The 57671-nt window shown below is 64.5% G+C and carries 30 protein-coding genes (2 of these 30 cut by a window edge); 18 read left to right on the plus strand and 12 right to left on the minus strand.

The annotated features are described in order from the left end of the window. A protein-coding gene (locus J3D60_RS02550; RefSeq protein ID WP_253489447.1) for a cyclic peptide export ABC transporter crosses the window boundary here: on the minus strand, positions 1-1248 show its 5' portion. It extends 405 nt beyond the left edge of the window; 1248 of the gene's 1653 nt are visible here — the first part of the coding sequence; the start codon lies at positions 1246-1248; the stop codon falls past the left edge of the window. 200 nt (positions 1249-1448) lie between these two features. Here J3D60_RS02550 and J3D60_RS02555 point away from each other — a divergent pair, with 200 nt between their 5' ends. Beyond that, positions 1449-2279 carry a formyltransferase family protein gene (locus tag J3D60_RS02555; RefSeq protein ID WP_065941147.1) on the plus strand — a complete coding sequence of 277 codons (831 nt, stop codon included), beginning with the start codon at positions 1449-1451 and terminating at the stop codon, positions 2277-2279. A gap of 120 nt (positions 2280-2399) precedes the next feature. Here the strand turns inward: J3D60_RS02555 and J3D60_RS02560 are convergent, their stop codons facing one another. From J3D60_RS02560 to pvdM, 3 genes are read right to left on the minus strand one after another with little or no spacing between them, the layout of a single operon-like run. Then, positions 2400-3272, minus strand: a complete 873-nt coding sequence (locus J3D60_RS02560) for a formylglycine-generating enzyme family protein (protein ID WP_065941148.1) — start codon at positions 3270-3272, stop codon at positions 2400-2402. 32 nt (positions 3273-3304) lie between these two features. Further along, the gene (locus J3D60_RS02565; RefSeq protein ID WP_253489450.1) at positions 3305-4555 is read right to left on the minus strand and encodes an aminotransferase class V-fold PLP-dependent enzyme; all 1251 of its coding nucleotides are present in this window, start codon (positions 4553-4555) and stop codon (positions 3305-3307) included. 18 nt (positions 4556-4573) lie between these two features. Continuing rightward, positions 4574-5923: a pyoverdine-tailoring dipeptidase-like protein PvdM gene (pvdM, locus tag J3D60_RS02570; RefSeq protein WP_253489452.1), complete on the minus strand. Its 1350-nt coding sequence runs from the start codon at positions 5921-5923 to the stop codon at positions 4574-4576. 142 nt (positions 5924-6065) lie between these two features. Here pvdM and J3D60_RS02575 point away from each other — a divergent pair, with 142 nt between their 5' ends. From J3D60_RS02575 to J3D60_RS02595, 5 genes are all read left to right on the plus strand, one after another. After that, positions 6066-7691, plus strand: coding sequence for a PvdJ/PvdD/PvdP-like protein (locus J3D60_RS02575; RefSeq protein WP_253489454.1), 1626 nt, complete (start codon positions 6066-6068; stop codon positions 7689-7691). A 259-nt stretch (positions 7692-7950) separates the two neighbouring features. Next, entirely contained in the window at positions 7951-20856 is a 12906-nt protein-coding gene (locus J3D60_RS02580; RefSeq protein WP_253489467.1) for a non-ribosomal peptide synthetase, read from the plus strand. After that, a complete protein-coding gene (locus J3D60_RS02585; protein ID WP_253489471.1) occupies positions 20853-32177 on the plus strand; it encodes a non-ribosomal peptide synthetase in 11325 nt (3774 codons plus the stop codon). The genes J3D60_RS02580 and J3D60_RS02585 overlap by 4 nt, the downstream gene beginning before the upstream one ends. A gap of 66 nt (positions 32178-32243) precedes the next feature. Next, positions 32244-33395 (plus strand): macrolide transporter subunit MacA, encoded by a 1152-nt coding sequence (gene macA / locus J3D60_RS02590; RefSeq protein ID WP_065941154.1) that lies wholly within the window; start codon positions 32244-32246, stop codon positions 33393-33395. A gap of 3 nt (positions 33396-33398) precedes the next feature. Beyond that, positions 33399-35357, plus strand: coding sequence for a MacB family efflux pump subunit (locus tag J3D60_RS02595; protein WP_253489474.1), 1959 nt, complete (start codon positions 33399-33401; stop codon positions 35355-35357). Between the two features lie 48 nt (positions 35358-35405). On the opposite strand, the gene J3D60_RS02600 is transcribed toward J3D60_RS02595, so the two are convergent. After that, positions 35406-36074, minus strand: coding sequence for a helix-turn-helix transcriptional regulator (locus tag J3D60_RS02600; RefSeq protein ID WP_174557009.1), 669 nt, complete (start codon positions 36072-36074; stop codon positions 35406-35408). Between the two features lie 155 nt (positions 36075-36229). Further along, positions 36230-37474 carry a methionine gamma-lyase gene (locus J3D60_RS02605; protein ID WP_253489477.1) on the minus strand — a complete coding sequence of 415 codons (1245 nt, stop codon included), beginning with the start codon at positions 37472-37474 and terminating at the stop codon, positions 36230-36232. Positions 37475-37597: 123 nt separating this feature from the next. On the opposite strand from J3D60_RS02605, the gene J3D60_RS02610 reads away from it, so the two are divergent. Then, entirely contained in the window at positions 37598-38068 is a 471-nt protein-coding gene (locus J3D60_RS02610; RefSeq protein WP_027606550.1) for an Lrp/AsnC family transcriptional regulator, read from the plus strand. Between the two features lie 100 nt (positions 38069-38168). Then, positions 38169-38606, plus strand: a complete 438-nt coding sequence (locus J3D60_RS02615; protein WP_065941158.1) for a carboxymuconolactone decarboxylase family protein — start codon at positions 38169-38171, stop codon at positions 38604-38606. Positions 38607-38786: 180 nt separating this feature from the next. Here J3D60_RS02615 and J3D60_RS02620 read toward each other — a convergent pair whose 3' ends face one another. Then, positions 38787-40934, minus strand: a complete 2148-nt coding sequence (locus J3D60_RS02620) for a TonB-dependent siderophore receptor (protein WP_253489480.1) — start codon at positions 40932-40934, stop codon at positions 38787-38789. Positions 40935-41104: 170 nt separating this feature from the next. Here J3D60_RS02620 and J3D60_RS02625 point away from each other — a divergent pair, with 170 nt between their 5' ends. After that, complete coding sequence (locus tag J3D60_RS02625; RefSeq protein ID WP_065941160.1) at positions 41105-41884, plus strand: acetoin reductase; 780 nt, start codon at positions 41105-41107, stop codon at positions 41882-41884. Between the two features lie 68 nt (positions 41885-41952). On the opposite strand, the gene J3D60_RS02630 is transcribed toward J3D60_RS02625, so the two are convergent. Further along, positions 41953-43812: a sigma-54-dependent Fis family transcriptional regulator gene (locus J3D60_RS02630; RefSeq protein WP_253489483.1), complete on the minus strand. Its 1860-nt coding sequence runs from the start codon at positions 43810-43812 to the stop codon at positions 41953-41955. 309 nt (positions 43813-44121) lie between these two features. Here J3D60_RS02630 and J3D60_RS02635 point away from each other — a divergent pair, with 309 nt between their 5' ends. Genes J3D60_RS02635 through J3D60_RS02645 form a run of 3 tightly spaced genes read left to right on the plus strand, consistent with a single transcriptional unit; the run spans position 44122 to position 47245 of the window. Further along, on the plus strand, positions 44122-45099 hold the full coding sequence (locus J3D60_RS02635; RefSeq protein WP_065927960.1) for a thiamine pyrophosphate-dependent dehydrogenase E1 component subunit alpha: 978 nt from the start codon (positions 44122-44124) through the stop codon (positions 45097-45099). Between the two features lie 26 nt (positions 45100-45125). Then, positions 45126-46145 carry an alpha-ketoacid dehydrogenase subunit beta gene (locus J3D60_RS02640; protein ID WP_253489486.1) on the plus strand — a complete coding sequence of 340 codons (1020 nt, stop codon included), beginning with the start codon at positions 45126-45128 and terminating at the stop codon, positions 46143-46145. Further along, complete coding sequence (locus tag J3D60_RS02645; RefSeq protein WP_253489490.1) at positions 46142-47245, plus strand: acetoin dehydrogenase dihydrolipoyllysine-residue acetyltransferase subunit; 1104 nt, start codon at positions 46142-46144, stop codon at positions 47243-47245. The genes J3D60_RS02640 and J3D60_RS02645 overlap by 4 nt, the downstream gene beginning before the upstream one ends. Positions 47246-47297: 52 nt before the next feature. Here J3D60_RS02645 and J3D60_RS02650 read toward each other — a convergent pair whose 3' ends face one another. Next, positions 47298-48185, minus strand: coding sequence for a helix-turn-helix domain-containing protein (locus J3D60_RS02650; protein WP_253489493.1), 888 nt, complete (start codon positions 48183-48185; stop codon positions 47298-47300). Positions 48186-48323: 138 nt separating this feature from the next. Here J3D60_RS02650 and J3D60_RS02655 point away from each other — a divergent pair, with 138 nt between their 5' ends. Genes J3D60_RS02655 through J3D60_RS02670 form a run of 4 tightly spaced genes read left to right on the plus strand, consistent with a single transcriptional unit; the run spans position 48324 to position 52559 of the window. Further along, positions 48324-49682 (plus strand): glutamine synthetase family protein, encoded by a 1359-nt coding sequence (locus J3D60_RS02655; RefSeq protein WP_098480003.1) that lies wholly within the window; start codon positions 48324-48326, stop codon positions 49680-49682. A gap of 22 nt (positions 49683-49704) precedes the next feature. Next, positions 49705-50793: a polyamine ABC transporter substrate-binding protein gene (locus J3D60_RS02660; protein ID WP_065941165.1), complete on the plus strand. Its 1089-nt coding sequence runs from the start codon at positions 49705-49707 to the stop codon at positions 50791-50793. Further along, positions 50790-52085 (plus strand): FAD-binding oxidoreductase, encoded by a 1296-nt coding sequence (locus tag J3D60_RS02665; protein ID WP_065941166.1) that lies wholly within the window; start codon positions 50790-50792, stop codon positions 52083-52085. The genes J3D60_RS02660 and J3D60_RS02665 overlap by 4 nt, the downstream gene beginning before the upstream one ends. 57 nt (positions 52086-52142) lie before the next feature. Beyond that, positions 52143-52559: an SRPBCC family protein gene (locus J3D60_RS02670; RefSeq protein WP_253489496.1), complete on the plus strand. Its 417-nt coding sequence runs from the start codon at positions 52143-52145 to the stop codon at positions 52557-52559. 276 nt (positions 52560-52835) lie between these two features. Here J3D60_RS02670 and J3D60_RS02675 read toward each other — a convergent pair whose 3' ends face one another. Then, positions 52836-54230: a HAMP domain-containing sensor histidine kinase gene (locus J3D60_RS02675; RefSeq protein WP_027606537.1), complete on the minus strand. Its 1395-nt coding sequence runs from the start codon at positions 54228-54230 to the stop codon at positions 52836-52838. Beyond that, positions 54208-54891: a response regulator transcription factor gene (locus J3D60_RS02680; protein ID WP_027606536.1), complete on the minus strand. Its 684-nt coding sequence runs from the start codon at positions 54889-54891 to the stop codon at positions 54208-54210. The genes J3D60_RS02675 and J3D60_RS02680 overlap by 23 nt, the downstream gene beginning before the upstream one ends. 324 nt (positions 54892-55215) lie before the next feature. On the opposite strand from J3D60_RS02680, the gene J3D60_RS02685 reads away from it, so the two are divergent. Then, positions 55216-56121, plus strand: a complete 906-nt coding sequence (locus J3D60_RS02685; RefSeq protein ID WP_065927953.1) for a hypothetical protein — start codon at positions 55216-55218, stop codon at positions 56119-56121. A gap of 98 nt (positions 56122-56219) precedes the next feature. On the opposite strand, the gene J3D60_RS02690 is transcribed toward J3D60_RS02685, so the two are convergent. Beyond that, the gene (locus tag J3D60_RS02690; protein ID WP_253489499.1) at positions 56220-57443 is read right to left on the minus strand and encodes a multidrug effflux MFS transporter; all 1224 of its coding nucleotides are present in this window, start codon (positions 57441-57443) and stop codon (positions 56220-56222) included. A 92-nt stretch (positions 57444-57535) separates the two neighbouring features. Here J3D60_RS02690 and J3D60_RS02695 point away from each other — a divergent pair, with 92 nt between their 5' ends. Next, on the plus strand, positions 57536-57671 hold the 5' end (the start) of the coding sequence (locus J3D60_RS02695; RefSeq protein ID WP_253489502.1) for a PLP-dependent aminotransferase family protein. Its footprint extends 1349 nt past the window's final position; the window shows 136 of its 1485 coding nt (coding positions 1-136); its start codon is at positions 57536-57538; its stop codon lies off the right edge, out of view.

The raw sequence follows: 57671 nt of genomic DNA on the forward strand, positions 1-57671 counted from the left end.
GAACAGCTGGCGATAGTCATCGCGCGCCGGGTCGGTCACCGTTTCGCCATTGAGGCGGATTTCCCCGGCCTCGGGTTGATACAGGCCCAGCAGCAGCTTGATCAGGGTGGTCTTGCCGCAGCCGTTCTCGCCGACGATAAACACGATATCACCCTGCTTGATGCTCAGGTTGATCGGCCCCAGGTGGAACGGTTGGCTGCCTTCCACCGGCGGCGGGCTGTAGCTCACGCCGCGCAGCTCCAGGCTGTGCACCACCGGTGTCGGCGCTTCGCTGCCGTCCATCAGCAGGTGCGGTTCGGGGGAAGAGAAGCGTTCGGACAGTTCGGTGATGCGCGCAAACGCAATGCGCGCCTTGCCGATGATCGGCAGGTAACCCACCACGTGTTCCAGCGGGCCCTTCATGTACAGCAGCACCAGCACAAAACCGGTGATCACCGCCGGGTCCGGGTTCGGGTTGTAGGCCTGCATCGCCAGCGCCAGGCCGATGACCACAAAGAACAGCATCGAGCCGAAGGTCTTGGCGACGATATAGATGTTCACCGAACGCACCTGGATATCGCTGATACGGTCGGCGGTTTCCTGGATGCGGTGGGTGTTCATACGGTAGCGGCGGGGCCGGTGGATGCGCAACTCCTTGGCGCCGGAAGCGATTGCCGAGTAGTAGCGTTGCAACTCGTCTTCCTGGTCGCGGGCCTCGTCGAAGCCGCGAATGCCCTTGGCGCCGGCAATGAATTGCACGCTGCTGCCGATGACGATCGCCACCACCATCATCAGGAACATCGGCACCGACAGGTACGCCAGGTACCCCAGGCAGCCCAGGGTCACGGTGGTGGCGATGGCCAACGGGGTGAAGGCAAAGGAGAAGTCGCTGATGGTGTCGACGTCATGGGTCAGCACCGGGATCAGGCGGTGGGAGCGATACTGTTCGATCTGCTCGATGGGCGCCGACAGCACCTTTTCGCCGAGATCCTTGCGCAGGGCGGCAATGATCCGCTGGCCCACATAGTTGGTGCCGATATCGGAGACGATCGAACTGGTCAGCGCCAGCACACACAGCGCCGCAAAGCTCAGGATCACACCCTGGGTCATACCCGTGGAAGAATGCAGCGCGTTATTGATGGTCGCCAGCAACAGCGTGATGGCCAGGCCGCCGGCCATGCCCAGGGCGATGGAGACCGTCACGATGGTGCGAAACGGCCTGAGCAATGCAAGCAAACCTGTGAAGGCGCCGCGCTTGGGATCGGTCATAAGTACTTCCCGGAAAGTGAAAAAGAGGGGGCTGGGCACACAGACCCTTACCCATGACAAACGAAGGATTGGCGTGACTATTTAGCTCGGCGTGCCCGGCGGTGGCGGTGGCGGATAAATTGCGCGTGGGCTGGTTCGTTCTTGTGGTGTAGGCGCACGCGTATTGGCGCGTGCCTGATCTTTCCAGCGAGAGCGAAACAATGACGAAAAAGAACCTGGTGTACGTGTGGTCCCTGCGCAATGCCGCTGCCGACAAGGCCGGCCAGCCGGTGGCCTACAAGGACCACGAACGCTACATGAAGTCGGTGCTGGAGTTTCTGGTGGGGTCGCTCAACGACACGCCACTGGGCGAGGCCTACAACCTGGTGGGCGTGGTGTATGACGACGATGAGCAGAACCCGCGGGACCAGCAGTTGGTGGCCGACTACGGCTTTGCCTATAAGCCCGGCCGCCAGTGGCTGTACCCGGCCGACCTGCGGGTGCAGGGGCGCCTGGTCAACGATCTGCTGCTGAGCGTGCCGTCCACCTATCGGCGCCTGCCGCGGGGCAGCGCCGAGCATATTGCCGGCAAGCAGGATTTCGAACGCCGCCTGCATGACACGTTGGTGGAGCTGAAGGCCGATATCGTGGTGCTCGATGGCCTGCTGGTGATCCTGGACGAGCTGGTGCGCCCTGGTGCGCCGTTTGCCCGTCGCATCATGAACATCCACCCCGGTATCACCCGTATCGAATCGCCCTATGAGCGCCGGGGTGCCTACGCCACCTGGAATGCCTTGTACGGTGCCCGTGGACAAGCCGTGGTGGATTGGGCGACCAGGGAGACGCAGCCGTGTGAACCGCTGTACCTCACCGGCGCCTCGTTCCACTACGTGGATAACGGCATCGACTCCGGCGAAGTGTTCCACGACGTGCTCAAGACCGAGATCTCGCCGGACGACACCATCCTGGAGTTGCGTTGGAACAACTTCAATAACAGCCTGTTCCCGGCGTTGCATGAAGGCCTGGAGTTGTTGGCGCAGAAGGGGGTCTAAGCCGCGCACGATTTGACTGTGGGAGGGGGCTTGCTCCCGATGGCGGAGTGTCAGTCAATGGCGATGTCGACTGCCGCACCATCGGGAGCAAGCCCCCTCCCAGATTAAATCCCGTCAGCTTCAGAGATCGCGCACGACCCTGAAGCCGATCCAGTCACCCCGCGTCTGCGGATAGATCGTGTTGCGGTTCCCTGAGCGCGAAAACACCGGCGCCTCGCCCCAGTCATTGCCGCGAATCATGTAGCCCTCGCAGTTTGGCTCCATCCATGCGCTGCCGTCGGTGGGCGCGCCGATGTAGCTGGAGTGCTCGCAGTCGGCCACCCGCTCATAGACATTGCCATGCATGTCGTACATGCCAAACGCATTCGGCGGGTAGCTGCCTACCGGCGAAGAATAGCTGTAGCCGTCCGCCGGCCCGTAGGTGTTGGCATGCTTGGCGATGCTGTAGCCCTTGCCCTCGTCGAACGGGAACGGGAATGGCCCGGTGGAGCCGGCGCGCGCGGCGTATTCGCGCTGGGCCTCGCTGACCATGTGGTACTGCTGGCCGGTCTTTTTCGACAGCCAGGCCACGTAGTGCTTGATGTCGTCCATGTCCATGCACACCGCCGGCTGGCGCGGGCCCTGGGGATAGCGCGGCTTGCTGGCGATGCATTCGCGGCCGGGGCGGGTGTCGCCGTCGGCGATCTTCACCCCGGTCTGGCGGATATAGCTGTCCCATTCGCCGGCGGTGATGTGGAAGCGGCTCATGGCGAACGGCTTGGCGAAGGTCACCTCATGCATCGGGCCTTCGTCCGGTTCGCGGCCGACTTCGTCTTCCGGCGTCCCCATGGTGAAGGTTCCGGCGGGCAGTACCACCATTTCCGGGCAGTCCTTGCAGTCCTTGAACACTTTGCCCGGTTGCGGCGTGGCAGCCTGGGCCAGGCCCGGCAGCAGCGCGCCGCACAGGGCGGTCAGTGCCAGGGTCGTCAGGGGTTTGAGTCGCAGTGGCGTCATAGGGGCCTCTCGTGCAAAGGGAAAAAGTCGCGTCACAACCGCTGGCTGAGCAGGGTCATGAAGCGCTGGATTTCGTCGGAGTTGTTGAGCAGGCCGGGCGCCGTGCGGATCACCGCGTCGATCACCACGCGGTTCTTCTGCATGTAGGTCGCCACCCGATCACTGTCCTGGCCCTTGACCCGGAAGAAGGTAAAGCCGGCAGACAGTTCGGGGCTGCGCGGCGTGACCAGTTCGATCTGCGGGTGCGCCAGCAATTGCTCCTTGAGTTCGGCGTTCAGTCCATGGATGCGCGCCTGGACCGGCGCCTTGCCCAGTTGCAGGTGCAGCTTGAAGGCCTCATCCGCCGCCCAGCGATGCTCGAAGGCGTGATAGCCGCCGGGGGTCATGATGGTGGCGAAGTCCTTGTCTTCGGAGAAGGTCGGCACCATGGGCGTGACGTAGGTGTTTTCAGGGTTGCGCGCGCACACCAGCCCGGTACCGCGCGGACCGAACATCCATTTATGGGTGCCGGCGATAAAGAAGTCGCAATGCATGTCGGGGAAGTCGAGGTTTTCCACGCCGAAACCATGCACGCCATCCACCACATAGAGGAGGCGGTCCTTGTCGTCGCGGTTGCGGTTGTGCGCCGCCACCAGCTTGCCGATCTCGCCGATGGGCAGTTTCACGCCGCTGCCGGACTGTACCCAGGTCATGCCCAGCACCCGGGTATTGGGGCGGATATTGCGCTGGATATTGCCCAGCACCTCGTCGGCAGAGACCTGGCTGGCCCGCTCGAACAGCTTGATCCGGCGCACCTGGGTGCCTTCCTTGAGCACGCGAAAATCCAGCACGTTCTGGGTCGCGTAATGCTCATGCACGGTGGTGAGGACTTCCTGGTCCGGGTGCACCTTGATGCCGCCATAGATCATCGTCAGGCCTTCGGACGTGCTGCCGGTCAGGGCGATCTGCGCCGGGGTGGCCTTGAGGTAGCGGCCGGCCCATTCGCGTACCTGGCCTTCGCGTTTCCAGGTTTGCTCCAGGTCCCAGTCCATGGCGAGCCCTGGGTTGCGGTCGATCTGGGCGCGGTAGCGCTCGATGGCCTCGCGTACCGGTCTGGGGTGCGAGGCCACCAGGAAGTTGGAGAAGTGCAGGTAATCCGGGTCCTGGTTGAACAGCTGCTTGAACCCCGTCCATGGGTCATCCGTGGTGGTGGCAGCCAGTGCCTGCGGGATGAGTGCAGCGCCCAATGGCAGGCTGGCGGCGAATACCCCGGCCTGCTTGAGAAACGTACGGCGGTCAGTCATGGACTTGCTTCTAGGTGATTAGCGGTTGGCCAAGGGTTTGGCGGCTTTTTGTACCTGGTCCCACACCCGCAGGAAGTTGCCTCCCCACAGCTTGGCGATGTCGGCTTCGGAGTAGCCGCGCTGGATCAGTTCGGCGGTGACGTTGCGGATTTCGCCGACGTTGTTCCAGCCGTCGATACCGCCGCCGTCGTTGAAGTCCGAAGCGATGCCGACGTGATCGATCCCGATCTTGCGCACGGTGTAGTCGACGGCGTCGCCCCAGTCCTTGAGCGTGGCCTTGGGTTCCTCCTCAAGAATCCCGTACAGCCCTTGGGCGTACTGGCCGAACTTCTGCTCCGGCCATGCCGCGATGATCGCGTCCCCCGGCATCAGGGCCATGGCCAGGTTGGGCAGTGGCGGCAGGTCGAAACGCGCGCGCAGGGTGTTGAGCTTGTCCTGGGTCGGCTGGCTCAGGGGGCGTATGTAGGCCGGGAAGCCCACCACCTGCACCACGCCGCCGCTGTTCTTGATCAGTTGCAGTTCCTTGTCGCTGAGGTTGCGCGGGATGTCCACCGACGCGCGCGGTGCCGAGTGGGACGCCACCATCGGCGTGCGACTCAGGTGCGCGACTTGCTCCAGGGCCTTGGTCGACATCTGCGACACGTCAATGATCACCCCCAGGTCATTGAGGCGCTGCACCGCTTGCTTGCCGATGTCCGACAGGCCTTCGAGGGCATCGACGGAATCATTGAAAAACGGCAGTGGGCGCGATGAGTCGGACCAGGCGTTATTGCCGATATAACTGAAACCGAACATACGCATGCCCCGGGCGGCCCACAGGTCCAGCTGGTTCAGGTCATTGCCCAGGGGGTAGGCGTTGAGCATGCTGATAAAGATCGCGAACTTGCCTTCGCCATGCAGACGTCGAAAGTCATCCGGGGTATAGGCGATGCCGACTTGATTGGGAAAGTCACGCACCATGCCGGAGATGATCTTGTAGCGCACCTCCTGCTCGTGGCGGGCTTCCTCGACAAAGCCGTCAGTGGGCTTGTGCGGGGCATTGGGGCCATTCCAGATTTCCGGCCAGCCGAAGATCGTCAGGGCTGCGCCGGACAAGCGACCGCGTGCCGCCTTGGCCAGGTCGAACTGTCCGCTGCCGTCCTTGTCCGCCTCGTTGCCGGCGGTGCCGAAGTCCATAGGCACGGTGATGTGGCTGTCGAACGACAGCAGGCGGTCCTGCAGTTCATTGGCCTGCTTGATCACGGCGAGCGGGTAGCCGGCATTGCCCTTGAACCAGTGATCCCAGGCCAGGAAGCCTGCGCTGGCACCGATGGCCAGTGCCAGCGGCAAGCCGATGTACAGCGCCTTTTTCGAACGTGGTTTTGTCATTGCCATCTCAGTCAGTTGAGGCCTTCGCTATCAGGGGAGAACGAGTGGTGCGCGGGGAAATTTAGGCGGCGCGGGCAGGGCGGTAAATTTCCCCGGCCTGCAAACGTTCTAGCTCTGATAAAGCCGTTTCCTAAGGTAGACAATGACCATCTCTCGACGTGGGTTCATCGCAGGCCTGGCGCTGACCGGCGCGGCTGTGCCGGCCGCTTTCTATGCCCATCGCGAGTTGACGCGCGAAGAAGAATTCCCCATCACCCCCGGCGAAGCCACCGTGGACCTGGCCGACACCGCCGGGCAGCACCTGGCCAATACCTTGCGCGGGGTGTGGCGCCTGCGCCTGGAAGGCCGCGACGCCGGCCTCAAGGGCCTACCGCTGCAAGGCCTGGAACTGTTGCTCGACATCGCCCCCCGTGGCCGTGGCCTGCGCGGCTACCTGGACACCGCCGCCAACCTGCGCAGCGAAGGCGAACCGCGCTACCGCGTGCTGGGTGACCTGCTGACGGGCGAGGGCGCCTTGCTCTACTGGCGCCTGATCGATCGTGATGCCGTCGACGGCAGGCCCGCCTATGAGTTCAAGATGACGCTCGATGAAGTCTGGTCCGACTTCGCCAACGCCGGCAGCGGCACCCTCAGCGGGCACATCCTCGACCTGGATCGCCCCCTGGCCTTGACCGAACGTGACAACCGCTTTATCGCCCACAAACAGCTGTTTCCCGAAGCCCGCCAACGCATCGGCCTCAACCCGACCCTGCTGGCCTGGCTGATTGCTCCGGAGCACCGCCTGTTTCACCAGCTGTGGCACGCCACCCGTGACCAGTGGCACAAACTCTCCGAAGAAAAACGCGACGCCCTGCGCGGTATCGGCTGGCAACCCGGCCCGCGCGGCAAGGAGCGTGACGCCCGTGGCAAACACAAAGACCGCAACGGCTCGGGCATCGATTTCTTCTTCATGCACCGGCATATGCTCGGCACCGCGCGTTCCATGCAGGATCTGCCCTCGTGGCCCGCATTCCCCGAACCGCAACCGGCGCTGGAGCGCGATCGCCTAGGCTTCCTGCGCTACTTCGACAACCACGACGGCTTCGCGCTGCCGCCCACCTGGTCAGCCCCGGACGACAGCGAATACACCCAGTGGGTCAGCGACATCAAGGCCGCCGAGACCTACCACAGCAACTTCCAGGTCTGGGAATCGCAGTACCGCGACCCGCGCTACCTGGCCAGACTGACCTTGGGCCAACTCGGCTCCGAAATGGAGCTGGGCCTGCACGACTGGCTGCACATGCGCTGGGCCTCGGTGCCCCGCGACCCGTCTAACGGCGCGCCGGTCCCCCTGGCCCGCGACCCGGCAGATTTTGCCCCGCGCTGGTACGCGGCGGAAAACGACTTCCTCGGCGACCCGTTTTCATCCCATGTAAACCCGGTGTTCTGGCACTTCCACGGCTGGATCGACGACCGTATCGAAGACTGGTACCGCGCCCACGAACGCTTCAACCCCGGCGAAGTCAGGCGCCTGGACGTCAACGGCGTGGCCTGGTTCGCCCCGGGGCGTTGGGTCGAAGTCGACGACCCGTGGCTGGGCCCGGACACCCATGGCTGCAGTACCACCCCGGGGTTGCAGATGGGCAAGTCGATGGAGATGGACCCGGAGACCATGAAGCTCGCCTTGCGCATTACCTTTGGCGAGGACGAGCACCTGTTGCAGGGCCTGTTCAAGCGCGTGCCGAAGCGGCCCTGGTATGCGCGGCATTTGAAGGTGAAGACCGTCTAGCGACGTTCTCGCTCCCGTTCGGGAGCGATTACCTGCTCTGAAAAAAAACCTTGAACCCTCGCTGCCTCCCTCTTGTCCCCGCTTCCCATGTCACCCCCCAGCGCCCAAATCCCTTAATTTTCAAACCCTGCCGGAAGCCCCTCCAGGCCTGCGGCTGCGCCTGCATTTTTTTCACCGGGCGCTCCAGCACACCCGATTCCAAACGGCAGCTGAAAACGGACTTTCTTCTCCACCGTGACTTATCAGGCAGGTTACCCCCATGCAGTTCAGCGAATTATTGGCAGCGATTTCCACCCACGCGATCCGTCTGCAAAGGGAAGAAGACGACCTGATTGTCCTGGGTGACGATGAGGCATTGGACGATGCGTTGTGGGATCAACTGATCGCCCACAAACCTCGCTTGCTTACGCTGGTGACCGAGCATGGCGGGGACTGGTTGAGCCCGGCCTATCGCATCACGCCGGACATGGTGCCGCTGGTCAATCTCGACCAGCTGGCGATTGACCGTATCGTCGCGGCGATCCCCGGTGGGGCGGCGAATGTGCAGGATATCTACCCGCTGGCGCCGTTGCAGGAAGGCATGCTCTATCACCATCTTTCGGCAGCGCAGGGCGATCCCTATGTGTTGCACGCGCAGTTTGTGTTCGACAGCCGTGCACGTTTGGCGGCCTTTGTCGAAGCCTTGCAATGGGTGATCGATCGCCACGACATCCTGCGCACCTCCATGGCCTGGGAACGCCTCGATGAACCACTGCAAGTGGTGTGGCGCAAGGCAACCCTGGCCTGTGAAGAGGCGCACTTCAGCGGTGGCGATGCCCTCGACCGCCTGTTGACGCGCTACGACGCGCGCACTTACCGCATGGACCTGGGCCAGGCACCGCTGCTGCGCCTGGTATTTGCCGATGACCCGGCCAACCAGCGTGTGGTTGCCATGCTGTTGTTCCACCACACCATCCTCGATCACACCGCCCTGGATGTGGTACGCCATGAAATCCAGCTGTACTTGGCCGGCCAGCAAGACCAGGCCCCTGAGCCCGTAGCGTTTCGCCGTTATATCGCCCAGGTGCGCCACGGAGTCAGCGAGCAGGCCCATGAGGCGTTTTTCCGCGAGATGCTGGCGGACATCGACGAGCCGACCTTGCCGTTCGGCTTGCAGGACGTACAGGGCGATGGGCTGGGCATCGACGAGGCGCGTATTTCCGTCGACAGCGATCTGAGTCGCCGCCTGCGCAGCCTGGCGCGGCCGCTGGGGGTGAGCGTGGCCAGCCTGCTGCATCTGGCCATGGCCCGTGTCCTGGGCGTGGCTTCCGGGCGCGATGCGGTGGTGTTCGGTACGGTGATGCTCGGGCGCATGGGGGCGGGTGAGGGCGGTGAGCGGGCCTTGGGCATGTTCATCAACACCTTGCCGTTGCGGGTGGATGTGGGCGCGCAGGGCGTGCGCGCCGGGGTGCAGGCAACCCATGCGCGACTCACCGCGTTGCTCGAGCATGAACATGCCTCCCTGGCACTGGCCCAGCGTTGCAGTGGTGTGGCCGCGCCGACGCCGCTGTTCAGTGCGATGCTCAACTACCGGCACAGCGCCGCGGGCGACATGGCCGCGGTGATTGAGGTCGCTGAGGGCATCCAGGTACTGGGTGCCGAAGAACGTACCAATTACCCGCTGACGGTCAATGTGGATGACCTGGGCGAAGACTTTGCGCTGACGGTGATGGTCGATGGGCACATCGGCGCGCAGCGTGTCGCCGGCTACCTGCACACGGCGCTGGAGAGCCTGGCCCAGGCCCTGGAACACCATCCGGACACGCCCCTCGACCGCCTGGCGATCCTGCCCGATGAAGAGCGCCACCACCTGCTGCACAGCCTCAACCCTAGCCCTCGCACCTACGCCGACAGCGCCTTGATCCACCAGCAGGTCGAACTCCAAGCCGCCGCCCAGCCGGAGGCCATTGCCCTGCGGTTCGACCAGCAGCGTCTGAGCTATCGCCAGCTCAACGAGCGCGCCAACCAGGTCGCCCATCGTCTGCTGGCTCAAGGCATCCGCCCCGACGACCGCGTGGCCATCTGCGTCGAGCGTGGCCCGGAGATGATCATCGGCCTGCTGGGCATCCTCAAGGCCGGCGCCGGCTATGTCCCCATCGACCCGGCCTACCCGCTGGAACGCATTGCTTACACCCTGCGCGACAGCCAACCCCTGGCCGTGCTGGTGCAAGCCAACACCCGTCACCTGGTGGGCGAGCTGGCGCCGATCGACCTCAACGGCCTGCGCGGCGAGTCCATCGTCAATCCGCATGTGATGCTCGACCCCCACAACCTGGCCTATGTGATTTACACCTCCGGCTCAACCGGCCAGCCCAAGGGCGTGATGGTCGAGCATCGCCAGGTGGCGCGGCTGTTCAGCGCTACCGAGCACTGGTTCGGCTTCAACCGCAACGACGTGTGGGCGTTGTTTCATTCCTTCGCGTTCGATTTTTCGGTGTGGGAAATCTGGGGGGCGCTGCTGCACGGCGGCCAGTTACTGATCGTGCCGCAACTGCTCAGCCGTTCGCCGGAAGAGTGCTACACGCTGCTCTGCGAAGCGGGCGTCAGCATCCTCAACCAGACCCCCAGCGCCTTCCGCCAACTGCTCGCGGCCCAGGGCGACAGCCCCCAGGCCCATTCCCTGCGCCAGGTGATTTTCGGCGGCGAGGCCCTGGAGCCGGCAATGCTCAAGCCATGGTACGCACGGGCGATCAACGCCGGTACGCAGTTGGTGAACATGTATGGCATCACCGAAACCACCGTGCACGTGACGTACCGCGCGCTGGAAGCGGCGGACGCGCAGTTGGTCGGCGTCAGCCCGATTGGCGGGCCTATTCCCGACCTGCAACTGTATGTGCTGGACGCCCACCACGAGCCGCTGCCGGTTGGCGTGGTCGGCGAGTTGTACGTCGGCGGTGCCGGTGTGGCGCGGGGGTACCTCAACCGGGATGGGTTGACCGCCGAGCGCTTCCTCAGCGATCCGGCCACCGGACTGCGGATGTACAGGACCGGCGACCTTGGACGCCGGTTGGCCGACGGCAGCGTGGAGTACCTGGGGCGCAATGACGACCAGGTGAAGATCCGCGGCTTCCGGATCGAACTGGGCGAAATCCAGGCGCGCCTGGCCAGCGCCCAAGGGGTGCGCGACGCGGTGGTGATCGCCCGTGAAGATCAACCGGGGGACAAACGCCTAGTGGCCTACGTGATTGCCGAGGGCGACACCCGCATCGCGGCGCTGCGTGATCACCTGCTGCTGAGCCTGGCCGAACACATGGTGCCCAGTGCCTTCGTGCTGCTGGAGCGTTTTCCGCTGACCACCAACGGCAAGCTCGACCGCAAGGCCTTGCCTGCACCCGACGCCGATGCCGTGGCCCGGCGCAGCTACGAGGCCCCCCGGGGCCACGTGGAAACCGCCATCGCCGGCATCTGGCAAGACCTGCTCAAGCTCGATCGCATTGGCCGCGATGACCATTTCTTCGAACTGGGTGGCCATTCCCTGCTGGCGGTCAAGCTGATCGAACGCATGCGCCAGGTGAACCTCAGCGCCGACGTGCGCGTGTTGTTTGGCCAACCCACCCTGGCAGCACTCGCGGCGGCGGTGGGCGGGCAAGCGCAGGTGCAGGTGCCGGCCAACCCGATCCATGCCCACAGCCAGGTCATCACCCCGGACATGTTGCCGCTGATCGATCTCGACCAGGCCGCCATCGATCACATCCTCCACAACGTGCCCGGCGGTATCGGCAATGTGCAGGACATCTACGCCCTGGCGCCCTTGCAGGCAGGCATTCTCTATCACCACCTGGCGACCACCGACGGTGACCCCTATGTGCTGCAGGTGCAGTTGGGCTTTGACGATCAAGCTGCGGTGGATGCCTTTATCCTGGCGCTGCAGAGCGTGATCGAACGCAATGACATCCTGCGCACCGCGATCCTCTGGGAAGGCCTGGACGTGCCGGCACAGGTGGTCTGCCGCCAGGCGCCGCTGGCCGTGGAGCGCATTGAAGCCCCGGGCGTCGATGCCCTGGCGCACCTGCAACAGCGCTTTGACCCACGCCACTATCGCCTCGACCTGTCCCGCGCTTCACTGATGCGCCTGGCCTACGCCGAGGACCAGAGGCGTTTCGTCGGCATTCTGCTGCTGCACCATATCCTGCTCGACCACACCGCCCTGCAAGTGCTGGTGCAGGAAATGAGTGCCAGCCTGGCCGGGTGCAGCGCGCAACTGCCGGATGCGGTGCAGTACCGCAACTATGTGGCCCAGGCGCGCCTTGGGGTCAGCCAGGCCCGGCACGAAGCGTTCTTCAGCGAAATGTTGGGCGATATCGACGCGCCGACCCTGGCCTTCGGCTTGCAGGACGTGAATGGCGACGGCAGCGGCATTGTCGAAGCGCACTTGCCGCTGGAGCCGGCATTGAGCCTGGGCCTGCGCGAGCAGGCGCGGCAATTGGGCGTGAGTACGGCGAGCCTGGTGCACCTGGCCTGGGCGCACGTGCTGGGGCAAGTCTCCGGGCAGCAGGAGGTGGTGTTCGGCACCGTGCTGCTTGGGCGCATGCAGGGTGGCGAAGGTGCCGACCGCGCCCTGGGGATGTTTATCAACACCTTGCCGCTGCGGGTCAGCGTCGGCACCGTCGGCGTGCAGGCCGCGGTGCGCGCCACCCACGCGCGCCTGGCAGACTTGCTCGTGCATGAGCACGCGCCGCTGTCCCTGGCCCAGCGGTGCAGTGGCGTACCGGGTTCGTTGCCGTTGTTCAGCACGCTGCTCAACTACCGTCACAGCGCGCCGGCGGACGCGCCGGGAGACAGTCCGTTTGCCGCTTCAGGCATCCGGATCCTCAGTTCCGAAGAGCGCAGCAATTACCCGCTGGTGCTTAACGTCGATGACCTCGGCAGCGGCTTCGCCCTCACGGTGCAAGGCGTGGCCAGCCTGGACGCGCGGCGTGTCGGCGACTATATGCTCACCGCCTTGCGTCACCTGGTGACCGCGCTGCAACAGGCGCCCACCACGCCGATGCTGGCCGTGTCGATCGTGCCGCCGGCCGAACGTAACCAACTGCTGGTGGACTTCAATGCCACCGCCCGGGACTACCCGTCGCAGCTCACCGTGCCGCAACTGTTCGAAGCCCAGGTCCTGGCGCGCCCCGAAGCGGTGGCGGCAGTGCAGGGGCCGTTGTCCCTGAGCTACCGCGACCTTAACCGCCGTGCCAACCGCCTGGCCCATCACCTGATCAGCCAGGGCGTGCAGCCAGGGGAAAGCGTGGCGATTGCGTTGCCGCGCAGCCTCGACTTGCTGATCTGCCAACTGGCGATCCTCAAGTGCGGCGCCGTGTATGTGCCGTTGGACATCAATGCGCCGCTCGAGCGCCAGGCGCTTATCGTGCAGGACAGTGGTGCGCAGCGGGTGCTCAATACCTTGGCCGACCTGAATCTGGAGGCGCAGTCGCCGCACAACCCGCAAGTGTTGCAGTCATCGGAAAGCGTGGCGTACATCCTGTACACCTCCGGCTCCACAGGCGCACCGAAAGGCGTGCAAGTGCCCCACCGCGCCATCTCGCGCCTGGTGCTCAACAACGGCTATGCCGAGTTCAACCCGCGCGACCGCGTGGCCTTTGCCTCCAACCCCGCGTTCGATGCCAGTACCCTTGAGGTGTGGGCACCGTTGCTCAACGGCGGCTGTGTGGTGGTGGTCGAACAGGCGGTGTTGTTGTCCCAGGCGGCGCTGGCGTCGTTGCTGCAGGAGCAGGCCATCAGTGTGTTGTGGATGACCGCCGGGCTGTTCCACCAATACGCCGATGCACTGATGCCGGTATTGGCGCAGTTGCGTTACCTGATCGTCGGCGGCGATGTGCTCGACCCGCTGGTGATCGACCGCGTGCTCAAGCACGGCAAGCCCCGGCACCTGCTCAACGGCTACGGGCCGACCGAAGCCACCACCTTTGCCACCACCCATGAAATTACCCAGGTGGGCGAGGGCGGTATTCCGATTGGCCGGCCGATTGCCAATGCCCAGGCCTACGTCCTGGATGCGCACCGTCAACTGCTGCCGTTGGGCGTGGTCGGCGAGCTGTATATTGGCGGCGCGGGCGTGGCCAAGGGGTACCTGAACCAGCCGCAACTGACCGCCGAAACGTTTATCCCGAACCCGTTCGGCGCGGGCCTGCTGTACCGCACCGGCGATCTGGTGTGCTGGCAGGCCGACGGCACCTTGCTGTACCGGGGGCGCAATGACCTGCAAGTGAAAATCCGTGGTTTCCGCATCGAACCCGGCGAAATCGAAGCCTGCCTGGCCGCCTTCCCTCAGGTGGACCACGCCGTGGTGCTGGTCCGTGAAGACGAGCCTGGCGACAAGCGCCTGGTGGCTTACTACACCGCTGACGCGCCGCTGCCGATCGAAGCGCTGCGTGCCCATCTGCAGGGCCGGCTGCCGGACTACATGGTGCCGTCGGCCTATGTCTGGCTGGCACTGTTGCCCCTCACGGCCAATGGCAAACTGGACCGCAAGGGCCTGCCGGTACCGGATGCAGGCGCGCTGCTCAGCCGTGGGTATGAGGCGCCGGAAGGCGAGGTGGAAACCCTGCTGGCGCAGATCTGGCAGGATGTGCTCAAGCTTGATCGCGTCGGCCGTCATGACCATTTCTTTGAGCTGGGCGGGCACTCGCTGCTGGCGGTCAGCCTGATCGAGCGCATGCGCCAGGCCGGTCTGAGCACCGATGTGCGTGTGCTGTTCAATCAGCCGAGCCTGGCGGCACTCGCGGCGGCAGTCGGCAGCGGCCGTGAGATTGCGGTGCCGGCCAATGGCATTCCTGCGGGCTGTACCCGGATAGTGCCGTCGATGCTGACCCTGGTGAGCCTTGATCAAGCGGCCATTGACCGGGTCGTCGCCAGCGTCCCTGGCGGTGCGGCGAATGTGCAGGATATCTACCCGCTGGCGCCGCTGCAGGAAGGCATTCTGTACCACCATATCAGCGCCGAGCAGGGCGATCCGTACCTGCTGCAATCGCGCATGGCCTTCGACAGCCTTGAGCGGTTGCAACGGTTCATGGGCGCGCTGCAACAGGTGGCGGCCCGTCACGACATCCTGCGCACCAGCGTGGTCTGGGAAGGCCTCGACAGCCCGGTCCAGGTGGTCTGGCGTGAGGCGCCGCTGGTGGTTCAGGCGATTGACCTTGACCCGGCGCACGGCGATATCCTCGAACAACTGCATGGGCGTTTCGATGCGCGCCACTATCGCCTGGACATTACCCAGGCGCCGTTGCTGCGTATGGTCTACGCCCCGGACCCGGCCAACCGGCGGGTGGCGGCGATCCTGCTGTTCCACCACCTGGCGCTGGATCACACGGCGATGGCGGTGGTGGGTCGGGAGATGGACGCGTTCCTGTTCAACCAGGCACAGGACTTGCCGCTGGCCGCACCGTTCCGTAACTATGTGGCCCAGGCGCGTCTTGGCGTGAGTGTGGACGAACACGAGCAGTTCTTCCGCGCGATGCTCGCCGAGGTCGATGAGCCCACCTTGCCGTTCGGCGTGCAGGATGTGCAGGGTGACGGGCGCGCTATCGAAGAGGCCGAGCAGGCCGTGGACGCCGCGTTGGCCAAGCGCCTGCGGGAACAGGCGCGATTGCGCGGCGTCAGTGCGGCGAGCCTGATGCACCTGGCGTGGGCGCTGGTGCTGGGGCGTGTCTGTGGGCGTGACGAGGTGGTATTCGGCACCGTCCTGATGGGCCGCATGCAGGCGGGCGACGGCGCCGACCGTGCCTTGGGGATGTTCATCAACACCTTGCCGCTGAAGGTGGACGTGGCCGCCGACGCGGTGGCCGCGCTCAAGGCCACCCATGGGCGCTTGAGCGCCTTGCTCGGTCACGAACACGCCTCCCTGGCCCTGGCCCAGCGCTGCAGTGGCGTGGCGGCTTCCACGCCGCTGTTCAGCGCCTTGCTCAACTACCGTCACAGCCACCCCGGTGAGATGGCCCGCGACGGCCATGGCATTTGGGAAGGTGTGCAGCTGTTGGGCGGTGAAGAGCGCAGCAACTACCCGTTGACCCTCAGTGTCGACGACCTGGGTGAAGGCTTCGGCCTGAGCGTGTTGGCGCTGCCGCGCATCGGCGCGGGGCGCGTGTGCGCTTACATGGCCAATGCCATCGAGCAACTGGTCGACACTCTGGAAAATACCCCGCACACCGCGCTGGACCAGCTGGATATCCTCCCGGTCAGCGAACGCGAAACCCTGCTGCGCGAGTTCAATGCCACGGTGGCGGATTTCCCCACCGGGCACACCGTACATGGCGCCTTTGAAATCCAGGCCGAGCGCCAGCCCCATGCCATTGCCGTGGTGCAGGACGGCACATCCCTGACCTATCGCCAGCTCAACCAGCGCGCCAACCAGTTGGCCCATCACCTGCTGGCGCAGGGGGTGCAACCGGATGACCGCGTCGCCCTGTGCTGCCGGCGTGGGCCGCAGATGCTGGTGGGATTGCTGGGTATTCTCAAGGCGGGCGCAGGTTATGTGCCGATTGACCCGGCCTATCCCGCTGCACGCATTGCTTACTTGTTGCAGGACAGCGCTCCTGTGGCGGTGCTGGCGGAAGCGAGCACCCGCGAGCTGCTGGGTAATGTCGCCAGCATCGACCTGCATGAGCGCCACCACACCGACGTGAGCAATCCGCAAATCGCCGACCTGACCCCGGCGCACCTGGCCTACGTGATCTACACCTCAGGCTCCACCGGCCAGCCCAAGGGCGTGATGGTGGAGCACCGCAGCGTGGAAAACCTGGTGCATTGGCACTGCGAAGCCTTTGGCCTGAGCGCCATCAGTCACACCAGCAGCGTCGCCGGTTTTGGTTTTGACGCAATGGCCTGGGAGGTGTGGCCGGCATTGTGCGTGGGCGCTACCCTGCACCTGCCGCCTTCCGAGCTGGGCAATGAACAGATTGATGACCTGCTTGCCTGGTGGCTGGCGCAGCCCCTGGACGTCAGCTTCCTGCCCACGCCGGTGGCCGAATATGCGTTCAGCCAGGACCTGCACCACCCCACCTTGCGCCTGCTGCTGATCGGCGGCGACCGCTTGCGCCAGTTCAGCCAGGAGCGGCGCTTTGCCGTGATCAACAACTACGGGCCTACCGAGGCCACGGTGGTCGCCACCTCCGGCCGCGTGCGTGCCGGGCAGGCGCTGCATATCGGCCGGCCCATCGCCAATGCCTGCGTCTACGTGCTGGATGAGCACTTGCGGCCGGTGCCGGTGGGTGTCGCCGGTGAACTGTATGTGGGCGGCAGCGGCGTGGCTCGCGGGTATCTGAACCGTGCGCAGATGACGGCCGAACGCTTCCTGCAGGACCCGTTCAACGCCGGTCGCATGTACCGCACCGGCGATCAGGTGCGCTGGTCGCCCGACGGCAATCTTGAGTACCTGGGACGCAACGACGAGCAGGTGAAAATCCGTGGTGTGCGCGTCGAGCTGGGCGAAATCGAAAGCTGCCTGGCGGCGTTGCCAGGGGTGGGCGAAGCGGTGGTGCTGGTGCGCGAGGGGCGCATGGTGGCCTGGTTCACCGAACACCACCCGCTGTCCATCGAAAGCCTGCGTGAGCAACTGCAGGCGCACTTGCCGCAGGCCTTGGTGCCGGTGGCCTACGTGCGGCTCGACGTACTGCCCTTGACCGCCAACGGCAAGCTCGACCGCCAGGCCTTGCCGGCACCGGACCAGGCCGCCGTGCTGAGCCGTGAGTACGAAGCTGCGCAAGGCGCCGTGGAAACCACCCTGGCAAGGCTCTGGGCCGAAGTGCTGCAGGTCGAGCAGGTGGGGCGCCACGATCACTTCTTTGAACTGGGGGGCCATTCGTTGCTGGCGGTCAGCCTGATCGAGCGCATGCGCCAGGTTGGCCTGAGCGCCGACGTGCGCGTGCTGTTCAGCCAGCCGACCCTGGCCGCCCTGGCCGCGGCGGTGGGCAGTGGTCGCGAAGTCCAGGTGCCGGCCAACCGCATCCCGGCTGATTGCCAGCGCATCACCCCGGACCTGCTGTCCCTGGTGACACTCGATCAATCGAGCCTGGACCAGATTGTCAGTTGCGTGCCCGGCGGCGCCGCGAATGTGCAGGACATCTACCCCCTGGCACCCTTGCAGGAAGGCATTCTGTACCACCACCTCACGGCCGGGCAGGGCGACCCCTACCTGCTGCAGTCGCACCTGGCGTTTGACCGTATCGAGCGTCTGCACGCCTTCGCCCAGGCGCTGCAGCAGGTGATCGATCGCCACGATATCCTGCGCACCGGGGTGGTCTGGGAGGGCCTGGTGCAACCGCTGCAAGTGGTGTGGCGCAAGGCCCGATTGCCACTTGAACACTTGCACCTGCAAGGCGATGTACTGGCCGGCCTGCATGAACGCTTCGATGCCCGGCGCTACCGCCTGGACATCAGCCAGGCGCCCCTGATCCGCCTGGCCTATGCCGAAGACCCGGCCAACCAGCGCGTGGTGGCGGTGTTGCTCTATCACCATATCGCCCTCGACCACACCGCCTTCGACGTGGTGCTGCGGGAAATGCAGGGCTACCTGCTCGGCCACCCGGCGCCCACCGCCGCGCCGATGCCGTACCGCAACTACGTGGCCCAGGCGCGTCTGGGTGTCAGCGAGCAGGAACACGAGGCGTTCTTCCGCGACATGCTTGGCGATGTCGATGAACCCACCTTGCCCTTCGGCCTGCAGGATGTCCGCGGCGACGGCAGCGCTATCGAAGCGCACAGCCTGCAATTGGACAGCGACCTTAACCGCCGCCTGCGGGCCCAGGCCCGTTTGCTCGGCGTGAGTACGGCGAGCCTGTTCCACCTGGCCTGGGGCCAGGTCCTGGCGGCCACCTCCGGGCGGCACAGCGTGGTCTTCGGCACGGTGCTGGTGGGGCGCCTGCAAGGCGGCGAGGGCGCCGACCGTGCCCTCGGCGTCTTTATCAACACCTTGCCCCTGCGCCTGGATATCGACGCCCAAGGTGTGCGTGCAGCCGTGCGCACCACCCACGCACGGCTCAGCGCGTTGCTCGGCCACGAGCATGCCTCCCTGGCCCTGGCTCAGCGTTGCAGCGGTGTGGCGGCACCGACGCCGTTGTTCAGTTCGATGCTCAACTATCGCCATCGCGGCGCCGCCACCCGTTCCCAGGACGCGCAACACGCCTGGGAGGGCATGCAGACCCTGGTCAACGACGGGCGCACCAACTACCCGCTGACCTTGAATGTGGACGACTTGGGCGATGGCTACGACGTGACGGCATTGGCCCACGTCGATGCGCAACGGATCTGCGGTTATATGCAAGTGGCCTTGGCCGGGCTGGTCGAGGCCCTGGAGCAGGCGCCGCACCAGGCGCTCCATCGGCTGCCGATCCTGGGGGCCGAGGAGCGGCAAAAACTGCTGGTTGAATTCAACGCCACCGAGGTGAATTACCCCCTCGACCAGACCCTGCACGGGCTGTTCGAGGCCCAGGTCATGCGCACGCCGGATGCCGTTGCCGTGAAAGCGCACGAGCAACAGCTCACCTACCGGCAACTCAACGAACGCGCCAACCGCCTGGCCCATCATCTGCGTGAATGGGGTGTCCAGCCGGAGTCGCGGGTGGGGATTTGCCTGGAGCGCGGCCTGGACATGCTCATTGGCCTGTTCGCCATCCTCAAGGCCGGTGGCGGTTATGTGCCGCTCGACCCGGCGTACCCGCTGGAGCGTATCGCCTACATGCTGGACGACAGCGCGCCGGTGGTGGTGCTGGCGCAACGTGCGACTCGTGGTGTGCTCGGCGAGGTGCCGGTGATCGACCTCGACCAGCCCACCTGGCAGCACCAGAGTGCGAGCAACCCCGAGGTGCCGGGCCTCACCGCCCGTAACCAGGCCTACGTGATCTACACCTCCGGCTCCACCGGTCAGCCCAAAGGCGTGATCAACGAGCACGCCGGGGTGGTCAACCGATTGCTGTGGATGCAGGACGCCTACGGCCTCAAGGCCCATGACGCAGTGCTGCAGAAAACCCCGTTCAGCTTCGACGTGTCGGTGTGGGAGTTCTTCTGGCCGTTGTTCACCGGCGCCCGCCTGGTGATGGCGCGTCCCGGCGGGCATAAAGACCCGGCCTACCTGTGCGATGTGATCGAAGCTGAGCAGATCACCACCTTGCACTTTGTGCCGTCGATGCTCGATGTGTTCCTGGCCCACGGCGATGTCGGCCAGGCGGCGGGGTTGCAACGGGTGATCTGCAGCGGCGAAGCCCTGCCGGGCAGCCTGGTGCGCCGCTTCAAGCAGCAGTTGCCGGGGATCGGCCTGTACAACCTGTACGGCCCCACCGAAGCCGCGGTGGACGTGACCGCCTGGAACTGCGCGCGCCCCGATGCAGCGGACAACACCCCGATCGGCAAACCCATCGCCAACACGCGCCTGTATGTGCTGGATGGGCAGTTGCAACCGGTGCCGCTGGGCGTGGTCGGCGAGCTGTTTATCGGCGGCGTGCAGGTGGCGCGGGGTTACCTGAACCGTCCCGAGTTGACGGCCGAACGTTTCCTCAAGGACCCCTTCACCCCCGGTCGCCTGTACCGCACCGGTGATCTGGGGCGCTACCTGCCGGACGGCAATATCGAGTACCTGGGCCGCAATGATGATCAGGTCAAGATCCGTGGCCTGCGCATCGAACTCGGGGAAATCCAGGCGCGCCTGCTTGAGCATCCGCAGGTCAACGAAGCGGCGGTGGTCGCCCGTGAAGACCGGCTCGTCGCGTACTACACCGGTACCCCTGCCGATATCGAGCAACTGCGTGCCCACCTGTTGCAGCACCTGCCGGACTTTATGGTACCCGCGCTGTTCGTGCACCTCGACGCGCTGCCCCTGAGCCCCAACGGCAAGCTCGACCGCAAGGCGCTGCCGGCGCCTGGCATGCAGGCGCTGCAGGGGCGTGAGTACCAGGCGCCGGAAGGTGATACCGAGATCCTGCTGGCCCGGCTGTGGGCCGAGCTGCTGAACGTGGAGCGGGTAGGGCGCCTGGATAATTTCTTTGAACTGGGCGGGCACTCGCTGCTCGCCGTGAGCTTGATCGGGCGCCTGCGCCAGGAAGGCATGGAAGCCGATGTGCGGGCGCTGTTCGAACAGCCGACGCTGGCCGGCTACGCCGCAATGACCGAACGAATGGAGATCGTCCTGTGAGCCTCTTTGAGCTGCTGGCAACCCTGAAAACCAAGGACATCCAACTGGCGCTCAAGGGCGAACAGTTGTCGGTGCAAGGCAACAAGCAGGCCTTGAGTGACCCGGCGATCCTGGCCGCGTTGCGTGAGCACAAACCGGGGCTGATCGAGCTGATCAAGGCCGGCGAATACGCGCCGGCCAAGGCCGGTGAAGTCGCGGTGCCGGCCAATGGCATTGCGCCGGGCACCGAACGCATCACGCCGGACATGCTGACGTTGTCATGCCTTGACCAGGACGAGATCGACCGCATTGTCGCCACCGTCGACGGCGGCGTGGCGAATATCCAGGACATCTACCCGCTCGCGCCGCTGCAGGAAGGCATTCTGTTTCACCATGCCAGCGCCGGACAGGGCGACCCGTATGTGATGCAGTCGCAGTTCGCGTTCGACAGCCTGGCGCGGTTCGACGCGTTCGCCCAGGCCCTGCAAACCGTCATGGATCGCCATGACATCCTGCGCACCGGCGTGGTCTGGGATGGCCTGCAACAGCCGTCGCAAGTGGTGTGGCGCCGGGCGTGCCTGCCGGTGCAGGCCCTTGAGCTGGACCCTGCCGACGGCGACATCGGCGCACAACTGCATGCGTTGTTCGATGCCCGTCACTATCGGCTCGACGTCACCCAGGCGCCGCTCCTGCGCCTGGTGCGCGCCGATGATCCGGCCAACCAGCGCATTGTCGCCACCTTGCTGTTCCACCATATGGCCCTGGACCACAGTGCCCTGGAGGTGGTGTGCCATGAAATGCAAGCGTGCCTGCAGGGGCAGGGCGCGACGCTGGGCCAGGCGGTGCCGTTTCGCAACTATGTGGCGCAGGCACGGTTGGGCATCAGCGAGCAGGAACACGAGCAGTTCTTCCGCCAGATGCTGGGCGACATCAGTGAGCCAACCTTGCCCTTCGGTTTGCAGGACGTGCAGGGCGATGCACGGGGCATCCGCGAACTCAGCCTGCCCTTGGCGGCGCCGTTGAGCCGACGCCTGCGCACTCAGGCACGGCAGCTGGGCGTCAGCGCGGCAAGCCTGTTTCACCTGGGCTGGGCGCAGGTGTTGAGCGCATTGTCCGGCAAGCAACAGGTGGTCTTCGGCACGGTCTTGATGGGCCGCCTGCAGGGCAGTCATGACACGGAACGGGCCCTGGGGATTTTCATCAACACCCTGCCGTTGCGCGTGGATGTGGACGCCCAGGATGTAGGCACCGGGGTTAAGGCCACCCATGCGCGGCTCACCACATTGCTGCGCCATGAGCATGCGCCGCTGGCCCTGGCCCAGCGTTGCAGTGCCGTGATTGCCCCCACGCCCTTGTTCAGCGCGCTGCTCAACTATCGTCACAGCGCACCCGCCGCCAGCGCCGAGGCCGTGTCGGCATGGCAGGGCATCGTCGCCCTGAGTGCCGAGGAGCGTACCAACTACCCGCTGACCTTGAGTGTCGATGACCTCGGCGAGGACTTTGGCTTGAGCCTGCTGGCCAGTGCCCAGGTGGACCCGCAGCGTGTGTGCGCCTACCTGCAAACCGCCCTGGAACACCTGGTGACTGCGCTGGAACAGGCACCGACCACCGCGTTGAACCAGGTGACGGTCGTCCCCGTTGCGGAGCAACGCCTGGTGCTTGAGCAGTTCAACGCGACCTCGGTGAGTTTTCCCCAAGGCACCACCCTGCATGGGCGTATCGAAGCCCAGGCCGCGCTGACGCCCGATGCCATCGCCGCCGTGCACCTCGAGCGCACACTGACCTACGCCGAGCTGAACCAGCAAGCCAACTTGTTGGCCCATCATCTGTTGGCGTTGGGGGTCAAGCCCGATGACCGCGTGGCCATCGTCGCGCGCCGGGGCCTCGATACCCTGGCCGGGTTGCTGGCGATCCTTAAATCCGGTGCCTGCTACGTACCGGTGGACCCCTCCCACCCGGCCGAACGCCTGGCCTACCTGCTCAGCGACAGCGCCCCGGTGGCGGTGCTGGCCCAACACGCCTTGCTCGAACGCCTGCCTCCGCTGGACGTGCCGGTGATCAACCTCGATCGCTACACCTGGCACCATCATTCGGCGAGCAATCCCGTGGTCGCCGTCACACCGAGCCATCTTGCCTATGTGATCTACACCTCCGGTTCCACCGGCCTGCCCAAAGGCGTGATGGTGGAGCACCACACCGTGGCCAACCTGGTGGACTGGCATTGCAACGCCTTCGACCTCTGCGCCGGGCGGCATACCGCCAGCGTTGCGGGGTTCGGCTTCGATGCCATGGCCTGGGAAGTGTGGCCGGCGCTGTGTGTCGGGGCGACGCTGCACCTGCCACCGGCCCACGACGGCCCCGAAGACATTGATGCACTGCTGGCCTGGTGGTGCGCGCAGCCGCTGGATGTGGCTTTCCTGCCGACACCGGTGGCCGAGTACGCCTTCAGCCAGAACATCGAACATCCCACCCTGCGCACGTTGCTGATCGGCGGCGACCGCCTGCGTCAGTTCGGGCGCGCGCAGCGGTTTGAGCTGATCAACAACTACGGCCCTACCGAAGCCACGGTGGTCGCCACGTCCGGCAAGGTCGAGGCGGGACAGGCGTTGCATATCGGCAAGCCCATCGCCAATGCCACGGTCTACCTGCTGGACGCACAGCAGCGTCCGGTACCATTGGGTGTGGCGGGTGAGGTGTACGTGGGCGGCAAGGGTGTGGCACGCGGCTATCTGAACCGGCCTGAATTGAGCGCCGAACGCTTCCTGCACGATCCCTTCAATCCCGGCCGCATGTACCGCACCGGCGACCTGGCGCGCTGGCTGCCGGACGGCAACCTCGAGTACCTGGGGCGCAACGACGACCAGGTGAAAATCCGCGGCGTGCGCATCGAACTGGGTGAAATCGAAACCCAGCTCAACCTGTTGCCCAGCCTCCAGGAAGCCGTGGTGGTGGTGCGTGAAGACCGGCTGGTGGCCTATTACACGGAAAGTCCGCAGTTCGACCCGCTGGTCGTCGGCGATATCCGCGCCCATCTGCTGGCGCACTTGCCGGACTCTATGGTCCCGGTGGCCTTCGTGAAGCTGGATGCGCTGCCCTTGACCGCCAATGGCAAGATCGACCGCAACGCCCTGCCGGCGCCGGACATGACGGCAGTGTTCAGCCGTGAATACGCAGCCCCTCAAGGCGAGATCGAAAGCCTGCTGGCGCAGATCTGGGCCGATGTGCTGCAGGTAGAACGGGTCGGGCGCCATGACCACTTCTTCGAATTGGGCGGGCATTCGTTGCTGGCGATGCGCATGGTGTCGCAGATTCGCCAGCGCCTGGGCGTGGAACTGTTGCTCAGCGAGCTGTTTGCCAATGCCGAACTGACGGCTGTCGCCCAGGTGCTGGCCCAGGCGGGTCGCAGCACCTTGCCGGATATCCTGCCGGCCAACCGCGATGAGCCCGTGCCGCTGTCGTTCGCCCAGCAGCGCCTGTGGTTCCTGGCGTTGATGGAAGGCGCCAACACCGCCTACAACATTCCCATCGGCCTGCGCCTGCGTGGGCAGCTGCATGTGCAAGCGTTGCAACGGGCGCTGGCGCGCATCGTCGCGCGCCATGCCACCCTGCGCAGCCGTTTCGCCCAGCACGGCGACGAAGCCCAGGTGCTGATCGTCGCCGCCGAAGACGTGTTGCCGCTGCAAGTGCAGGACTTGCGTCGCCACCCGCAGCCGCAACAGGCCCTGGATGCGCTGATCCATGGCGAAGCCTCGGCACCCTTTGACCTGGAGCGTGGCCCGCTGCTGCGCGGGCGTCTGGTGGTGATGGCTGACGAGCACCATGTGCTGCTGCTGACCCTGCACCATATCGTTTCCGACGGTTGGTCCATGGGCGTGCTTACCCGTGAGCTGATGGCGCTGTACCGCGCGTTCAGCCATGGCCAGCCCGACCCGCTGCCGCCGCTGGCGATCCAGTACGGTGACTTTGCCGTGTGGCAGCGCTTATGGCTCAGCGGTGAAGTGCTGCAACGCCAGAGCCACTATTGGCAACAGGCCCTGGCCGGTGCGCCGGCGTTGCTCTCCTTGCCCACCGACCGCCCGCGCCCGGCCCGCCAGGACTACGCCGGCAGCAGCGTCGAGGTGCGCCTGGACGAACGTCTCACCGCCGGGCTCAAGGCCTTGAGCCAGCGCCATGGCTGCACGGTGTACATGACCTTGATGACGGCCTGGGCCGCATTGCTGGCGCGGCTGTCCGGGCAGCAGGATGTGGTGATCGGCTCACCGGTGGCCAACCGTACGCGCAGCGAGGTGGAAGGGCTGATCGGCCTGTTCGTCAACACCCTGGCGGTGCGCATCGATACCTCGGGCGGGCTGAGCACCGAGGCGTTGCTGGCGCGGGTCAAGGCGCTGACATTGGCGGCCCAGGCCCACCAGGACCTGCCCTTCGAGCAAGTGGTGGAAATCATCCGCCCGACGCGCAGCCTGGCCCATAGCCCGTTGTTCCAGACCCTGCTGAGCTGGCAGGACAGCAGCGCGCCGACCCTGGCCCTGGGCGACCTCGCCCTGGAAGGCATCGTCGAGAACAGCCACTTCGCCAAGTTCGACCTGTCGCTGAACCTGGGGGAAGTGCAGGGCACGATCCTCGGCGCGCTGGAGTACGCGGTGGCGCTGTTCGATGAGTCGACCGTGCAGCGTTACGTCGGCTACTTCACACGGTTATTGCAGGCCATGGTCGATAACGACCAGGCGGTGCTGGAGCATGTGCCGCTGGTGGACGCGCGCGAGCGCGAGCGTTTGCTGTTCGACTTCAACGCCACCCGGGCGGACTACAACCTTGACCAGACCGTGCACGGGATGTTCGAAGCCCAAGTGATACGTACGCCGGAGGCGATTGCGGTCAAGGCCGGCGAGCAGCAACTGACCTATGCCGAACTGAACGCACAGGCCAACCAACTGGCCCATCACCTGCACGCGCTGGGCGTGCAGCCGGACTCGCGGGTGGCAATCTGTGTGGAGCGCAGCCTGGCGATGGTGGTCGGCCTGTACGCGATCCTCAAGGCCGGCGCTGCCTATGTGCCGTTGGACCCGGCGTATCCACGCGAGCGCCTGGCCTACATGCTTGAAGACAGCGCCCCCGTTGCCGTGCTGGCCCAGGCTTCGACCCGCGATCTGCTGGGCGCGGTACCGCTAGTGGATCTGGACCAGCCGTGCTGGCAGCACCATTGCATCGACAACCCCCCATTCGCGGGCCTGGCTGCCTATGTGATCTATACCTCCGGTTCCACCGGCCAACCCAAGGGCGTGATCAACGACCACGCCGGGGTGGTCAACCGCCTGTTGTGGATGCAGGACGAATATGGGTTGACCGCTCAAGACCGCGTCTTGCAGAAAACCCCGTTCAGCTTCGACGTGTCGGTGTGGGAGTTCTTCTGGCCGCTGTTCACCGGCGCGTGCCTGGTGATGGCGCGTCCCGGTGGGCATAAAGACCCGGCGTACCTGTGCGACGTGATCGAGGCTGAACGGATCAGCACCGTGCACTTCGTGCCCTCGATGCTCGATGTGTTCCTGGCCCATGGCGATGTGAGCCAGGCCGCCGGGCTGGCGCGGGTGATATGCAGCGGCGAGGCCTTGCCCGGCAGCCTGGTACGGCGCTTCAAGCAGCAGTTGCCCGGCAGCGAACTGCATAACCTGTACGGCCCTACCGAAGCCGCCGTGGATGTGACCGCGTGGAACTGCGCAGGCGCGGTGACACCGGATAACACCCCCATCGGCAAGCCGATTGCCAATACGCGCATGTACCTGCTGGATGGGCAGTTGCAGCCGGTGCCGCTGGGCGTGGTCGGCGAATTGTTTATCGGCGGCGTGCAAGTAGCTCGCGGTTACCTGAACCGCCCGGAACTGACCGCCGAACGTTTCCTCAAGGACCCGTTCAGCGCCGGACGGATGTACCGCACCGGCGACGTCGGACGTTATTTGCCCGATGGCACTATCGAATACCTGGGTCGCAACGATGATCAGGTGAAGGTTCGCGGCCTGCGTATCGAACTGGGGGAAATCCAGGCGCGCCTCACCGAGTATGCCGCCGTCAACGAAGCTGCCGTGGTCGCCCGCGACGATCACCTGGTGGCGTACTACACCGGTGTACGCAGCGAGATCGAAGCCCTGCGCGGCCATCTGCTGCAGCACCTGCCGGAGTTCATGGTGCCGGCGATTTTCGTCCACCTCGAGGCGTTGCCCCTGAGCCCTAACGGCAAGCTCGACCGCAAGGCCCTGCCTGCACCGGGTGCGGATTCGGTGAGGGTGCGCGAGTACGAGGCGCCCCAGGGTGATACGGAAGTCACCCTGGCCAGCCTGTGGGCGGAGTTGCTCAATGTGGAGCGCGTGGGACGTCACGACAACTTCTTCGAGTTGGGTGGGCACTCACTGTTGGCCGTCAGCCTGATAGGGCGTATGCGTCGCCTCGGGTTGTCGGCGGATGTGAAGGTGCTGTTCGGCCAGCCGACCCTGTGTGCACTGGTGGCAGCGCTGGGTGGCGGGCGTGGCGTGGCGGTGCCGGTCAATGGCATTGCCGAGGGGGCCACGGCGATCACGCCGGACCAGTTGCCCCTGATTCAACTGGATCAGGCCGACATCGATCGTATTGTCGCCGGCATCCCCGGTGGTGCGGCGAATGTGCAGGATATCTACCCGCTGGCGCCGCTGCAGGCCGGCATGCTCTATCACCATCGCGCGGTGCAGGGCGACGATGCCTACGTGCTGCAGGCGCAGTTCGCCTTTGATTCCCGCCAGCGCCTGGATGCGTTCGCCCGGGCGTTGCAGGCGGTGATCCAGCGCCACGACATTCTGCGCTCGTCGTTTCACTGGGACGGCCTGGAAGAACCGCTGCAAGTGGTGTGGCGCAAGGCGTCACTGCGCGTCGAAAGCGGCCCGTTGCCCCAGCGCCTGGACCTGGCCCAGGCGCCTTTGATGCGCCTGGTCTACACCGAGGAGCCCCAGCGCGTGGTGGCCACGCTGCTGTTCCATCACCTGGTCATGGACCACTTGGCCCTGGATATCCTGCAGCGCGACATGCAGGCCTTCCTGCTGGGCGAGCAGGATTCGTTAGGTGCAGCGGTCCCGTATCGCAACTATGTGGCCCAGACCCGCAGCGGTGTCGATGCACACGAAGGGTTCTTCCGCGAGATGCTCGGTGACATCGACGAGCCCACGGCAGTCCCCGGCCTGGGCGCCGATGAGCCGGCCCAGTTGAGCGTGGATCCCGCACTGAGCCAGCGCCTGCGGACCCAGGCGCGCCAGGCGGGTGTCAGTGCCGCAAGCCTGATGCACCTGGCCTGGGCCCATGTACTGGGCAAGGTGTCCGGCCGCGAGCAGGTGGTGTTCGGTACGGTCATGCTGGGTCGCCTGCAAGGTGGCGAGGGGGCCGAGCGGGCCATGGGGGTGTTTATCAATACCTTGCCGCTGCGGGTCGACCTGGGCGAACGCGCGGTACGCAGTGCACTGCGTGCTACCCACGCCCGACTTACCCAGCTGCTCAGCCATGAACACGCGCCATTGGCCCTGGCTCAGCGTTGCAGCGCAGTGCCTGTGGCGACGCCGTTGTTCAGCGTGTTGTTCAACTATCGCCACAGTGCGCCGCACGCCGGTGGTGTGGCCGACGCGTGGCAGGGCATTCAATTGCTCAAGACTCACGAGCACAGCACCTTTGGCCTGTCGATGAGCGTGGATGACCTGGGCGCCGGTTTCAGCCTCAAGGCCAGGGGACCGGGTGCCCGGCGTCTATGCGAGTACCTGCATATCGCACTGGAGCAGCTGGTGCAGGCGTTGGAACACAACAGTGACCTCGCCATCGGCCGCTTGCCGATCCTGCCCGACGCCGAACGTCGCCGGCTGCTGGAATTCAATGCGACCCGGCGCCCATTCCCGCGCGAGCACACGGTGCAACGTCTGTTCGAAGCCCAGGCCCAGGCAACGCCCGACGCACTGGCGGCGGTGCAGGGCGAGCAGGCCTGGAGTTACGGTGAACTGAACCAGCGCGCCAACCGCCTGGCCCATCACCTGCTGGGGCTTGGGGTGCGCCCCGCCGATAACGTTGCGATCCTGCTGCCACGCTCCCTGGACCTGTTGGTGGGCCAACTGGCGGTGCTCAAGTGCGCCGCCGCCTATGTGCCGCTGGACAGCAACGCTCCGGCCGAACGCCAGGGCTTTATGCTGCAGGACAGCGGCGCGGCGTGGCTGCTGAGCCGCAGTGAAATGGCTGCCGATTACCCCGCACAGCGCCTGGACCTCGACACCCTGGCCCTCGATTCGCAACCGAGCCACAACCCGGCGCTGTCGCAATCGAGCGACAGCGTGGCGTACATCATGTACACCTCCGGCTCCACCGGTACGCCGAAGGGGGTGCGGGTGCCCCATCGCGGCATCACGCGGCTGGTGATCAATAACGGCTATGCCGACTTCCAGGCCGGCGACCGCGTGGCCTTCGCTTCCAACCCGGCGTTCGACGCCAGCACCATGGACGTCTGGGGCGCGCTGCTCAATGGCGGCCAAGTGCAGGTGATCGAGCACACCACGTTGCTCGATCCGGTCGCCTTTGGCCGGGCGCTGCAAGGCGTGACGGTGCTGTTTGTGACCACGGCGCTGTTCAACCAATACGTGCAACTGATCCCTGACGCCCTGGCCGGCCTGCGCATCCTGTTGTGCGGCGGCGAGCGTGCCGACCCGGCGGCCTTCCGCAGCCTGTTGGCCCGGGCGCCCGCACTGCGCCTGGTGCATTGCTATGGGCCGACGGAAACCACCACCTACGCCACCACCTATGAAGTGCGCGCGGTTGCCGACGACGCGGACAGCGTGCCGGTGGGCCGGCCCATCTCCAACACCCAGGTGCACGTGCTGGATGCGCACTTGCAGGAGGTGCCGCTGGGCGTGACCGGTGAAATCTGCATCGGCGGCGACGGCGTGGCCACCGGGTACCTGAATCGCCCGGACCTGAGCGCGGAAAAATTCGTGCAGGACCCCTTCAATGAGGGCGCCTTGATGTACCGCACCGGCGACCTCGGCCGCTGGAACGCTGAGGGTCTGCTGGAGTGCATCGGCCGTAATGACGACCAGGTCAAGGTCCGTGGCTTCCGTATCGAGCTGGGTGAAATTGAAGCGCGCCTGGCGACCCACGGAAGCATTCAGGACGTGGTAGTACTGGCCCGTGAGGACGCCCCGGGCGACAAGCGCCTGGTGGCCTATTTCACTTGGGTGGCCGAGCCCGTCGCTATCGACAGCGTACGCGCCCATCTGCAGGGGCAGCTGCCGGACTACATGCTGCCGTCGGCCTATGTGCCGCTGGAGCGCTTGCCGTTGACGGCCAATGGCAAGGTCGACCGCAAAGCCTTGCCGGCCCCGGCCCTGGACGCGTTGTGCTGCCGCGAATTCGAAGCGCCGGCCGATGCACTGGAGCAGACCCTGGCCCAGCTGTGGGCCGAGGTGTTGAAGCTGGCGCAGGTGGGCCGGCATGACAGCTTCTTCGAATTGGGTGGGCATTCATTGTTGGCGATTCGCCTGGTCAACCTGATGGAGGAGGCGGGGTTGCAGGTGTCCCTGGCCGAGCTGTTCCAGCACGCCAGCGTCGCCTCGGTGGCCGCCATGCTGCGCCAGCGCACCCAGGCGCCGGAGCGTGATACTGCGGTGATCACGGTACGCAGCAGCGGCTCGCAGGCGCCGTTGTTCCTGGTCCATGAGTTCAGTGGCATGGACGTGTATTTCCCGGCGCTGGGCCAGCACCTGCCCGGTGACTATCCGATCTACGGCCTGCCTGGCGTGGCACTCGGTGAGGCGCATCTCAACACCATGGAAGGCTTGGCGGCGCGCATGGTCGGCCTGATTCGCGGCATCCAGCCCCACGGGCCTTACCGGGTCGCCGGCTGGTCGTTTGGCGGAGTGCTGGCCTACGAAGTGGCGATGCAATTGCTCGGGCAGGATGAGCCGGTGGCGTTCCTTGGCCTGATCGACAGTTACGTACCGCGCATGACCGACCAGGGCAAGGCGCGCTGGAGCGGGCCGGATGCCCTCAAGCGGCATTTGCTGTTGCAATGCACGGCTTATTGGAACGCACAGGGAGGTGTGGATGAGCTGGCGAGGATTGAGCAACTTGAGGCACAGCTTGGACAGTTGGACTTTGCGGGTCTGCTGCAACGCTGTCGCGATCAAGGTCTGTTGTACGCGCAAATGGCGGCAGCGGCGGACGCGGACCTCTTGAGCTTTATCGAGCGCGAAGTGGGGCATGGGCATGCGCTGGCGCACTACAGCCTGTTTCCGTTGCCGATGGCGGTGCATCTGTTCAGCGCCCAGGAGCGCCCGACCGAGTTGGCGCGGCGCAGCGAGTCCCTGGGTTGGAACGACGCCCTGGCCCCCGGGAAACTGCAGCGAGTTGAGGTGCCTGGGGATCACCAGAGCATGATGCAGGCGCCCCATATCCAAGGCTTGGGTCGCGCCATGAGCGCGGCGTTGCTGGCAAGTACGCCGGTGAGCCAGGCGCCGCACCAGCCGCTGTTGCGAATTCAAAGCGGCCGCGCCGGGTATGCGCCGCTGTTCTGCGTGCCGGGTGCGGGGGACAGCGTGACCGGGTTTGTCGGCTTGAGCGAAGCGCTGGGGCGTGACTGGCCGCTGTTCGGCCTGCAGCATCGGGGCCTGGATGGCGAGGCGGTGCCCCACAGCCAGGTCGAGGCAGCCGCGCGCTGTTACCTGACGGCGCTGGAGCACGAGTGCCCGCGTGGGCCGGTGCATCTGGTCGGGCATTCCTTTGGTGGCTGGATCGCATTGGAAATGGCCCTGCGCTTGCAGGCGGCCGGGCGCGAAGTGGCATCGTTGACGGTAATCGACAGTGAGGCACCGGCTGGCGCGGGGCGGCCCTACACCACCACGGCGGCGTTGGTGCGATTGATCGAGGCCATGCAGTTGGCCGCGGGCAAGGCGTTTGGCATTGATCTCGTGGACTTTGCCGGGCTCGATGAGCGCGCGCAGCGGCAGGCGTTGCATGGGGGCATGGTCGACGTGGGGTTGTTGCCGGCCCGTGCCAGTGTGGACGCGATGACGGGGCCGGCGCGTACCTATGGCGCGGCGTTGCGCACGGTGTATCGGCCTTTGCGGCGCTATGAAGGTGCAGTGCGCCTGGTGCTGGCCGAGGACCCGGCGCTGGACGCGGCGGGGAATCAGCGGGAGCAGGGGAGGATGATCGAGGGGTGGCGCAAGCAGGGCAGCGCCTTGGAGGTCTGGTATGGGGCGGGGAACCACTTCACCTTGCTCAAGGTACCGAATGTTCACAGGCTGGCGCGCTGGTGGTTGGACGGCGTGGTGATTGGGGAGGTGGTTTCGTGAAGAGGGTCTACCCCCTCCCGCCTATGGACTCCCTCAAAAAAGCCCAACCACTTTTCATGGTCATTTATGCAAACTTCTAAGCTCCGCAAAACCGGCCTGCTTGCAGTCCTGGCCGTCGCCATCGGCCTCATTGTCTACACGGTCCAGGCGCCCGCCGACGCCCCGCAATACCTCACGGCCAGCGTCGAACGCGGCGATATCGAAAACGCCGTGCTGGCCACCGGCGTGCTCGAAGGCATCAAGCAAGTGGATGTCGGTGCCCAGGTTTCCGGGCAGTTGAAGTCGCTCAAGGTCAAGGTCGGCGATAAGGTGAAGCAGGGCCAGTGGCTCGCCGAAATCGACCCGTTGATCCTGCAAAATACCCTGCGCAAGGCCCAGGTGGATGAGGAAAACCTCCAGGCCCAGCGCCGGGCCACGGCGGCGCAGCTCAAGCAGGCCAGGTCGGTGTATGAACGCTACAAGGGCTTGCAGGATGACGAGTCGGTGTCGCGCCAGGACTTCGAAGACGCCGAGTCGACGTTCCAGGTGCAGCAGGCCAACCTGCTGTCCCTGGATGCGCAGATCAAGAGTGCGCATATCCAGATCGACACCGCCAAGGTCAACCTGGCTTACACCCGCATCGTTGCGCCCATCGATGGCGACGTGGTGGGCATCGTCACCCAGGAAGGCCAGACCGTGATCGCCAGCCAGCTGGCACCGGTGCTGTTGAAGCTGGCGGACCTGGATACCATGACGGTCAAGGCCCAGGTGTCGGAGGCCGATGTGATTCATATCAGCCCCGGCCAGCAGGTGTACTTCACCATCCTCGGCGAAGCCGACAAGCGCTACTACGCCAAGCTGCGCGGTACGGAACCGGCGCCGCAGAACTTCCTCGAAACCCAGACTGCCGGCACCCCCAAGCAGAACACGGCGGTGTTCTATAACGCGCTGTTCGACGTGCCCAACCCCGACCATCGCCTGCGCATCGCCATGACTGCCCAGGTGCGCATCGTGCTCGACACCGCCCAGGCGGCGTTGATGGTGCCGGTGGCCGCGCTCGGCCCGCGCAACAACGATGGCCGCTACTCGCTGCGGGTGCTGGACGCCAAGGGCAAGGCGGTGGCGCGGGAGGTGAAGACCGGTATCAATAACAACGTCAAGGTGCAGGTCCTGGAGGGCCTGGCCGAGGGTGAGAAGGTGGTGATCGGTGACGCGTCGCCCACCGTGGCGGGGAACTGACGGATGACCCAGCCACTGTTGGAACTCAAGGGCATCACCCGCAGTTTCATGGCCGGCGAGCGTGAATTCATTGCGCTCAAGGGCATCGACCTGACCATCCATGCCGGGGAAATGCTGGCGATTATTGGCGCCTCGGGTTCCGGCAAATCGACCCTGATGAATATCCTCGGCGGCCTGGACTACGCCACCGCCGGCAGCTACAGGATCAACGGCATCGAAACCCGCTCGCTGGGCAATGACCAACTGGCGGAGCTGCGCCGCGATTACTTCGGGTTTATCTTCCAGCGCTACCACTTGCTGGCGCACCTCAGCGCGTTGCACAACGTGGAAATGCCGGCGATCTACGCGGGCACCCCGCAGACCCAGCGCCACAGCCGCGCACGTGAGCTGCTGGAACGACTGGGCCTGGCCAGCCACACCAGCCATCGGCCCAGCCAGCTGTCGGGCGGCCAGCAGCAACGGGTGAGTATTGCCCGGGCCTTGATGAACGGCGGTGAAGTGATCCTCGCCGACGAACCCACCGGCGCCCTCGACACCCACAGCGGCAAGGAGGTGATGCGCATCCTGGCCGAACTGCACGCGGCCGGGCACACGGTGATTATTGTCACCCATGACCCGAAAGTGGCGGCCAATGCCCAACGCATCGTCGAGGTCAGCGACGGCGAGATCATCAGTGACAAGGCCAATGCCAGCAGTGGCCTGGACCTGCCTGCCGAGGCGCCGCTCGAGGCCAGGCGCAGCGGCGCGCGCCGATTGGTGGCGAGCCTGGGGCTGTTCAAGGAGGCGTTCAACATGGCCTGGGTCGCGCTGGTGTCCCATCGCATGCGCACCTTGCTGACCATGCTGGGTATCGTCATCGGCATCACCTCGGTGGTGTCGATCTCGGCCATCGGCGAAGGCGCAAAACGCTATGTGCTCAAGGACATCCAGGCGATAGGCAGTAACACCATCGACATTTTCTCCGGCACCAGTTTCGGCGACAGCCGCGCCTCGGCCATCGAGACGCTGATGCCCTCGGATGTGGAGGCCCTGAACCGGCTCTACTACGTCGACAGCGCCACCCCGGTGGTGGGCCGCAACCTCTTGCTGCGTTTCGGCAATATCGACCTGGACGCCCAGGTCAATGGCGTGAGCGACCGCTACTTCAAGGTGAAGGGGCTGAAACTCGAAGCCGGCATCGCCTTCAGCGAAAGCGATGCACGGCGCCAGGCCCAGGTGGTGGTGATCGACCACAATACCCGGCAACGCCTGTTCGGGCCGAATGTGGATCCGCTGGGCCAGGTGATCCTGGTGGGCAACCTGCCGTGCACGGTGATCGGCGTGACGGCGGACAATAAGAACATGTTCGCCGCGAGCAAGGCACTCAACGTGTGGGTGCCGTATGAGACAGCGGCAGGGCGTCTCTTAGGCCAGCGCCATCTGGACAGCATCACCGTGCGCATCAAGGACGGCCAGCCGAGCAAGGTGGTGGAAGACAACGTCAATGCGCTCATGCTGCAACGCCACGGCACCAAGGATTTCTTCACCAATAACCTCGACAGCATCATGCAGACGGTGCAGAAAACCAGCCGTTCCCTGGCGCTGCTGTTGTCGTTGATCGCGGTGATCTCCTTGCTGGTGGGGGGCATTGGCGTGATGAATATCATGCTGGTGTCGGTCACTGAGCGCACCCGCGAGATCGGTATTCGCATGGCGGTGGGCGCGCGACAGTCGGATATTCGCCAGCAGTTTTTGGTGGAAGCGGTGATGGTGTGCTTGATCGGCGGGATGATTGGCATCGCGCTGTCCTTCGCCATCGGCTATCTGTTTTCGCTGTTTGTGAAAGAGTGGGAGATGGTGTTTTCCCTGGGGTCGATCATCATGGCGTTTGGCTGCTCGACACTGATCGGCATTGTGTTCGGCTTCGTGCCGGCGAGGAACGCGGCACGGCTGGACCCGATTGAAGCGTTGGCACGGGATTGACCTCCCGGCAGCTGCCGAACCTCGGCGAGGCAGCTGCGGGGAGAGGGCTTAGAGCGCGGTATCGTCGGTGGAGTACATCCACCGCAACAACGAATGCCGTCCGCTGATCCCCAGCTTGATCGCCGCCCGCTTTAGGTAGCTTTCAATGGTGTTGACCTTCAGTGCCAGTTGCTCCGCCAACTCCGGCGCCGTGCGCCCGGCCAGCAGGCCCACGCACACCTCCAGCTCGCGGTTGGAAAGGCTCAGCCCCGATTGCACCAGGCGTTCCTGAATACGTCGACGCAGGGTGTCGATGCCCTGGTTCTGCGATAGGTGCGGGTCGCTGTCACCGCGGCATGGCTGAATCGCGGTGATGTGTTTTTCCACCAAAGGCAACAGCAGCGTGGAGAAGTCCTGCAACATGCTGCGTTCCTGGGGCGAAAAGCTTTCTGACTGGTGGGAGCGGTACACCGACAGCACGTAGCGCACATCATCCTTGTGGCGTGTGAGGTGCAATTGTGCGGCCGGTTGCGCATCGCCCAGGGCCGCCACCGAATCGGTGTAGACCGGGCTGATCTTGCGGCGGGTGTGACCTTCGGGGCTCACGCGCAATTGGGTGATATGGGTGGCGTCCACTGCCAGTTGGGTGAGGATCAGGTCATGCAGCATGCGTGGGAAATCGCGACTGCCGGTGCTGGCGATGACCTTGCCTATATGTGGGAACAGGTGTGAATTCATCAGTTCGTCCATGAGTGTCGAATGCAGGACGTATGCTAGTACAGCCTGGCGGCGGCAGGGGGATCCAATCGGCAAAAAACCGCATTAAGCCCGGCCAACGGTGGTCGGATCCGTCCGGCCACCGTCGTGGGAAAGCACAACCGAGGGCCTGGGGCTTATCGCGCCGACTGTACCGCCATCGGCGTTTCGCGCGGTACGGCGCGGGTGCACTTGGCCAGCGCCTGCTGCACGTCCGCCAACAGGTCGGCGACGTCCTCAAGCCCCACTGATAAACGCACCAGGCCTTCGCTGATACCGTGATGCGCGCGTTCTTCAGGGGTGTAGGTGCTATGGGTCATGCTCGCCGGGTGCTGGGCCAGTGACTCGGCGTCGCCCAGGCTCACCGCGCGGGTGAACAATGTGAGGGCGTTCATGAAGCGTCGTCCGCTGTCGATCCCGCCCTTGAGTTCGAAGGCGATCATGCCGCCGGCCTGGCTCATCTGCCGCGCCGCCAATGCGTGTTGCGCGAAGCCGCGCAGCCCCGGATACGTCACCCACTCCACGGCGGGATGCGCCTGCAAGGCTTCGGCCACGGCCTGGGCGTTGCTGCAATGGCGGTCCATGCGCAGGGCCAACGTCTTGAGGCCGCGCATCAACAGGGAGGCGTCCTGGGGCGACATCACCGCGCCGGTCAAGTCCTTGAGGCCTTGCAGGCGAATGCGCTGGGCCAGGGCCTGGTTGCTCACGGCGATGCCGGCGGTGATGTCGCCATGGCCGCTGAGGTACTTGGTGGCCGAGTGCACCACCACATCGGCGCCCAGTTCCAGCGGCCGTTGCAGGTACGGCGTGCAGTAGGTGTTATCCACCACCACGGTCACGTTCGGCTGTTGATGGGCGAGGGCGGCCACGGCGGCGATGTCCACCAGTTGCAGGGTGGGATTGGCCGGGGTTTCGCAGTAGACCATGCGCGTGGCGGGGCTCAGCGCCGCTTGCAGGGCCGCCAGGTCGGTGAGGTCCACGTGGCGCACCTTGATGCCGAATTCGCCGATACCGTGATGCAACAGGGCGAAGGTGCAGCCGTAGAGCGTCTGGCTGACGATCACCTCATCGCCTGGGCGCAGCAGGGTCCAGAACGTCGCGGCAATCGCGCCCATGCCGGAACTGAACGCCACCGCCGCCTCGCCGTTTTCCAGGCTGGCCATGCGGGACTCCAGCAGTGCCAGGGTCGGGTTGGAAATGCGCGTGTAGAAATGGCCACCGGCCTCGCCGGCGAAACAGGCGGCGCCGTATTCGGCGGTGGGGAAGGCAAACGTGGCCGACAGGTAGATCGGCGGCACGAGTGCGCCGTGGTGGTCCTTGGGGTCGTAGCCGTGGTGGATGGCACGGGTGGAAAAGCCGAATGCATTGTGTTTAGTGTTCATGTCGGGCGCTCCTTATTTCCTACAATGCTATGCTTATAACCACGGCTGTATTTTGCAAACTTTGCCGACAAATCCCGTGTCCTGGGATGAAAACTCGCTAAAAACAATAAACAGAGGCACATCATGCCCATCACGCTGGATCGCACCGACAAAGCGTTATTAAACGCCCTGCAAGGCAATGCCCGTTTAACCGTGGCCGAGCTGGCCGACCGCGTGTCCCTGACCACGTCACCGTGCTGGCGGCGGGTCAGGAACCTGGAGGAGAGCGGAGTGATCAGCGGCTACCAGGCGATCCTCTCGCCCAAGGCGTTGGGGTATGGGGTGACGGCGTTTGTCAGCATCATGATGGAGAGCCACACCCAGGAAATCGCTCGGGCGTTCGAGCAACGCCTGTTGGATATTCCGGAAATCGTGGCCTGTCATAACGTGTCGGGGCGCTATGACTTCTTGCTCGAGGTGGTGGCCAGGGATCTGGAGTCGTTCGGCGAGTTTGCGCGGGAGGTGTTGCAGACGCTGCCGTGCGTCAAGGAGATCTATTCGAGTTTTTCCTATAAATCGGTGCGCCCGTTGCGGGTGATTCCATTACCAGGTTGATCGCACCATTGGTCACCTGTTCTTCCCCGCAATTGGCTATTTCTCCCCTACGGCCCGGTGGCTAACCTAGCCACCACTTCCCACCGTTCCGGAGTTCCGCATGCAAGCCCGTACCGATTTCTACACCGCTTCCCCAGACGCCATGAAAGCCATGCTCGCCCTGGAAGCCGCCGTCGGCAAACTCTCCATCGAACTGCCATTGCTGGAGCTGATCCGCCTGCGGGTCTCACAGATCAACGGCTGTGCCTTCTGCCTGGACATGCACACCGCCGATGCCCGCAAGGGTGGCGAGACCGAGCGTCGCCTGTACACCTTGTCGGCCTGGCGCGAAACGCCGTTCTTCACCCCGCGTGAACGCGCGGCATTGGCCTGGGCCGAGAGCCTGACGCTGCTGAGCCAGACCCACGCCCCGGACGCAGACTTCACCGCGCTCGCCGCCGAGTTCAGCCCCCGGGAGCAAGTCGACCTGAGCGTGGCCATCGCCACGATCAACAGCTGGAACCGCCTCGCGGTAGGTTTCCGCAAGATGCCTGAATAGGCGGTTGAAGACGGCTCTTTTGTGGTGAGCGGGCTTGTCCCGCGCTGGGCTGCGCAGCAGCCCCAAAACCAGGCGCAGAGGAGTGCCTGATATACCCCATTCGTCTTCATCAGGGGCGCTTCGCACCCCAACGCGGGCGGTGCGACGATTCGCCAAGCCCGCTCGCCACAGCAGTAAGTGTCAGAAGTTCACCGAAGCACTCAGGCGCGCCGTCAGCGGCGCGCCCTGGAACAGATAGTCATCGCCCATGTACTCGCCCGCGTCGCGCCAGTAGCGCTTGTCGAACAGGTTGTCGACGCTCAGGCGCAGCACCGTCTCGTAGCCGTCGACCCGGGTGGTGTAGCGGCTGCCGACGTTGACCACTGCGTAATCCCCCACCTCCACATTGCCGCTGCGATTGGCGTACTTCTTGGCGCTGTATTGCACGCCGCCGAGCACCGCCAGGCCATTGACCCACGGCAACGCATAATCGGCATACACACTGGCGCGCAGCTTGGGCACGTTGATCGCCTGGTGGTCTTCGTATGCCGGTGTGCCGCTGCCGCTGACCCGTGCACGAATCGCCGCCACGCTGGTGGAAATCTGCAGACGGTCGGTGGCCCAGCCGTTGGCCGACAGTTCCACGCCGGTGTTCTTCTGCTCGCCCTGTTGCACATAGGTAAAGGTAGCGGCGCCATCCGGCTTGGCGTACTGATAGGCCTGGCGTGTCTGGAACACGGCGGCGGCGAAGCTGATGCGGCGCCAGTCGTATTTCACCCCGGCCTCGATTTGCCGCGAGGTGGTCGGGGCCAGGGTTTCATCGGCGTTGCTGGCAAACCACGGCGCGGTGCCGCCCAGGGACAGGCCTTTGCTGTAGCTGGTGTACAGCGAGATGTTTTCCACCGGTTTGTAGATCAACGATGCCTGGGGCAGAAACACGTATTGCTGGGTATGGCGGGCCTGGTTGCCAGTGACACCGTCGAAGGCTTTTTCATCCAGGCGCACTTCGCGGCCACCGAGGAGGGTTTGCCATTGCTCGTTGAGGCGGATGCGGTCGGTGACGAACAGGCCATACTGGCGGCTGTCGAGGGTGCGATGGCTGTCGTTCAACGGCTTGTCGGTGGGCGTGAACGTCGGCGCGTCAGCGTCGATATTGGCCGTGCCGATGTACTCGTTGACGGACTTGCGCTTGTCGATCACCCGGCGAAACGCGCTGGTGCCGAAGGTCAGTTCATGGCCGATGCCTGCGGTGTCGAACAGGCCGGTCATCGCCGCCTGGACTTCATCGTCACGGCGGGTATCGTCGGGGCTGCGGTAGTCGTAGACGTCGTAGTTGCCTTCGGGCGTGAAGTGGTTGCCGACACCGTTGGTGTCGCCGCCCCAGGCAAACGAACTGTAGTCATCGATCACCACCTTGCTGCGCGCGGCGCTGACGCTGCCTTTCCACTGGTTGCTGAAGCGGTATTCGAACGTGCCGTTGAGGTTCAGCGAATCGATGCCGACCTGCCTGGAACCGCTCTGGTGGCCCAGCAGTTTTTTCGGCGAGGCGTCGTGGGGCACCTCGGTGCCGCCCAGCAACTGGTAGCCCGGTACCGAGCGCTGTTGCTTGTTCTGGTATTCCGCGTCCAGTTGCAGCACCGCGTCGGGGCTGATGTTCCAGTCGAAGGCCAGGGAGACAAAGTCGCGCTGGCCGTTGGCGTGCTCCACATAGGAATTGAGGTCTTCATGGGCGACGTTGGCGCGCAGGCCGAATTGCTGCTCGCTGCCAAACCAGCCACCCACGTCGGTGGCGATATAGCCACTGCCGCGGTCATCGGTGGACACCGTCACCGAGCGCACATCCTCCGGGCGCTTGGTCACGTAGTTGATCACGCCGCTGGGCTCGGAAATCCCGCTCTGCAAACCGGCCAGGCCCTTGAGCACTTCCACCTGCTGTTTGTTTTCCAGGGCGACGTTCTGCTCGCCGGTGATGGTGCGCCCGTTGATCTTGTAGCTGCTCGCCGCATTCAGCGAGAAGCCACGCACCACGAAATTTTCGTAGTAGCCGATGGGGGCGTAGCTATCGCCCACCGAAGCGTCGTTGCGCAGCACTTCACTGAGCAGGCGCGCTTGCTGGTCCTTGATCAGCGCCGCATTGATCACCGTGATCGAGGCCGGAGTGTCCAGCAGCGGCGCCTCGTTGAAGCCACCGACCGAGGCGGTGTCTGCGCGATAGCCGGACGCGTCCTGGCCCTGGACCTGCACTGCCGGCAGCTCGAGTTGTGCCGCCCAACTGTTGCCGATCCCGCCGCTGAGCAGCAGGCCGAGGGCGAAACGTGTACTGACGACAGGACGAAAACGCAAAACCATGGGGGAGGGCCTTAAAGCGCAGGGCGGGGGGCGCATAAGCTAGGCATAACCGCTCGGTTTTACAAGTGAGACGTCCCGTCTCAGCCCTCCCGCTGAATGACGTGCCTCTCGACAGCCTGAGTGCCCACCTGCGATAGACAGGACTTCTCTAACCCTTGCAGGAGATCATCATGGGTATCGCTGGAAAAGTTGCACTGGTGACCGGCGCCGGGCAGGGCATTGGCCGGGCCATCGCCCTGCGCCTGGCACAGGACGGTGCCGACATCGCCCTGGTCGACATCAATGGCGCCAAGCTCGAGGCCGTGGCCGCCGAAGTCGTGGCCCTGGGGCGCAAGGCCTCGGTGTTTATCGCCGACGTGTCCAAGCGCGACCAGGTGGTGGCGGCGGTCGAACACGCACACCAGACCCTCGGCGGCTTCGACATTATCGTCAACAACGCCGGGGTCGCGCAGATCGACGCGCTGCTGGACGTCAGCCCGGAACAGGTCGAGCGCACCCTGGGCATCAACGTGCAGGGCGTGTTGTGGGGCATCCAGGCGGCCGGCAGGAAATTCAAGGCGCTCAAGCAAAAGGGCAAGATCATCAATGCCTGTTCCATCGCCGGCCACGAAGGCTTTGCGCTGCTGGGCGTGTACTCGGCCACCAAGTTCGCCGTGCGCGCCTTGACCCAGGCGGCGGCCAAGGAACTGGCGAGCGCCGGGATCACGGTCAACGCCTATTGCCCGGGCGTGGTCGGCACCGACATGTGGGTGGAGATCGACAAGCGCATGGCCGAGATTACCGGTGCCGAAGTGGGGGCGACCTACAAGCAGTATGTGGATGGGATTGCCCTGGGCCGTGCGGAAACGCCGGAGGATGTGGCGGGGTTGGTGGCCTACCTGGCCGGGCCGGACGCGGATTACATGACCGGACAGGCGCCGTTGATCGACGGTGGGCTGGTTTATCGCTGATCTCCCAAGGCCTAGGGTGTTAAATGTGGGAGGGGGCAAGCCCCTCCCACATGGTTGCCCCCGTTGTGTCAGTGCTTGCCGGGCATGTCGATGCCCAACTGGTTGACTCGGCGGTACAGGGTGGCCCGGGAAATCCCCAGCGCCTGCGCCGTCGGCAACGGCTTCCAGCGATGCCGGATCAAGGCATCCAGTACCACTTGGCGTTCCGGGCTGACGCTGTGCTCGGCCAGCGTCTCGACCTGCTCCCCACGCACTTCCACCGGCAAGTCCGCCAGCTGAATCGTGCCGCCTTCACACACTGCACAGGCATACGCCAGCACATGGTGCAGTTGGCGCACATTGCCCGGCCAGGCATAGCCCAGCAGGCGTTCCAGCGCGGCCTGGCCGATGCCCACCGCGACGCCGCTGCCGCGCGCTTGCTGCTCCACCAGTCGGTTGATCAATGCCAGCTTGTCACTGCGCTCGCGCAGCGGCGGCAGGCAGAAGCGTGCGCAGCCGAGGCGGAAGTACAGGTCTTCGCGAAAGCGCCCGTCGCTGACCAGCACGGCCAGGTCGCGGTGGCTGGCGCAGATCACCTGGATGTCTACCGTGCGGGTCTTGGCCCCGCCCAGGGGCGCCACTTCACCCTCGGCCATCACCCGCAGCAGGCGCGTCTGCAACGCCAGCGGCATATCGCCGATTTCATCGAGGAACAGGGTGCCGCCATCGGCCTGCACCAACAGCCCCGGCATGCCTTTGCTGGAGGCCCCGGTAAAGGCGCCGGCCACGTAGCCGAACAGCTCGCTTTCAATCAGGTTTTCGGGGATCGCCGCGCAGTTCACCGCGACAAAGGGGCCTGTTCGCCGGGCGCTGCGTTCGTGCAGCTGGCGGGCGAAAACCTCCTTGCCGGCGCCGGTTTCCCCCTGCACCAGCACCGGCAGGTTGCGGTCCTTGACGCGCACGGCCAGGCGCAGGTGTTCTTCCACCCGTGGGTCGACCTGGGTGTGCGCAACGGGCCGTGCCGGTCTGCGGCGCGGGGCGTTGACCCGCACGTGCAGTACGCCAGGCTCGCCCAGCCATTGCAGGTGTTGGGTCGATTGATCGGTGGCCGAGCGCAATGCATCCAGGTCGAACACCTCGCCGATATGCGCCGGCACCTGGCCGAAACGCCGGCGCAGTGCCTGGCGCGCCTTGCTGTTCAGGGCGTGCAGGCGCCCGTCCTGGTCCCAGGCCAGCAGCAGGTCGGGCTGGCTGTCCACGTAGCCTGGTGTGCTGTGGGCCTGGAGCACCCAGTGCTCGCGGGCGCTGTGCATGAAGAAGGCGTTTTCGATGGCCTGGGCACTCTGGGCCACCATCTGCCGCACCAGGTGCTGGCTGCGCCGGTCATCCGGGGATTTGAGCGCTGAGGCATCCATCACCCCCAGCAGGTTGCCCTGGGGGTCGAAGATCGGCGCGGCGGAGCAGGTCAAACTGATGAAGGCGGCGCGGAAGTGGTCGCGCTTGTGCACGGTCACTGCGGCCTTGCTGGTCAGCACCGTGGCCACGCCGCAGGTGCCTTCCTCGGCTTCCGACCAGCAGGTGCCGAGGTACAGGCCGGCTTTGCGGCAGTCGCTGCGAATGGTGGTGTCGACGCGGTGGTCGATGGTCTGGCCCTGGGCGTCGGTGAGCATCACGCAGTAGTCGGCGTGGCGCACCCGGTGGTGCAGTTGCCCGACTTCCTCGCCGGCGATGCGCATGAACAGCTCGGCGCGTTCGCGGCATTCCTTGAGCAAGGGTTCGGTAAGGATGCGGGGCCCCTGCAGCGAGCCGGGGTCGAGGTGGTGTTGTTCCATGGAGCGCCGCCATGAATCGAAAATCAGCGACGGCACCGGCGCCTGGGGCAGGCGATCGGCATTGCGGACCACGCGACTGACGCAGTCGACGTGTTCCCTGGAGTTCGCGGCGAGCATAAGGCCTCCGGTTCTCGATCTTTGTTGTTATGCCCGCCATTAAGCGCCCGTGGGCGCGAGGGGACAAGGGCGACCTGACCAACAGCCCCGCGTGAGACGCGGCGTCTCATTTCGGCCGAGACGCCGCCTGCACAGTGCAATGCACCGTCTCATTCTGCACAGGCATACCGTCCCGGCACAACCGCACGGCACTGCTCTGGATCAAGGCTTTGCCAGGTTTCATCGCACCTTGGCACAGGCTGTGCTGAACCGCTTACAGCTGGCCGCAGCCAGCCTTTTGTGTGTCGAGACAACCTGGAGAACAACAAGATGTCCACCCACCTGTCCACCGATCAATTGCTGCATGCCTACACCGTGATGCGCACCATCCGTGATTTCGAAGAACGCCTGCATGTGGAATTCGCCACCGGCGAGATCCCCGGTTTCGTGCACCTGTATGCCGGCCAGGAAGCCAGCGCAGCGGGGGTCATGGCCCACCTCAACGATGAAGATTGCATCGCCTCCAACCACCGTGGCCATGGCCATTGCATCGCCAAGGGCGTGGATGTGTTCGGCATGATGGCCGAGATCTACGGCAAGAAAACCGGCGTGTGCGGCGGCAAGGGCGGCTCCATGCACATCGCCGACCAGGAGAAGGGCATGCTCGGCGCCAACGGCATTGTCGGGGCCGGTGCGCCGTTGGCGGCGGGCGCTGCGCTGGCCTCCAAGCTCAAGGGCAGCCAGGGCGTGGCGGTCGCATTTTTCGGCGACGGCGGCTCCAACGAGGGCGCGGTGTTCGAGGCGATGAACCTGGCGTCGATCATGAAACTGCCGTGCCTGTTCGTCGCCGAGAACAACGGCTATGCCGAGGCCACCGGTTCCGGCTGGTCCGTGGCGTGCAAGGACATTGCCGAGCGGGCGGTGGGTTTCGGCATGCCGGGGGTGATTGTCGATGGCAATGATTTCTTTGCCGTACACGCGGCGCTGGGCGTGGCGGTGGAGCGTGCACGCAAAGGCGACGGGCCGACCTTGGTGGAAGTCAAGCTGAGTCGCTTCTACGGCCACTTCGAAGGCGATGCACAAACCTATCGTGGCCCGGACGAGGTGAAGAACCTGCGCGAATCCCACGACTGCCTCGCACTGTTCCGCCAGCGCTGCAATGCCGAAGGCTGGCTTGACGCGGCCCAGTTCGAACGTATCGACGGTGAGGTCGCGCAGTTGATCGACGACGCCGTGCGCCTGGCCAAGTCCGATCCCAAGCCCCAGGCCGCCGACCTGCTCAGCGATGTCTACGTCGCCTACCGCTAATAACTACAAGACTCGGAGAGAATTTCATGGCTCGCAAAATCAGCTATCAGCAGGCAATCAACGAAGCCCTGGCCCAGGAAATGCGCCGGGACCAGAGCGTGTTCATTATCGGCCAGGACGTCTCCGGCGGCACCGGTTCCCCCGGCGAGCAGGACGCCTGGGGCGGTGTGCTGGGCGTGACCAAGGGCCTGTACCCGGAGTTTCCGGATCGGGTACTCGATGCGCCGTTGTCCGAAGTCGGCTACGTCGGCATGGCCGTCGGCGCCGCCACCCGTGGCATGCGCCCGGTGTGCGAGTTGATGTTCGTCGACTTTATCGGCTGCTGCCTCGACCAGTTGCTCAACCAGGCCGCCAAGTTTCGCTACATGTTCGGCGGCAAGACCACCACGCCGCTGGTGGTGCGCGCCATGTACGGTGCCGGCCTGCGTGCCGCCGCCCAGCATTCGCAGATGCTCACCTCGATGTGGACGCACATTCCCGGGCTCAAGGTGGTGTGCCCGGCCACGCCCTATGACGCCAAGGGCATGCTGATCCAGGCGATCCGCGACAACGACCCGGTGATCTTCCTCGAACACAAGATGCTCTACAGCCTGCAGGGCGAAGTGCCGGAAGAGCTGTACACCGTGCCGTTCGGCGAAGCCAACTTTGTGCGCGAAGGCCGCGACGTGACCCTGGTGACCTACGGGCGCATGGTGCATATCGCCCTGGAAGCCGCGGCCAACCTGGCACGCCAGGGCATCGACTGCGAAGTGCTGGACCTGCGCACCACCAGCCCGCTGGACGACGACAGCATCCTCGAGAGCGTGGAGAAAACCGGGCGCCTGGTGGTGATCGACGAGTCCAACCCGCGCTGTTCCATCGCCACCGACATCAGTGCGTTGGTGGCCCAGCAGGGCTTCTCGTTCCTGCGCGCGCCGATCGAGATGGTCACCGCGCCGCACACGCCGGTGCCGTTTTCCGATGCGCTGGAAGACCTGTACATCCCCAACGCCGTGAAGATCGAGGCCGCGGTGCTGAAGATCGCCGACAAGAGGAACGCCGCATGATCCATACCTTGACCATGCCCAAGTGGGGGCTGTCGATGACCGAAGGCCGCATCGACGTCTGGCTCAAGCAGCCCGGCGACCGGGTGGAGAAGGGCGAAGAAGTGCTGGACGTCGAGACCGACAAGATCTCCAGCAGCGTCGAGGCGCCGTTCAGCGGTGTGTTGCGCCGCGTACTGGCGCTGAGCGACGAGACCTTGCCGGTGGGCGCGCTGCTGGGGGTCGTGGTGGAAGGTGAGGCCAGCGAGGCGGAGATCGATGCGGTGATCGAAAGCTTCAACGCCGGGTTCGTCTCAAGCAGCGCCGAAGCCCAATCCACCGGGCCGAGTGCGCAGAAGGTCGAGGTGGGCGGGCGTTTGCTGCGTTATCTCGACCTGGGCGAGGGCGGTACGCCGCTGGTGCTGGTGCATGGCTTTGGCGGCGACTTGAACAACTGGCTGTTCAACCAACCGGCCCTGGCCGCCGAGCGCCGGGTGATCGCCGTGGATTTGCCGGGGCATGGCGAGTCGGGCAAGCCTCTGCAAACCGGTGACGCCGAAGAGCTGAGCCAGGCGGTGCTGGCCTTGCTCGATCACCTCAAGCTCGACCGCGTGCACCTGGCCGGGCACTCCATGGGCGGCTTGGTCAGCCTGACGGTCGCCCGTCAGGCTCCGGCGCGCGTTGCCTCACTGACCCTGATCGCCAGCGCCGGGCTGGGGGCGGACATCAACGGCGATTACTTGCAAGGTTTCACCGAAGCCAATAACCGCAACGCGCTCAAGCCGCAACTGGTGCAACTGTTCAGCGACCCGGCGCTGGTGACGCGGCAGATGCTGGAGGACATGCTCAAGTTCAAGCGGTTGGAAGGGGTGGATCAGGCGCTTCGTCAGCTCAATGCCCAGTTGTTTGAGGGTGGGCGCCAGCGCCTGGATTTGCGCAACGTGGTGGGGCGGCAACCGAGCCTGGTGATCTGGGGCAGTGACGATGCAATCATCCCGGTCGACCATGCCCAGGGGCTGGAGGCCCAGGTGGAGATTCTGCCGGGGCAGGGGCATATGGTGCAGTTGGAAGCGGCGGAGCGGGTTAACCAACTAATCTCAACCTTCCTAAAATCCCAACCTTGAAATGCAATTCAATGTGGGAGGAGGCAAGCCCCTCCCACATTTTCAGATGCATTCAAAGTGAGTGCTTGAGGGTTTCGCTCGGCAGCTCTTTGAACAACGCGCGGTAGCTGTTGGAGAACCGCCCCAAATGCCAGAACGACCAATTCATCGCCACCTCGGCCACGGTCGTTCCGGCACCGCTCAACAATTCCCGCCGTGCCCCGTTCAACCGGCGCAGGCGCAACCACTGCGCCGGGCTCATCCCGGTGTAGGTCTTGAACCCTTGCTGCAACTGGCGCAGCGGTACGCCGGCAATCCGCGCCAGTTCCAACAGGTTGACGGTTTCGTCCGGTGTATCCGCCGCCCACTCGCCTATGCGCGCCATCAACCGGCGTTCTTCACTGCGCTTTTGCAATGAGCTGCGATCCAGGCACACGCAAGCGTTGTCGAGGATGAACAGGCAGTCGTCGAGCAACTGCCGGGTGAGGGACACCGGGTCGATGTCCGTGGACAAGCGCGTCAGGGTGCCACTGAGCCAACGGCTGAACAGCGCGTTCTGCTGGCAGGCCAGCGGCGCCATGAACAGGCCTTCCAGTGTGGCCACGTCCAGGCCATGGTGCTGCACGAACTGCGGGCCGAACACCACCGCCACTTCGCGGTAGTTCTCTGGGGTGATCCAGGTGTTGCGGCTTTCGCCATTGAGCAGATACAGCGCGTTGTCGCTGCCATCGAAACAGAACGCCAGCGCGCCCGGCGGTGCGTTGAAGTGCTGCTCCACACGGGTGTTCATGCTCTCTTCGTAGACCTGCACACCGTGCAGGTCGAGGTAGCGGACGCGCCCGGCAAAATGCCCCGGGGACATCTGCTGGTACTGCTGCACCCAGCCGGGTGTCGCACGGCATTGGGTGGCCACATCAGCAGTGGTGAAGGCCTGTACGCGTAAAGCGGTTGCCTGGGTCATGGGTGATCCGTGCGCACTCTATTGGTGCGTTGTGCTGCGTGCAAAGTGGATAGATGGCCTGTGAAGGCTGGCCCAAGATAGACCTCAATGCGCCGCGAGTACAAGGCGGCGCAGCACCCACCCCATGACGAGGTCCTTATGAACGCCCCCTTCGATCAGCTGTACACCTGGCTGAAAGAACACAAGATTACCGAAGTCGAATGCGTGATCAGTGATTTGACTGGCATCGCACGCGGCAAGATTGCGCCCACCAACAAGTTCCTGCATGAGCGAGGCATGCGCCTGCCGGAGAGTGTGTTGCTGCAAACGGTAACCGGGGACTTTGTCGACGACGAGATCTACTACGACCTGCTGGATCCGGCCGATATCGATATGGTCTGCCGCCCGGTGGCCAACGCGACCTACGTGGTGCCGTGGGCCATCGAGCCCACCGCCATAGTGATCCACGACACCTTCGACAAGCACGGCAACCCCATCGAACTGTCGCCGCGCAATGTGCTGAAGAAAGTCCTGCAGCTCTACACCGACCGGGGCTGGCAGCCGATTGTCGCGCCGGAAATGGAGTTCTACCTGACCCAACGCTGCGAAGACCCGGACCTGCCGCTGAAAACCCCTATCGGCCGTTCCGGCCGTGCGGAAACCGGGCGCCAGTCGTTCTCCATCGATGCGGCCAACGAGTTCGACCCGCTGTTCGAAGACGTCTACGACTGGTGCGAAGCCCAGGGCCTGGACCTCGATACGCTGATCCATGAAGACGGCCCGGCGCAGATGGAAATCAACTTCCGCCACGGCGATGCCCTCGACCTGGCCGACCAGATCACCGTGTTCAAGCGCACCCTGCGCGAAGCCGCGCTCAAGCACAATGTGGCCGCCACCTTCATGGCCAAGCCGGTGGCCGACGAGCCGGGCAGCGCCATGCACCTGCACCAGAGCGTGGTGGAGATCGCCACGGGCAAACCGGTGTTCGTCGACGCCGACGGCAACATGAGCCCGCTGTTCCTGCACCATATCGGCGGATTGCAGAAGTACATTCCCAAGCTGTTGCCGATGTTCGCGCCCAACGTGAATTCGTTCCGCCGCTTCCTGCCGGACACCTCGGCGCCGGTCAATGTGGAGTGGGGCGAAGAAAACCGTACCGTCGGCCTGCGCGTGCCCACCTCGAGCCCGGATGCGATGCGCGTGGAAAACCGCCTGCCGGGCGCCGATGCCAATCCCTACCTGGCCATTGCCGCCAGCCTGCTGTGTGGCTACCTGGGGATGATCGAACAGATCGAACCCAGCGCCCCGGTAGAAGGCCGCGCCTATGAGCGCCGTAACCTGCGCCTGCCGTTCACCCTCGAAGACGCCCTGGCGCGGATGGAGGACTGCGACACGGTCAAGCAGTACCTGGGCGACAAGTTCGTGCGCGGCTACGTCGCGGTCAAGCGCGCCGAGCACGAGAATTTCAAGCGGGTGATCAGTTCCTGGGAGCGTGAGTTCCTGCTGTTGAGCGTCTAAAAAACACAAAAGAGGTGTCGATATGCGTCTTGTGAACAAGCTTCTCCCGCTGGCCCTGGTGGCCGCGTTCAGCGGTGCCGGGCAAGCTGCGCCGACGGTGAGCGTCTACAACTGGACCGACTATATCGGCGAGACCACCTTGGCCGATTTCCAGGCCAAGACGGGGATCAAGGTGATCTACGACGTGTTCGACTCCAACGAAACCCTGGAGGGCAAGTTGCTCGCCGGTCGCACCGGCTATGACGTGGTGGTGCCGTCCAACCACTTCCTGGCGCGGCAGGTAAAGGCCGGCGCATTCCTCAAGCTTGACCGTTCGCAGTTGCCCAACTTCAAGAACCTCGACCCCAAGCTGCTCAAGCTGCTGGAGAAAAACGACCCGGGCAATGCGCACTCGGTGCCGTACCTGTGGGGTACCAACGGCATCGGTTACAACGTCGACAAGGTCAAGCAGGTGTTGGGTATCGACCATATCGATTCATGGGCGGTGCTGTTCGAGCCGGAGAACATCAAGAAGCTCAACCAGTGCGGCGTGGCCTTCCTCGACTCGGCGGATGAGCTGTTCCCGGCGATCCTCAACTACATGGGCAAGGACCCGCGCAGTGAGAACCCCGAGGACTACCAGCAGGCCGAGGCCAAGCTGTTGACGCTGCGGCCGTACATCACCTACTTCCATTCCTCCAAGTACATTTCGGACCTGGCCAACGGCGATATCTGCGTGGCGTTCGGCTATTCCGGCGATGTATTCCAGGCGGCCAACCGCGCCAAGGAAGCCAAGAACGGCGTGAATATCGCCTACTCGATTCCCAAGGAAGGCTCCAACCTGTGGTTCGACCTGCTGGCGATTCCGGCCGATGCGAGTCACCCAAAAGAAGCCCATGCCTTCATTAACTACCTGCTCGACCCTGAAGTGATCGCCAAGGTCAGCGCCTCGGTCGGTTACGCCAATGCCAACCCGGCGGCGAAGGCGTTCATGGCCCCGGAACTGGTGAACAACCCCGAGGTGTACCCGTCCCAGGCCGTGCTCGACAAACTCTATATTTCCACCACGCCGACCCCGGCGACCATGCGCCTGATGACGCGCGCCTGGAGCAAAGTGAAGACCAACAAATGACCCTATCCAGCGACCACGCCCGCTCCTACTACCTTGCGTCGGCGAATGCCATGCCGGAGCGCCCGGCACTGGGCGCCGACCTGAGCGCCGATGTGTGTGTGATCGGCGCTGGTTTTACCGGGGTCAACACCGCTATCGAACTGGCCCAACGCGGGCTCTCGGTGATCCTGCTGGAGGCCCGGCGTATCGGCTGGGGCGCCAGCGGGCGCAATGGCGGGCAGTTGATTCGCGGGATCGGCCACGATGTGTCGGGGTTCGCCAGGTACGTGGGCGAGGAGGGCGTGCGTTACCTGGAACGGGCCGGGATCGAGTCGGTGGCCCTGGTGGGCGAGCGCATTCGCGAGCATGGGATCGACTGCGACTTGCGCTGGGGGTTTGCCGAGCTGGCCAACACCCCGGCGCAGTTCGCTGCGTTCAAGGGCGAGCAGGACAGCCTGGCGCGCCTGGGTTATGTGCATGAAACCCGCCTGGTGGGCCCGCAGGACATCCGCGACGTGGTGGATTCGACGCAGTATGCCGGCGCCTTGGTGGACATGGGCTCCGGGCACCTGCACCCGCTGAACCTGGTGCTCGGCGAGGCGCAGGTGGCCGAGTCCCTTGGGGTGCGGATCTTTGAGCACACCGAAGTGCTGGAACTGATCCACGGCGACACGGTGCAGGTGCGTTGCGCTGGCGGCACGGTACGCGCCGCCAGCCTGGTACTGGCCTGCAATGCGCACCTGGAGGAACTGGAACCGCGCCTGAGCGGCAAGGTGCTGCCGGCGGGCAGCTACATCATCGCCACCGAGCCGCTGTCGGTTGCACAGGCCAATCAGTTGATCCCGCAGAACCTGGCGCTGTGCGACCAGAAAGTCGGCCTGGATTACTACCGGTTATCCGCCGACCGTCGCCTGTTGTTCGGCGGTGCCTGCCATTACTCGGGGCGCGATCCCAAAGACATCGCGGCCTATATGCAGCCCAAGATGCTCAAGGTGTTCCCGCAATTGGCCGACACCGCCATCGCGTTCCAGTGGGGCGGCAGGATCGGCATCACCGCCAATCGCTTCCCCCAGGTCGGGCGGCTCAAGCAATACCCGAATGTGTTCTACGCCCAGGGCTATTCCGGGCATGGGCTCAACGTGACCCACTGGTGCGCGCGGCTGCTGGCCGAAGGCATACACGCGGGCCACAGCCAGGGCCTGGATATTTTCAGCCGGGTGCCGCACATGACCTTTCCGGGTGGCAAGGCCTTGCGCTCGCCGCTGCTGGCGTTGGGAATGGCGTGGCATCGCTTGCGGGAATTGATGCATTGAAGCCCGGGGCGTGGCAGGCTGTGCACGACGTTTTACTACGACTTTTGGAGATTTAGCGTGCCAACAGCATCTGCAGTGATTGAAATCCCGGTATCGGCCGAGACGGTCTGGCACTTGGTGGGTGGCTTCAACAGCCTGCCGGACTGGCTTCCGTTTATCGCCAAGAGCGAGCCCGGTGAAGGTGGCCGCGTGCGCCATCTGACGACCGCCGACGGCGGTGTGATCGTCGAGCGTTTGCAGACCTTCGATAACGTCGGGCGTACTTACAGCTACACCATTGAAGAGTCGCCGTTTCCGGTGAGTGCTTACCTGGCGACGTTGCAGGTTGAGGCGCTGACGGAGTCGTCGGCGAAGGTGACGTGGTCCGGTGTGTTTACCCCGGCGGCGGGTACTACGGAGGCGGCGGTGGAAGAGCTGTTTGCCGGGGTGTACAAAGGCGGGGTCGAGGCGTTGCGCGCCAACTTCCCGGCCTGATTCGATCTACCCGGCAATGCAAGGTATCTACACAACTTTCAGAGACTGGCGAGTTCCCCTGTGGCGAGCGGGCTTGCCCTAATGCCCGTCAGTTAAGGCTTTTTGTAGGAGCGAGCTTGCTCGCGAAAAACTCACAGGCGCCGCGTTTATTCAGGAGGCACGCGTTATCGTTGACGTTTTTCGCGAGCAAGCTCGCTCCTACAGGAGGCGATGTACGCTTACTGACTGGCATTTGGGCTTGCCCCCTCCCACAGTTTGACCTCACTGGCTTATGGATCAGGCTTCGGGCATCAGTTGCTGGCGGCACTCCAGCACCAGGCGCGCGCCGCCTTGCTCGCTGGTGCCCACTTCCAGCTTGAACCCATGCAAGTTGATGATCGCGGCCACAATCGACAGGCCCAACCCAAACCCGCCTTGCTGATCGCCTTCATCCACCCGATAAAACCGCTGGAACACCGCATCGCGTTCTGCCGCCGGTATGCCGGGCCCGGAGTCGTGCACTTCGATGCGCGTGCTGCCGGCATCGTTGAGCCCCCGCAGGATCACTGCGCCGCCCGCTGGAGAGAACTTGATGGAGTTGCTCAGCAGGTTGGCCAGGGCTTCGAACAACAGGGCGCGGTCGCCGGTGATCCATGGCAGGGACTCGGGGACTTCGAGTCGCAACTGCAATTCGCCTTCCTCGGCCAGGGGCAGGTAGAAGTCATGCAACTCGCGCAGCAGCGGCAGTGGGTCCATGACCAGGAAACCGGAGCGGCGCTGGTGGTCTTCCAGCTCGGAGATACGCAGCAGCCCGCGAAAGCGCGCCATCAGGGTGTCGGTCTCGGCGATGGCATCGTCCAGTTTCACCGCGTAGCCGGAGTCCTGCTCGGCCTCCTGGCGGATGCGGTAGAGCTGCGCGCGCAGGCGGGTCAATGGGGTGCGCAGGTCGTGGGCGATGTTGTCGCACACGCCCTTGACCTCGTTCATCAGTTTCTCGATGCGGTCGAGCATGGCGTTGACGATGGCCGCGAGCATGTCCAGTTCGTCACGCCGGTTGGACAGCGGCAAGCGGTGGGTGAGGTCGCCGGCGACGATGGCTTCGGCGCTGGCCTGGATCCCGCGGATCCGGCGCAGCGGGCGGCGGCGCAACAGATGCCAGCCGGCGGCGCCGGGGATAATGGTCAGGGACAGCGCCCACAGCAGGGCATGCCAGATGATCCGTGTCACACCGAACAGCGAGCCATTGGCGCGCACCAGTACCAGCCAGCGGCCGTCGTCGGTATGGCTGGCGACGGCGTCGCAGCTGTCCTTGGGCAGTTTGGGGTCGTCGGAGTCGACGCAATTGGCCAGGGTGTGGATCTTGCCGTCCAGCGGCAGGTCGGAGGGAATCGCGCGGATCGGCCCACTCAAGGGGCGGAACTGCTCATCGAACAGGCCGTAGGCGTCCACGCCCTTCATGTCGAAGGTCATGCTGGTGGTCAACGCTTCCACCAGTTCTTCGCCGTCGAAGCGCTGGAACAGGTGCTGGCGTTGCATCAGCGAATGGCGCGACAGGTCACTCAGGTAACCCGAGACCTCGTAATACAGCACCCCCATGAGGATGCAGCTCCAGGCCACGAACAACGAACTGTACAGCGCCAGCAAGCGGCTGCTGGACGAACGCCAGCCCTTAGAGGGGTTCAGCAATGACATAACCGGAACCTCGTACCGTGCGGATCAGCGGCGGGAGGCCCGGTGGATCGATTTTCTTGCGCAGGCGGCCGATGTGCACGTCGATCAGGTTGGTGCCCGGGTCGAAGTGATAACCCCAGACTTCCTCGAAGATCATCATCCGCGACAGGATCTGGCCGGTGTTGCGCATCAGGAATTCCAGCAGTTTGTATTCGGTGGGCAGCAGGCTCAGGGGCTGGTCGGCGCGGCTGGCTTCGCGGCTGATCAGGTTCAGTTCCAGGTCGGCCACGCGCAGGGCCGTCTCGAATTCCTTGACCGTGCTTTTGCGGCGCAGCAACACTTCGACGCGGGCGGCCATTTCGTCCGAGGCGAAAGGCTTGGTCAGGTAGTCATCACCGCCGGCGCGCAGGCCACGCACGCGCTCGTCGACGTCGGAGAGGGCGCTGATCATCAGGATCGGCGTCGATACGCCGATGGTGCGCAGGGTGGTGACGATGGCCAGGCCATCGAGTTCCGGCAGCATGCGGTCGAGGGTGATCAGATCGTAATCACCACTCACGGCGCGGACCAGGCCTTCGCGGCCGTTGTCCACCCAATCTACGTCCAGTCCATGGCTACTCAGCTCGGCGACGATCTCGCGGGCCGTTACGGCGTCATCCTCGATGGTCAAAATGCGGGTCATAGGATTACCTGGTGAGCGATTCACACTAGAAGTGGGGGCATTTTGCCAAGAAATGGCTGAACGCTTCCTAAATAAAACTTCATGTTGGCAAAACTGACACAACTTTCATGGCGGGTACCGGCCGGAGAGCAATCTCATCCCACAGGGAATGCATTACGCCCGCCTGCACCAGCCATTTCTTGCAAGTTGCATGGTTCAGGCAAGTTCAATTTACTTAACTTGTTGAAATACAACGGATTTAATTTTAAGCGCGACTGGCATGCTGCCTGCACTGTCCCTTTTGAGACTTGTAACACTATTTTTCCTGCCGGGAGCACCATAACAATGATCACATCGTCATCCACGCTGCAAGAGTCGAGCGCGCGCTCCGGGGTTTCCTGGGGGGCTATCTTTGCCGGGGCCGCTGCGGCGGCTGCGTTATCCCTGATTCTGGTATTGCTGGGCTTCGGCCTGGGTTTCTCGGCGGTGTCGCCGTGGGCCGACAGCGGCATCAGCGCCAAGGGGCTTGGCATTTCCACGATTGTCTGGCTGGCCTTTACCCAGATCGTTGCCTCGGGCCTGGGCGGTTACATCGCCGGCCGGTTGCGAGTGAAGTGGGCCAATATGCATGGCGATGAAGTGTACTTTCGCGACACCGCCCATGGTTTCCTGGCCTGGGCAGTCGCCACGCTGATCACTGCCGTGCTGGTGGTCGGTTCGGTCAGCAGTGTGGTCACCGGCGGCGTGAAAGCCGGTGCCAGCGTGGCAGCCGGTGCGGCCAGCGGTATCACCCAGGCCGCAGGCAGCGCAGCCAAAGGCGTCAACGGTGGCGATTTTGACTACTACGTCGACAGCCTGTTTCGTGACGATCGCCCGGTTGCCGTCAGTGATGACGCTGCCCATGGCGTGGTTGCGCGCATTTTCACCCGCACCCTGAGCAATGACGGCCAACTCGCCGCTGAAGACCGTGCCTACCTGGCCCAGTTGATCAGCCAGCGCACCAACCTCAGCCAGGCCGATGCCGAAGCGCGTATCGACAAAGTCTACGGCGATGCGCGTAAAGCGGTGGAAGACGCCAAGCTCAAGGCCAAGCAAGCCGCTGAAACGGCCGCCAAAGTCGCCGCCTATACCTCGCTGTGGACCTTTGTCGCCCTGTTGATCGGCGCTTTCTTTGCCAGTTTCGCTGCAACCTTCGGCGGTCGTCGTCGGGATGCCGTGGTGTACGTCGAAACCGAAACCTACGTTCGTTAATTCAAGGAGAACAACATGCGCTCATTACTGCTTTGGTTCCTCGGCGTGCCGATCCCGGTGATCATCCTGATCGCAATTTTCATGCACTGATCCCGAGTTCAGCTCGGCCTGATGTGGGAGGGGACAAGTTCCCTCCCACATTTGGGTTTGTGGAGTGTCAGCCAGGTTGCTGCCAACAGTGCGCTGGCAACGGCGGTCATGATCACCAGCGGCTGCGACGTACCGTCGGACAGCAGCCCGGTGGCCCAACTGCTCACGGCAGTGAGGAACATCTGGGTAAAGAAGAACAACCCCGATGCGGTTCCCGCAATCGCACCGTACGGCTGCAACACCGACAGTTGGCACGCCGGAATCACCATCCCCACCGACACCATGATCACCACCATCGGCAGCACGATCGCCAGCCATTGTCCCGGCATGGCGGTGGTGGCCGCCGCAAGTACCACACTGCCCAGCACGTTCAAACCGATAGCGGCATGGATCAACCGGTCCGGCTCGAAGCGCTGCACCAGCCTGCGGAACAGGTTTGCGCCGAGCATGTAGCCGCTGATGGTCGCCGCGAACACCAGTGCATAGGCCGTGGCCGACAAGTGAAAGCCCCGCTGCAGCAGCGCTGACGACTCACTGATAAACGGAAAATAGGTGCTGTACACGCAGCCGATCGCCAGGGAATAGCGCAGGAAATAGCGGTCGCGCAGTAACTGGCCATAGAGGCGCAGCAGGTTGCCCGGCGGCGCGGCGGCGACATCGGCCGGGCGGGTTTCGGGCAGGCGACGGTACACCACCACGTAGAGCACTGCACCGATCACGCCGAGCAGTACAAACAGGCCGCGCCAGTCGATGAAGGGCAACATCAGGCTGCCCAGCACCGGCGCGGCCATCGGTGACACGGCCATGGCCATGGAAATCAGGCCGAGCAAGCGTGCCTGTTCATCGCGGTCGAAATAGTCGCGCACGATCACCCGACCGATCACCGTGGTGCAGCACCCGCCGAGGGCCTGGAACAGGCGGGCGATGATCAGCACGGCGATGCTGTCGGCGAGGGCGCAGGCCACGGTGGCCAGCACATACAGGAACAGTCCCGCCAACAACACCGGACGGCGGCCGAAGCGGTCGGTCAACGGGCCGCTGATCAGCAGGGAGATCGCCGAACCGAAGGTGTACAGCGTGAGGGTCAGTTGCAACTGGCTGTCGCTGGTCTGGAAGTAGTCGGCCATAGCGGGCAGGGCAGGCAGGTGCATGTCCAGGGTGATACGTGGCAGGCCGATCAGCACGGTCAGCAGTATCAGCCAGAACCACGGGGAGAGGGCGCGTTGCGTCATGGGAGGCTTCTGTGCAAGGAGTAGAGCCCGGACTCTAGCGGCTTTGTGGTTTAATCCTCAGAGCCGCTTGTGGCAAAAATGATTGGACCACTATGAGCCGAGGAAAAACCCCTTCCGCCCTGGACCTGCCGCGCCCCGACAGTTTGGACAGGGGAAAGCAGCAAGAGGCCTACGAGGCCCTGCGTGCAGCGATCCTGAACCGACAGCTGCCGGCGGGCAGTCGCTTGC

The organism is Pseudomonas sp. S3E17 (assembly GCF_024168685.1).
Lineage (GTDB): Bacteria > Pseudomonadota > Gammaproteobacteria > Pseudomonadales > Pseudomonadaceae > Aquipseudomonas > Aquipseudomonas marginalis.

What these genes read in the sequence shown, in the direction of transcription:
- J3D60_RS02675 (WP_027606537.1), bottom strand. Translation starts at nt 54,230, where the DNA reads ATGTCATTGCTGAACCCCTCTAAGGGCTGGCGTTCGTCCAGCAGCCGC.
- J3D60_RS02620 (WP_253489480.1), bottom strand. Translation starts at nt 40,934, where the DNA reads ATGGTTTTGCGTTTTCGTCCTGTCGTCAGTACACGTTTCGCCCTCGGC.
- J3D60_RS02580 (WP_253489467.1), top strand. Translation starts at nt 7,951, where the DNA reads ATGCAGTTCAGCGAATTATTGGCAGCGATTTCCACCCACGCGATCCGT.
- J3D60_RS02640 (WP_253489486.1), top strand. Translation starts at nt 45,126, where the DNA reads ATGGCTCGCAAAATCAGCTATCAGCAGGCAATCAACGAAGCCCTGGCC.
- J3D60_RS02575 (WP_253489454.1), top strand. Translation starts at nt 6,066, where the DNA reads ATGACCATCTCTCGACGTGGGTTCATCGCAGGCCTGGCGCTGACCGGC.
- J3D60_RS02655 (WP_098480003.1), top strand. Translation starts at nt 48,324, where the DNA reads ATGAACGCCCCCTTCGATCAGCTGTACACCTGGCTGAAAGAACACAAG.
- J3D60_RS02615 (WP_065941158.1), top strand. Translation starts at nt 38,169, where the DNA reads ATGCAAGCCCGTACCGATTTCTACACCGCTTCCCCAGACGCCATGAAA.
- macA (WP_065941154.1), top strand. Translation starts at nt 32,244, where the DNA reads ATGCAAACTTCTAAGCTCCGCAAAACCGGCCTGCTTGCAGTCCTGGCC.
- J3D60_RS02630 (WP_253489483.1), bottom strand. Translation starts at nt 43,812, where the DNA reads ATGCTCGCCGCGAACTCCAGGGAACACGTCGACTGCGTCAGTCGCGTG.
- J3D60_RS02610 (WP_027606550.1), top strand. Translation starts at nt 37,598, where the DNA reads ATGCCCATCACGCTGGATCGCACCGACAAAGCGTTATTAAACGCCCTG.
- J3D60_RS02680 (WP_027606536.1), bottom strand. Translation starts at nt 54,891, where the DNA reads ATGACCCGCATTTTGACCATCGAGGATGACGCCGTAACGGCCCGCGAG.
- J3D60_RS02645 (WP_253489490.1), top strand. Translation starts at nt 46,142, where the DNA reads ATGATCCATACCTTGACCATGCCCAAGTGGGGGCTGTCGATGACCGAA.
- J3D60_RS02685 (WP_065927953.1), top strand. Translation starts at nt 55,216, where the DNA reads ATGATCACATCGTCATCCACGCTGCAAGAGTCGAGCGCGCGCTCCGGG.
- J3D60_RS02600 (WP_174557009.1), bottom strand. Translation starts at nt 36,074, where the DNA reads ATGAATTCACACCTGTTCCCACATATAGGCAAGGTCATCGCCAGCACC.
- J3D60_RS02605 (WP_253489477.1), bottom strand. Translation starts at nt 37,474, where the DNA reads ATGAACACTAAACACAATGCATTCGGCTTTTCCACCCGTGCCATCCAC.
- J3D60_RS02690 (WP_253489499.1), bottom strand. Translation starts at nt 57,443, where the DNA reads ATGACGCAACGCGCCCTCTCCCCGTGGTTCTGGCTGATACTGCTGACC.
- J3D60_RS02565 (WP_253489450.1), bottom strand. Translation starts at nt 4,555, where the DNA reads ATGACTGACCGCCGTACGTTTCTCAAGCAGGCCGGGGTATTCGCCGCC.
- J3D60_RS02560 (WP_065941148.1), bottom strand. Translation starts at nt 3,272, where the DNA reads ATGACGCCACTGCGACTCAAACCCCTGACGACCCTGGCACTGACCGCC.
- pvdM (WP_253489452.1), bottom strand. Translation starts at nt 5,923, where the DNA reads ATGACAAAACCACGTTCGAAAAAGGCGCTGTACATCGGCTTGCCGCTG.
- J3D60_RS02625 (WP_065941160.1), top strand. Translation starts at nt 41,105, where the DNA reads ATGGGTATCGCTGGAAAAGTTGCACTGGTGACCGGCGCCGGGCAGGGC.
- J3D60_RS02555 (WP_065941147.1), top strand. Translation starts at nt 1,449, where the DNA reads ATGACGAAAAAGAACCTGGTGTACGTGTGGTCCCTGCGCAATGCCGCT.
- J3D60_RS02595 (WP_253489474.1), top strand. Translation starts at nt 33,399, where the DNA reads ATGACCCAGCCACTGTTGGAACTCAAGGGCATCACCCGCAGTTTCATG.
- J3D60_RS02660 (WP_065941165.1), top strand. Translation starts at nt 49,705, where the DNA reads ATGCGTCTTGTGAACAAGCTTCTCCCGCTGGCCCTGGTGGCCGCGTTC.
- J3D60_RS02635 (WP_065927960.1), top strand. Translation starts at nt 44,122, where the DNA reads ATGTCCACCCACCTGTCCACCGATCAATTGCTGCATGCCTACACCGTG.
- J3D60_RS02650 (WP_253489493.1), bottom strand. Translation starts at nt 48,185, where the DNA reads ATGACCCAGGCAACCGCTTTACGCGTACAGGCCTTCACCACTGCTGAT.
- J3D60_RS02665 (WP_065941166.1), top strand. Translation starts at nt 50,790, where the DNA reads ATGACCCTATCCAGCGACCACGCCCGCTCCTACTACCTTGCGTCGGCG.